This window comes from Streptococcus sp. SG1 (assembly GCF_030439935.1).
GTDB lineage: Bacteria > Bacillota > Bacilli > Lactobacillales > Streptococcaceae > Streptococcus > Streptococcus gordonii.
On record NZ_JAQFJC010000010.1, the window covers coordinates 56,660 to 109,945 of the forward strand.

Below are 53,286 nucleotides of genomic sequence, written 5' to 3' on the forward strand. Positions count from 1 at the left end.
TTTCCACGAATAGAAGGACTGTTTATTTTTCTTTTTCCAGAGATGATAGAGGATTTTACTGTATTCTTGAACCCACCGATAAATCGTAGTGTGACAAACATTTATTCCACGGTCATAAAGCAATTCATGAACTTCACGATAGCTCAGATTGTAACGTAGGTAATAACCAACAGCGACAATGATGACGTCTTGTTGGAATTGTTTGCCTTTAAAATGATTCATCTCTCAAGCCTTACTAACCTTTTTTCTGCTCTTTGAGAAGCTGAAGGTCGTGCTAGTAACTACCTATTTGGTTTGATTAATTCCATCATTTATCTGGTGCTTGCCCTTCAAAAAGGCTTCTATGGTGAGGTGCTGACGACACTCTACTTTACGGCCATGCAGCCAATTGGACTTCTAGTGTGGATCTACCAAGCACAGTTCAAGAAAGAAAAGCAGGAGTTTGTCGCGCGTAAACTGGACGGCAAGGGTTGGACCAAGTATCTTTCCATTAGTGTTCTTTGGTGGTTGGTATTTGGGTTCATTTATCAGTCTATCGGAGCCAATCGTCCTTATCGCGATTCCATCACCGATGCGACCAATAGGGTTGGGCAAATCCTCATGACAGCTGTTTACCGTGAACAATGGATATTCTGGGCAGCTACCAATGTCTTTTCTATCTATCTCTGGTGGGGAGAAAGCCTGCAAATTCAAGGAAAATACCTGATTTACTTGATCAATAGTCTAGTTGGGTGGTATCAGTGGAGCAAGGCAGCAAAGAGTGCTTAAAAAAGTAAAAAAGGATCAGATGATCCTTTTTTGTGTTAGAGCAAAATGAATAATACCGTAATGATAATAGCGCTCGTTATACGAACGATGTGGTGCGAGATATGTTGAGTTTCTTTCTGTTGGCCGTTCCAGTAGGCTCCATAGCAGACGATACTCGAGCCCACAATCCATAGAAGAATGGTTGCAAGCGGAACGAAGTAAAAGATAGCTAGAGCCAGAGAGGTGATGCAGCTGCCGACCAAAATCCATTTATTTCCTAGACAGTAGTTTTTTTGTTTTATGGCTGAAAAAGCAGCAGCAAGGTGAAGCAATGAGAAGGCGAGAGCTAGTACAATTGTTAGTATTCCTAGAATCATCGAAGTTAACATAGTTGGTTCCTTTCTGAGTTACAGGATTAGTTATCAAGTGGAGTTGTAGAGGTCATCTCCATTACATCAAGGTAAAATCTCACCACTTGGCCTTCGGTATAAGATTTTCCTTTTTTTAGCCACCAAGTTAGGGTCTCGATAAAGTTCGTCACAACAAAATGTTGAAGGTAGGAGGCCGGAATGTTTGGATAGGCCTCTTGCAAGTCACCCGCTACCATGGGATAAACGTGGTGTTCGAGTTCCTTGTGTAGTTGGCGGAGGAAGTAGTCGTTTTTGGAAAAAAGAAGACTGGTGACATGGTCCTGGTTTTTTTGAAAATGTAAAAAGATATGTGCGAGGTAGTCCTCGGTAGTAAAGTGTCCTTCCCTTTCAAAGAGATGATGAAAGAGGTAGCGACAGAGCTCATCTAAAAGGAGTTCCTTACTTTCATAGTGACAGTAAAAAGTAGAACGTCCAACATCTGCTAGGTCAATGATATCCTGGACAGTAGTGGCATCATAGCCCTTATCGTTCAAAAGTTGTAAAAAAGTTTGATAGATGGCTTTTTTAGTCTTACTGACTCGACGATCTCTTTTTGACATATAGACACTTGAGACAAACTGTTCAGAACTGAACAGGGCTGACAGTTTGCTTCTATCCTTTCTTTGAATTTTATTAGATAATACAAATGAAAGAAGTATGTATATACCCATTATACCAAAGGAGGGAGAGAAATGAGTTCTAAAACATCTATCTGGTTAGCTTTTTTCTTAAATTTAAGCTATGCGATTGTTGAGTTTATCGCAGGAGGAATCTTTGGTTCGAGTGCAGTTCTTGCTGATTCTGTTCATGACTTGGGAGATGCTATGGCCATTGGTATCTCAGCCCTTTTAGAAACGATCTCCAATCGTGAAGAAGATAGGCAGTACACCTTGGGTTATAAACGTTTTAGTCTTTTAGGGGCCATGCTAACGGCTGTGATTCTTATGATAGGGTCTGTCCTAGTGATCTTGGAAAATGTCACAAAGATCGTTCACCCTCAACCCGTTAATGAAAATGGTATCCTATGGCTGGGAATCATTGCAGTGGCTATTAATGTGCTAGCTAGTCTAGTAGTCCGTAAAGGAAAGACAAAGAACGAGTCAATTCTTAGCTTGCATTTTTTGGAAGACACTCTTGGTTGGTTGGCCGTCATCCTAATGGCGATTATCCTCCGATTTACAGATTGGTATATCCTCGATCCGCTTTTATCGCTGGTTATTTCTATCTTTATTCTGTCGAAAGCCATTCCTCGCTTTTGGAGCGCACTGAAGATTTTCCTAGATGCTGTGCCAGAAGGAGTCGAGACAAGTGATTTGGAGAAGGATTTAGAGGCTCTACCCAATGTCAACAGTGTCAATCAACTTAGCATTTGGTCCATGGACGGTCTGGAGAATAATGCTATTGTTCACATTTGTATCAAGGACTGGGAACAGATGATGGAGACCAAAGAAGTGGTGCGTCAATGTTTAAAAGAAAGAGGCGTGCAGAATATCACTATTGAAGTGGACAGCAGTCAAAGCAATCATGCGCAACATAGGCGGAGGGTGAGAACCATAGAGCAGAAGCATGGGCATCATCATTAGAAAAACGATCTCGCTAGAGGTCGTTTTGTTATCCTATTCATTCCTCGTACTTTCTCTCAAAGTCAGTCTGGTTCCCAGCATGGTTAGGCTAGGTATTTTGCGACCGTGGAGAACTTCCTTGTTAAGAATATCCATACCTGCTCGGCCCATTTCTTCGGTATAGACGGTAATGCTAGAAAGAGGAGGATAGACCTGCTTGGTCAGGCTAGTGTCGTTAAAAGAAATGAGGCTGACGCGGTCTGGTAGGCTGATTCCAGCTTCTTGGAGAGCACGAAGGGCACCGATGGCTAAACTATCGCTGGCAGCGAAAAAGGCTGGTGGGAGTTGTTCTCCTAGCTTGTGAATGGCCTCCTTCATCAAGTCATAGCCAGATTGGGCAGTAAAGCTCCCCTGAAAGACCAGTTCTCCATGGTAGATTCCATTTGCTTGGGTAATGTCTTTGAAATTTTCTAGTCGCTTATCCTGGATGATTTCTTCCTGGTCGGTTGTTTCTTCAAGACCTGTGAGAATTCCGATACGGTTCATACCTTGGCTGAGGAAATGGTCTACAACTTGTTTCACAGCAGTGTAAAAGTCCGTAATAATACAGGTGTGTCCCAACGAGAGGGTATCACTGTCTATAAAGACTAAAGGTTTTTGGTATTCTTCAAAGGCAGAGATCTGTGATCGACTGAACTTTCCAATACAGAGTATCCCGATTACTTCCTCGCTCAGTGTAAAAGGATGGTCGTTAAAATAGCGCAAGATATCATAGTCCAACTCTTGGGCTCTTTTTTCAATACCGAGACGAATCTGGTAGTAGTAGAGGTCGTCCAACTCCCCTTGTTCGCTGACCCATTGGATAATGGCAATTTTTTGCTTGGGCTTATGGGATTCGCCTGTCTTGAGGTGCTTGGTATAGCCCAGTTCTTCAGCGACAGTTAAAATACGGTGTCTGGTTTCTTCTGTAACAGATAGACTCTGGTCGCGATTGAGGACACGAGATACGGTCGCGATAGAGACAGAGGCTAGCTGTGCGATGTCTTTTAAGGTAGCCATAAATCCTCCTCCTTTTAGGTTAGTATATCATATTTTTCTGCTTTTTACTGATAGTTTAGTAAAAGTTCAGTAAAAAGGATTGACCTTGGTAAATCCCTTAGATACAATAGAAGAAAACGATTACACGTTAAGATGACTTAACGACAGTCAAAGGAGAATTCATATGACACAACATCTTACTACTGAAGCCCTTCGCAAAGACTTTCTTGCCGTTTTTGGTCAAGAAGCAGACCAAACTTTCTTTTCACCAGGTCGTATCAATCTGATTGGTGAACACACAGACTACAACGGTGGGCACGTTTTTCCGGCGGCTATTTCTTTGGGGACTTATGGGGCGGCTCGCAAGCGTGACGACCAAGTCTTGCGTTTTTACTCAGCCAACTTTGAGGACAAGGGCATTATAGAAGTTCCTCTAGCTGACCTCAAATTTGAAAAAGAGCACAGCTGGACCAACTATCCAAAAGGGGTTCTTCATTTCTTGCAAGAAGCTGGACACGTGATTGACAAAGGGTTTGATTTTTATGTTTATGGGAATATCCCAAATGGAGCTGGCTTGTCATCATCAGCATCTTTGGAACTCTTGACTGGTGTTGTGGCAGAGCATCTCTTTGATTTAAAACTAGACCGTTTGGATTTGGTTAAAATCGGAAAACAAACAGAAAACAACTTTATTGGAGTCAACTCTGGTATCATGGACCAGTTTGCCATCGGTATGGGTGCAGACCAACGTGCTATTTACCTAGATACCAACACTCTAGAATACGACTTGGTGCCGCTTGATTTGAAAGACAATGTCGTTGTCATCATGAACACCAACAAACGCCGTGAACTGGCGGACTCTAAATACAATGAACGCCGTGCTGAGTGCGAAAAAGCTGTTGAAGAACTGAACCGTAAGCTATCTATCGCAACCTTGGGTGAGTTGGACGAGTGGTCCTTTGACGAGTATAGCTATCTAATAGAGGACGAAAATCGTCTCAAACGGGCTCGCCATGCTGTTTTGGAAAATCAGCGCACTTTGCAAGCGAGGGCCGCTTTGCAGGCAGGTGATCTTGAAAAGTTTGGCCGTCTCATGAATGCGTCTCATGTTTCATTGGAGCATGACTATGAAGTGACTGGTCTAGAGCTGGACACCTTGGTTCACACGGCCTGGGAGCAAGAAGTTGTTCTGGGGGCTCGTATGACCGGAGCTGGCTTCGGTGGTTGCGCCATTGCTTTAGTTGCTAAGGATGCGGTGGATTCTTTCAAAGAAGCAGTTGGCAAACGCTATGAGGAAGTAGTTGGATACGCTCCAAGCTTCTATATCGCTGAAGTTGCATCGGGGACACGAGTTTTAGACTAGGAGAGAAGTAAATGGACGCTGTAATATTTGATTTAGATGGCTTATTAGCTGATACTGAGATCATTTCTCTAAAAGTTTATCAAGAATTGCTTAAAGATTTTGGAATTCCTTTTACAGAAGAAACATATTCTAGAGAATACAGTGGACATAGGGAAGAGGAGAATGTTCAACGATTTTTAGATACCTATGATTTACCTTGGAACTTTGACCAAACCTTGGAAAAAGTTTATGAACTGGAAGCTCGAATATTAGACAAAGGTGTAAATTTAAAAAAAGGTGCTAAAAATTTGCTTGCTTTTTTGAAAAGAGAAGGTATTCCAATCGCTCTAGCAACTTCAAGTGTTGAATCTAGAGCTAGAATGATCTTGGATAGTAATGGTATACTGTCCCTATTTGACCATCTAGTTTTTGCAAAAGATGTAAAGCGAAGCAAACCTTACCCTGATATATTTTTAAAGGCCTGTAGTGATTTGAATGTTTTACCAGAGAATTGCTTAGTATTAGAGGATAGTGAAGCAGGGATTGCAGCAGCGTATAGAGCTGGGATACCAGTTATTTGTATTCCAGACTTAAAAATGCCAGCACAGTCTTTCTTAAATAAAACAGAACAAGTTTTTCAAGATTTAGATGCTGTCAGAGACTATTTAGAAAGTAGGAAGGAGAATCAATGAGTCAGGGAGTTCTAGATGCATTTATCACAGAAGTCATTGCAGAAAGTACCTTTGAGGAAATAGATCGAATCTACCTGATCAATCGTGTTCTGGCACGAGTGGGAGATGGTGTTTTGGAAGTTGAGACTGATCTGGATAAATTGATTGACCTCAAGGACCAGCTGGTTGAGGAGGCAGTTAGATTAGAGACGATTGAGGATAGACAGACTGCGCGTGAAATCCTTGGTGCTGAGCTTATGAACTTCATCACACCAGCCCCTAGCCAGCTCAATCGGGACTTCTGGACGACTTATGCTTTTAATCCTGAGCAAGCTGTGGCTGATTTTTACCAGCTTAGTCAAAAGAATGACTATATCAAGGTCAAGGCTATTGCTAAAAACATTGCATTCAAAGCACCGACCGCTTATGGAGATTTGGAAATCACCATCAATCTCTCTAAGCCAGAAAAGGATCCCAAGGAAATTGCAGCAGCTAAAAAGGCAAAGAATAGCAATTATCCAGCCTGCCAGCTCTGCATGGAAAATGAAGGTTACCAGGGTCGCTTGGATCACCCAGCCAGAGCCAATCATCGCATTATTCGATTTGACTTGGCTGGACAGGAGTGGGGCTTCCAGTATTCGCCCTATGCCTACTTTAATGAGCATTGCATCTTTCTGCACAGCCAGCACCTTCCTATGGCGATTAGCCGGCTGACCTTTGAGCGCTTGTTGGACATCGTTGAGACCTTTCCAGGCTATTTCGCTGGCTCAAATGCCGACCTGCCTATTGTTGGCGGCTCTATCCTGACTCACGACCACTATCAGGGCGGACGTCATACCTTCCCTATGGAAATAGCAGAGATGGATTGCAGCTTTACTTTTAGAGGATTTGAAGAAGTAGAGGCAGGCATAGTCAAGTGGCCCATGTCCGTCATTCGGCTGAAATCTGAGAAGAAGGAATTGTTGATTGAGTTGGCTGACAAGATCCTGCAAGCTTGGCGCACTTATTCTGACCCAAGTGTGCAGGTGTTGGCAGAGTCTGAGGGTGAGCCTCACCATACCATCACACCGATTGCCCGCAGGAAAGATGGATCTTTTGAGCTAGACTTGGTCTTGCGGGACAATCAAACGTCGCCAGAACACCCAGACGGCATTTACCATCCTCATAGGGATGTGCAGCATATTAAGAAAGAAAATATCGGTCTGATTGAGGTGATGGGGCTGGCTATTCTGCCGCCTCGGCTCAAGGAAGAACTCAAACAGGTAGAACTTTTCCTACTAGGAGAAAACTGTCAGGTTGTTGCCTATCATCAGGAGTGGGCCAATCAACTCAAAGACCAGAATCCAGATGTTACCGCTGAGACGGTGGAAGGAGTAGTTCAGGCATCGGTTGGGCAAATTTTCAGCCGTGTATTGGAGGATGCTGGAGTTTATAAGCGAACAGAGGAAGGGCAGGAGGCTTTCATGCGCTTCGTCCAATCCGTTGGCATCCAGCCTTAGGAAATGTGTTATAATGAATCTAGCGTAACAGGGAAAGGAAGTTTTATGGCAATTTTAGTATTAGGTGGTGCTGGCTATATCGGCTCGCACATGGTTGACCGTTTGATAACAGCAGATAAGGAAGAAGTAGTCGTTGTTGATAATTTGGTGACTGGCCACCGGGCAGCCGTCCATCCGCAAGCAGTCTTTTATGAGGGGGATTTGGCGGATAAGGACTTTATGCGTGATGTCTTTGCCAAACATCCATCTATCGATGCAGTCATTCACTTTGCTGCCTTTTCACTGGTTGCTGAGTCTATGGTAGATCCACTCAAGTATTTTGACAATAACACAGCCGGCATGGTTTCCCTTTTAGAGGTCATGCAGGAATGCGGCGTTAAAAACATTGTCTTTTCTTCGACTGCTGCGACTTATGGCATTCCTGAGGAAATTCCGATACTGGAAACAACTCCGCAAAAGCCGATCAATCCTTATGGTGAGAGCAAGCTTATGATGGAGACCATTATGCGCTGGGCAGACCAGGCCTACGGCATCAAGTTTGTAGCCCTGCGTTATTTCAATGTGGCCGGTGCTAAGCCAGACGGGTCTATCGGAGAGGATCACGGTCCAGAGACACATCTCCTTCCTATTGTGCTTCAGGTGGCTCAGGGGAAACGTGAGAAGATTGCTGTTTTTGGCGATGATTACGATACTCCGGACGGGACCAATGTACGCGATTATGTCCATCCTTTCGACTTGGCTGACGCCCATATTTTGGCTGTTGATTACCTGCGAGCAGATCAACCATCAGATGCTTTTAACCTTGGCTCTTCGACTGGTTTTTCCAACCTGCAGATTGTAGAAGCAGCACGAAAGGTGACCGGACATCCTATTCCTTTGGAAATAGCAGAGCGGCGCCCAGGGGATCCAGATACGTTGATTGCTTCCTCTGAAAAAGCAAGAAAAGTTCTAGGCTGGCAGCCGAAATTTGATAATATCGAAACCATCATCGAAACCGCTTGGAAATGGCATTCCAGCCATCCAAATGGCTATGATGATAGAGTTTAATAGTCTCTATAGTAAACCAGTAGGATCTACTGGTTTTTTGTTTAAATCAAATCTTAAACTAGAAGAAATTAGAAGGCCACTTCACAGTTTGCCCTACTGAAGGCCTGTAATTTTTATGGTATAATGGGTTCATTATAATTTGAAGAGTTCTGGTTGACTCTTATAAAAAAGAATAGGAAATAATATGCACACGATTCTTGCCTTGTATGTCACCTTGATGCCGGTCATTCTGGCTGGAGTTCTGAATATGATCTTTTGCAGGTCTTCACTGCTAGAGGCGGCTTATCGACCAATGGATGCTGGGCTGATTTTAAAGGATGGGAAGAGGCTTTTTGGAGCTAACAAGACTTGGAAAGGTTTCTTTGGCATGATTGTCTGGGGAGCCTTGGCGCAGATTCTCTGGGGCTTGCTTTTGAAGAGTATTTCTACCCTAGAGAAGCTGCACTTGGTCTATGCCTTCTACGAAAATACAGTTCTCTTTAATCTGGTGCTTGGGGCTCTTTTGGGGCTGGCTTATGTTTTGTTTGAGCTGCCCAATAGCTTTATCAAGCGCCGTTTGGAAATCAGAGAGGGCAAGACGGCGGAGAATGGCTGGAAATGGACTTTTATCTGGATAGACCAGATTGATTCTTTGATTGGCTGTATTATTTTCTTGCTTTTCTATATCCCTCTGTCTTGGCAGCAGATGCTGGGCATACTCATCCTAGGGGCGGGTACGCATCTGGGGGTTAATCGTCTGCTCTACTGGGCTAAGCTTAGAAAAAATCGTATGTGAGATGGGAGTTTTTGATGAAAGAACTATGGCTGGAAAAAGAGCCTTCGGACGTCTATGGTGGTAAAATCAATCAGTTAATCAACCTCTGTCAACTGGGGCTTTCGGTTCCTAAGGGTTTGATTTTGCCTGCGGATCAAGTAATGGATTGGCTAAGAGCAGCTCTTCCAGAATACTCAAAAGAGGGACTTAAAGAACTCATCGAACTGGGCAAGGAGGAAATTGCGGAGCGTTTGCAGCAATATCCCTTGGAGTCAGCTTGGCTACAGGAGTTAGCAGCTTTTTGTCAGGAAAATCAAGCTTATATCGTTCGCAGCAGTGCCCTTTTAGAAGACGGACAGAACATGTCATTTGCCGGTCAATATGACTCGATTGGCGACTGCCGGACACTGTCAGAAATTGAGCAGGGCATTCGTTCTTGTCTGCTTTCCCTCTTTAATCCAGAAGCCTTGGCCTACTGGCAGCGTCAGGGTCTGGCTGAGCAGGATTTTGCCATGGCAGTACTGATTCAGGAGCAGATAGAGCCTGACTTCAGCGGTGTCTGCTTTTCCCTAGACGTGGGGACCAATCAGGACCAGACCATGCTGCTTGAGTATGTAAAAGGCTCAGCTGAGAGCTTGGTTAGCGGTCAAGTTAATCCTGTGCAGCTGACTCTTGCTTGGTACAAGCCAGACTGGCTTCAGTTTGAAAAGACTGAAATCCCTCTGGCAGTCTTGCAGAAGCTGCATGCGCAGGTATTGGAGATTGTGGCCTATTTTGGTCGGCCGATGGATATTGAGTGGTGTGCCGTACAAGAGCAAATCTATCTACTGCAGGCTCGGCCTATCACGACAATACCAACTAAAATCGACAGTGGCCGCTGGACGACGGCAAATTTTCGGGATGGAGGCGTGGCGGCTCAGCCCTGTCCAAACCTGATGTGGAGCCTTTACCGCCATTCTTGGCAAGAGGCACTCTCCAGCTTTTTGCTGGCAATTGGCTTAGAGCCTGATGGTGTGATGCCGCCGCTGATGCGCCTGCATTATGCTCGGCCTTTCTGGAACTTAGGAGTGGTCAAGCAAGGCATGGAGCAGATTCCTGGCTATATTGAGCGAGACTTTGATGATGAGCTGGGAGTTAATAAAGACTACCAAGGTCAAGGTTTTACCAGTAAATTAAGTCCAGCCTTGCTCTTGAATTTCCTGCGGGTAGCTTTGAAAACTCAAAAAGTAACTAAAACCTTTCTGCATCAGGCGCCAGAGAAGCTGCAAGAGCTGCGTCAGCAATTTACCCGCCTGAATCAAGAAATCAAAGAACTGAACGACCAAAGCCCGCTGCAGCAAGTCGAGAATCTTTGGCAGTTAGTGCTAAATCAGGCTTATTTAAACAGTGAAGGAACTTATTTCTGGCAAGCCTACATCAATACGGTCCAGCTGTCTATGAAAAAGACCAGTCTGCTCAAATGGCTGACGGTTGATGAATTTTTCCAATTGATAGCTAAGTTAGGAAATGTTTCGCACACCAAGCCTTTAGCTAGGATGCTGGAAGCTGCGGATTTTGTTTTGGCAGACGAGAAGCTGACAGACGATTGGTTGAAGCTATCGGTGGAAGAGTTGCAGGAACTGGCTGCACAATATCCTGAACGAGCAGATTTCATCAAGATTCAGGATTTTCAAAAGGATTTTGGCTATCACTCGGCTCGGGAGCTGGACTTGCGAGTAGCGAGTTATGAAGAAGATGCTCATCAGGTTCTGACAGCGGTCCAGCAGTTGGTTGCTGATTCAGCTTACTATCAAGCAGCCAAAGCTTCGCTCAGTCCTGTCTCTGAGTCAGAGCTGGATCTTGCCCATCTATCTCGAGCCAAGAAGAAAAAGATAGAAAAAATCAGTCAAGACCTGCGTAACTTGCTCTGGTGGCGGGAGGAGTTCAAGGATATTTCCACGCGCTATTACCACCTCATTCGTCAGATTAGCCTCAAACTCGGCCGAGCCTACGAAAAGCGAGGCTTTCTGAAAAATGAACAAGACATTTTTTACATTAAGAAAGAAAGTCTGACTGCCTTTATGGAAGGGCAAAAGACTGCTGACCAGCTCCAAGAAGAAGTGGCTGATAATCGGCATTATTGCCAGGCCTATCGGAATTTTGAGCCAGTTGGTGATTTGACTGATAAAGAGATGAGTTTGGAAGAAGCGGCCCATGATAGTCAAGCTCTGCTGACGGGAATGCCAGCCAGCAGCGGTCAGGTGACCGGTCGGGTTCGGGTCCTCTTGGATTTGGCTGATACTGAGACGATTGAGCCGGGAGAAATCCTTGTCACTCGCTATACAGATACGGGTTGGAGCTATGTTTTCGGTATTCTGGGCGGTCTTGTGACAGAGTACGGTGGAGTTCTCTGCCATGCCTCCATTGTCGCTCGGGAATGCGGGATTCCAGCTCTGGTCTGCGCCAAGAATGCAACTCAGCTGCTAGAAACTGGCATGCTGGTAACCTTAGATGGAAGAAGAGGAGAAATAAGAATTCATGAAGAAGAATGAACCTTTGTTTATCGGTGAATACGATAAATCTGTTATCCTGACCTATATGGGCGCTGCTTTTGCACTGTTGGCAGTCTATGCCATCATTCATTCCCAGCTGCGTCTGGCCATGATGGCCTTTATCGTTAGCGGTATCTGTGACCTCTTTGATGGTGTGGTGGCGCGGCGGATGAAGCGGACTGAAAGCCAGAAGCGCTTCGGCATTGAGATTGATTCGCTCTGTGACATGATTAGTTTTGCGGCTCTTCCGGCTGTGCTCCTCATGACTCAGTTGCCCTTGGGAGTGGCCAATATCATCTTGGCTGTCCTCTATGTCTTGGCTGCGGTCACACGCTTGGCGCATTTTAACCGCTTGGCCAAGCATGATGAAGGATCTGGCTCTTATTTTATCGGCTTGCCCGTGACTTACAGCGCCCTATTTTTCCCTCTGACCTATCTGGTCTGTCAATGGCTGGCGCCTGGTTTCTTTGCCTGGGTGTGGCTTGGTTTGTCTCTTTTGTTGACCTTCCTATTTGTCTACAACTGCCGTATTCCCAAGCCCAATAAGCTGGCCTATCTGATCTTTGCGATTCTGGCTGTTGCAAGTCTGATTGGTCTGGGGGTTCTCCCGCATGGTTAAGGTCTATCTGAGAAGGACTGACCAAGTAGTGGAACCGACAGAATACAAGGCGGGTCTGTTAGACAAGCTTTATGGTACTGCTTGGGGCCGCTTCCTATTGCCTATCTTCGCCCGACCTAGTCTGTCTTATCTTCTAACCTTGAAAGACTATTCTGCTTTTTCTCGCAAGAAAATAGCAGCTTTTGTGGAAAATTATCAGCTGGATCTGGATGACTATGAAGATGGCCCCTATTCTAGCTTTGCGGCTTTTTTTCAGCGGAAAATCAAGCCTGGTCTGCGTCCAGTCTGTCCTGACCGTCAAGTACTGGCAGTGGCAGATGCCAAGCTAGAAGTTTTTACCATCAGTCAGGACTTACAGTTGATGATTAAAGGGCAGATGTATAGTCTAGCTGACTTACTGTTGGATGAAGAATTGGCTCAGTTGTTCAGTGGCGGAACAGCGCTGGTCTATCGTTTGGGAGTGGAAGACCTGCACCGCTATTTGGCAGCTGAATCCGGCAGCATTATCCAAAGACGAAAAATCAAAGGCCGCCTGCATACGGTCAGGCAGGTAGCCCAGAAGCGGCGTTTGATTTACAAAGAAAATAAAAGAGAATACTGTCTTTTAGATACCGACCTAGGACCTATCCTGCAGATGGAAGTAGGGGCTCTCTTGGTCGGAAGAATATACAATCACAGTGAGGACCGTTTGGTCAGGGGACAGGAGAAGGGCTGCTTTGGTCTGGGTGGCTCAACAATTCTTGTCCTCTATCCAGCAGGTACGATTCGCTTGGATCAGGATATCCTGACTTACTCAGACCTCGGAATAGAAACCCAGATTCAAATGGGGGAAAAGATTGGAGAAAAGCTATGTTTAAACGATTAGCTGTTTATTATAAGGAAATGTTTCCTTTGCTACCGCGCTTTTTTGTGGCTGCCATCATGTTTTTTGAGATTTATTTTGTCCTTCTGCTCAATGATGGAGTAACCAAGTTTCGCTTTGACCATCAGGAGTTGATTGGTATTTTTACCATTTTTGTCTTTCTGATGATTCTGCGGATTGCGGATGATTTCAAAGACTACGAGACCGACAGACGGCTCTTTCCTCATCGGGCTCTGCCATCTGGTCGGGTTAAAAAGAAGGACTTGGCTATTGCCCTCAGCTTTATCGTAGCGGTGTCTGTACTTCTCAATATCCTCTTTATGAACAATGTTGGCTGGTTCCTCTTCCTCTATATCTACGGAACTCTCATGTCCTTCTGGTTCTTCAAGCGTGACAAGATTCAAAATTCCCTGCCACTGGCTCTAGTAACTCATAATCCGGTCATGATGATTTTGAATCTCTATACCATCTCCTTCGTCTGCTATAAGTATAATCTGCCTCTCTTGTCCCTGCCAACCGTTTTGCTTGCCTTTACTATGTATTTCCCAAGTCTAATCTGGGAAGTCTGCCGCAAGATTCGGGCGCCAAAAGACGAGACAGAGTATGTGACCTATTCTAAGCTTTTTGGCTACAAAAAAGCCACTCGCTTTATCGAGGTGGTGACTCTGCTGGATATCTTGACCAATTTCGCTCTCCTCTGGAATATTTCCCATGTCGGAGTGCTAGTCTTGGTGCTGAATGTCATCTGGATGACCGTCCAGTTTGAGCAGTTTATCAAGGATCCAACTCGCTTTAATATACGGGAGCGGGTGGAGCGTTATACTTATATTACGGAGACGACCATGGTTCTGTCCGTTGCTGTTTATCTCTTGATGGGGGTACTTTGATGAAAAGAATCAAGCAGACAGGGCTTGACCAGGTCGGAGGCAAGGCCTATCATTTGCTGAAAATGCAGGCTGCTGGTTTGCCGGTTCCTGACTTTGCGGTGTTTGCTTTTGACTTTTTTCAAGAATCTGCCAGCTCTGCTGACTTAGAGCGGATGGAAGTAGCCTATCGGTCTGGAGAATTGAACTTGTCCCAGCTCAGTCAGCAGCTGCAGGACTGGGCCAGAGAGCAGTTTGCGCAGGAAGATCTGACAGCAGCAGAAAACTGGATTCGGCAGGAATTTTCTCAGAAAGACTGTCGCTTCGCAGTCCGCTCATCTGCTACCATTGAGGATGGGAAGGCTTCATCCTTTGCCGGTCAGTTTGAGAGCCAGCTCAATGTGAAGCCAGATGGACTTAAAGAAGCTATCCAAGCGACCTTGCTCTCTCTTTATCAGGAGTCGGCTCTTAGTTATCTATTTGAGCAAGGACTATCGTTGAAGCAAGCGCAGATGATTTGCCTTGTTCAAGTTATGCAGGAGGGAGACTTGTCTGGGATTTACTTTACAGCTAATCCCAAGGGCATTCTGAACGAGCACATCATTGTCATCGGTCGGGGCTTGGGCAATAAGGTTGTCGAGGATAAGATTCCTACGACAATGGTGACCCTCCATCCCAAGGACCAGCTCTTTTATACAGAGCAGACGGAGAACTCACCAGACTTATCACAGCAACAACTTGTGGAGTTACAAGCCTTGGCTAGTCAGGTGAGTCAGCTTTTTGGATCTTATATGGATATGGAGTTTACCTTCGCCAATGGTCAGCTCTATCTTCTGCAGGCACGACCTATTACCACCTTGCCAGAGGGACAGCAAATTATTCTGGATAATAGCAATATTGTCGAGAGCTATCCGGGCGTTTCCAGTCCTCTGACTATTAGCTTTATTCAAGAGGCTTATGCCAGCATTTTCCGAAGTCTGGCTCAACGCTTGGTTGGCAAGGATGCCCCTGAGTTGGCTACCTATGAAGCCACCTTTCAAAATATGCTGCAGCCGGTCAACAGCCGAGTTTATTACCAGATTCAGAGCTGGTATCAGCTCTTGCATCTTTTGCCTTTTTCGAAGAAAATCATTCCTATCTGGCAGGATATGCTGGGAGTGAGAGAGACAGAGGTGCCTCAGATGCCGGTGCACCTGTCCGCTTTCAAACGCCTGCAAATCATGCTCCGCATTATTCGAGAGTTTTGGACGGCACCCAAGCAAATGCGACAATTGGAAGAGCAGTTTGCCCAGATTCAGCGCGAATACGAAGCGAACTTTTCTCCCGACGCAGATACAGAGACCTTGATTGGCTTGGTCAGCAAGCTAAAAGAGGATATTTTGGCTCACTGGGACATTACCCTGGTCAATGATCTCTATGCTTTTGTCTATACCGGACTCCTGAAGAAGTCGCGTCGTGGCGAGGCTGTTCAGGCTGAGATTGCGGGAATTGAGCAAATTGAAAGTATGAGGCCGGCTTTGGCTCTTCAGGCTTTAACAGCTCAGCTGAAAGCAGAAGAAAATGCAGAGATTAGACAGGCTATGGAAACTGAAAGCCCAGCAGTCTTTCTAAGTCGCCGGCATCCTTTGGTCAAAGAAATAGTCCATTTTATCCATGAATTTGGTGATCGGGCTCCGGAAGAGTTGAAGTTAGAAACACCAACCTTCCGAACGCACCCAGAGCGTCTGATCAAGCTCCTGCTGCAAATGTGCCAGCAAGAGGAGAAGAAGTTGGCCCCTCAGAAACTTGAAGAAGAGGTGCAAAAATCAGGCTGGTGGACGAATTTTCTTCGCAAGCGAGCCATGACTGGTGTTAAATATCGGGAAAGCTCACGCTTAAACCGCACACGGATCTATGGCATGATGCGGCAGATTTTCCGAACACTTGGGCAGCAATTAAACGAGCAAGGGCTGCTGGATTCGGCAGATGATGTTTTTTACCTGACAAAGGAAGAATTGTTTGAGCTGACTAGAACGCCTAGAGATGTTAGCGGCTTGATAGCCGAGCGTCGGGAGAAGTTGGAGGCTGATAAAGAACTGCCAACCTTTAGTCGATATGTTTTTGCTGGACCGGTCTTTGAGAAATATCTGAAACCGCAAAACCGCACTAGCAGTCATAATACGGGTAATCAAGCCTTACAAGGGATTGGCTGTTCACCTGGTTTCGTTAAGGCTCAGGTTCTGGTCGTAGAAGATGTGCAGGAGATTGAATCTGCACAGGACCGGATTATCGTGACCAAGATGACCGATCCGGGCTGGGTTTATCTTCTGACTCAAGCCAAGGGTGTCATTGCAGAGCAGGGGTCTTTGCTCTCTCACACAGCTATTATTTCCCGCGAGTTGGGTATTCCTTCTATTGTCAATGTTAGAGGAGCTTGCAGTCTCTTGCAAAATGGCGACTGGATTGAGATGGATGGCCTTACTGGCAAGATTCGACTAGTCAAGGAGGAAGACCATGCTTGAAATTAAACCAGTCAAACCTAATACGACAGAGCTGGCCGATTTTCTAGCCCTGCCCAAGCAGATTTACCAGCCAGATCACCTCATGCAGTCGGAAGAGGAAGAACTGGCTTTAATTGAAGGCAGTCACCCGCTGAGTTCTGGCCTAGATACCTATGCCTTTATTGGCTATGAGGAGAGCCAGCCTTGTATTCGCGGACTTCTGACCTTCTATCCAGATGATGAGGCTGCTTACTTGGGATTTTTCGAGTCGATCAATGACCAGAAGGTTGCATCTGCTTTTATCGAGCATTTAGCAGGTTTTGCCCGCAGTCTCGGAGCTATTAAGATAATCGGTCCCGTACAGGCAAGTTTTTGGCTAGGCTATCGAATGCAGCTGACTGGAACAGAGGAGCTCCCTTTTACAGGGGAGCCTCATAATCCAGCCTATTATCCTGAGCTGTGGCAGGCAGCTGGTTTTGAGCTCAAGGAGCGCTATCTGTCCAATTTTTATCCCAAGGTCAGCAATCAAACTCATCAGGATAAGCTGGCTCATCGCTTTGAGTCTTTTGAAGAAGCGGGTTTCACCATTTGCTCTCCCGAAAAGAAGGATTGGGAAGAAGCTTCGCTGCAGGTTTTTGAGCTCCTCAATCGCCTCTATCAAGATTTTCCAATTTATCGGTCTATTTCCAGTCAGCAGTTCAGTCAGATTTTTCAAAAATACCAGTATATTCTTGATTTTTCTATGGTTAAGCTGGCCTATAAGGAGGGCAAGCTAGTTGGTTTTCTGATTGCCATGCCGGACTACGGATCTCTGGTTTATCAAAAGCTGACTCCTTTTAACCTAGCCAAGCTTTTCTGGACCAAGCGTTTTCCCAAACGTTATACGATTATGTATCTAGGAGTAGATGAGCAATTCTTGGGATTAGGCTCTGCCTTGGCCTATCCGATTTTTAAAGAAGCGCAGAAGCGACAAGCTTCAGCTATTGGTGCCCTGATTCATCAAAAAACCGTCACGCGGCACTATGCAGCAGAATTGCAAGGAGACAAGCATGAGTATGGTCTCTTTGAATTAAGATTGTATTCGTAGTTACTAAAGCATATTTACAAAAGCAAGTTTTCTGAGAGGAAACTTGCTTTTTATTTCAAAAGATAAAAATGAATAATATGTTTGGTTGAAAAAGAAGTAAATTTCAGTATTAAAAGATATATTTTTAAGCAAAGAAATTGTCTTTTTGAAAAAAATCCAGTAAAATTTTAAGAGATTATTATATTATGAAAAGGGAATTATTATGGAAAAAAGAATCACTGGTGATAGGTTCCAGCGCTATTCTTTAAGAAAGTTATCAGTAGGATTGGTTTCCGCTACTATCGGAAGCTTCTTTTTTAGTACGGCGATAGCAGGAAATGTAAGTACGATTGAGGCTGCAGAAGTATCAGCTAGACAAACTATTCCTGTTCAATATCACTACGTAGTAGAGTCTGAACTGACTGAGGCTGAAAAGAATGCGGTCGTTAAGGAGCTTCCAAAATTTGTAGAAGAAAACTCTGACGCTTATTATTTAGTATATCGTCCAAAAACTCAGGGGCTGTTGGAAAATAATCTGCCGAGGACGGGATACTCAAGTCTGTGGGAAGCAACTTTTACAGTTGCTGGGCTGACTTTAGCAGTCTTAGTAATTGCACGAGGTAGAAATGGTAAGCGATACCTGTCTTCTATTTTGCTGGTGACGGGTCTAGGCTCTATTCTCTTAGCTCCTTCTGTGTTTGCAGTGACCAATATTGAATTGGCAGCTTACAATCAAAGGCTGAATTTGTCAGTAGGAGATAAGCTGCCTGAGCCTTTAGAGATAACCGGTTTTGAATATGTCGGATATCTAAAAAGTGGTGAACAGGTCAAGGAGAACGCAGCAGGAAATCATCAGCTTCCTATGGCACAAAAGGACTTGTCAGCTGTTGAAGTCAATAAGCAGGCGGGCAAATCTGTGAGTTTTTCTGAGAATACAAGTACTCCCAATAAGCCAGTATCTACTGAAAAAGAGAAACTGACAGAGCAAGAAAAAGCCGTTGCTGTCAAGGAGCGCGAGTCTGATCGACGTTTTCCAGTTACTGAATTACCTGAATTGCAACTCAAGAGCCAAGACAGCACCCAAACCCAAGTTCTGCCTTATCAAACTGAGTACCAATATTCAAATGAGCTCGCAGAAGGGCAATCTCAGGTCATTCGCGCAGGTGTCGCAGGTACACGTACTGTCATCACACGAAATTATATTGCAGGTAAAGAAATTGTAAAAAGTGAAGTGGTTTCAGACCAGGTTACTGCTACGCCTATTTCGGAAATTATTTTAGTTGGAACAGCTACAGTCAAATCTGTTCCGAAAGAAGCGCCAGTTCAGGAAGTCCCAGAATTGACGACTTATGGAACTGCACCAGATACCGCACCGGTTCAAGAAGTTCCGGAGCTAACCACTTATGGCACTGCACCCGATACAGCGCCAGTACAAGAAGCTCCAGAATTGGCAGAATATGGTACAAGTTCTGATACGCCTCCAGTTCAAGAGATTCCAGAACTGACGGAATATGGGACAAATCCTGATACAGCTCCTATTCATGAGAATTCTGAGTTTGAATTGACTACAAATGATGAGGTTAGAATAGAAAAGATTGATTTTTCTATTGACGAGCAATATACAGATGAGATTCCAGAAGGAAGTCGTCAAATCGCAACTCCGGGTGTCCAAGGCGAACGGACCATCAAGACCCGCGTATACAGTTCCAACGGTCAAGTGGTTGACCGCCAAGAGTTGTCTAACGAGGAAACTCTAGCTCCCGTAACTCAAATCGTCAAAGTCGGAACTGCTAAACCAACCGTAGTACCAAACGATGCACCGAAAGTAGACGCTCTGCCAGAGTATCCACTAACTTATATTGACGAAACTCGGGTTGAGAAAATTAACTTCACAATTCGTGAAGAAGAAACGGATGAGCTTGTTCGAGATGCTCGTCAGATTGCAACTCCGGGTGTCCAAGGCGAACGTACCATCAAGACTCGTGTATACAGTTCCAATGGTCAAGTTGTTGACCGTCAAGAATTGTCTAATGAGGAAACCCTAGCTTCAGTAACGCAAATTGTCAAAGTCGGCACGGCTAAGCCAACCATGGTGCCAAATGATGCACCGAAAGCAGACGCCCTGCCAGAATATCCACTAACTTACACTGATGAAACTCGTGTAGAGAAAATAGCCTTCAACATTGAGGAGCAATATACCGATGAGCTAGTTCAAGATGCTCGTCAAATCACAACTCCGGGTGTTCAAGGCGAACGTACCATTAAGACTCGTGTCTATAGTTCCAACGGTCAGGAAATCGATCGCCAAGAATTGTCTAATGAGGAAACCTTGGCTCCTGTAACGCAAATTGTCAAAGTCGGCACGGCTAAACCAAGCATGGTGCCAAATGAAGCACCAAAAGCAGATATTCTGCCAGAATATCCGTTGACTTATACAGATGAAACGCGCGTTGAAAAAATCAACTTTAGCATTCGTGAAGAAGAAACGGATGAATTGGTTCGTGATGCTCGTCAAATTGCGACTCCAGGAGTCAAAGGTGAACGAACTATCAAGACTCGTGTCTACAGTTCTAACGGTCAAGAGGTTGATCGCCAAGAGTTGTCTAACGAGGAAACCCTAGCTCCCGTAACTCAAATCGTCAAAGTCGGCACAGCTAAGCCAAGCATGGTACCGAACGATGCGCCAAAAGCAGACACTTTGCCAGAGTATCCACTAACTTACACAGACGAAACTCGGGTTGAGAAAATCAGCTTTAGCATTCGTGAAGAAGAAACGGATGAATTGGTTCGAGATGCTCGTCAAATTGCGACTCCGGGAGTCCAAGGTGAGCGCACTATCAAGACTCGTGTCTACAGTTCTAATGGTCAAGTTGTTGACCGTCAAGAATTGTCTAATGAAGAAACTTTGGCGCCCGTAACACAAATCGTCAAAGTCGGCACAGCTAAACCAACCATGGTACCAAGTGAAGCTCCGAAAGCAGAGGTTCTTCCAGAGTATCCACTGACTTACATGGATGAAACGCGTGTAGAAAAGGTTAACTTCACCATTCGAGAAGAAGAGACAGATGAGCTTGTTCGTGATGCTCGTCAAATCGCAACTCCGGGCGTTCAGGGCGAGCGTACAATCAAGACTCGAGTCTACAGTTCTAACGGTCTGGTGGTTGACCGTCAAGAGTTGTCTAATGAGGAAACCTTGGCTCCCGTAACACAGATCGTCAAGGTCGGTACAGCTAAGCCGAGCATGATACCAAACGATGCGCCGAAAGCAGACACTTTGCCAGAATATCCACTGACTTACACAGACGAAACTAGAGTTGAAAAAATCAATTTCACCATTCGTGAAGAAGAAACGGATGAATTGGTTCGTGATGCTCGTCAAATCACAACTCCGGGTGTCCAAGGCGAACGGACGATCAAGACTCGTGTCTACAGTTCCAACGGTCAGGAAATCGACCGCCAAGAGTTGTCTAACGAGGAAACCTTGGCTCCAGTAACGCAAATCGTCAAAGTCGGCACAGCTAAGCCGAACATGGTACCGAACGATGCACCGAAAGCAGAAGCTTTAGAGGAGTTCGATTTAATTTCACTGCATAATCTCTTGGCAGAAGCAGATCAGATTAAAGCTCAGGCACGTTATTTTAACGATAGTCTGAGTCATCAAGCTAGCTATGATACTGCTTTGATGGTAGGTCAAGCTATTCTAAGCCAATCCCAAGCCAGTCAAGCAGAAGTTAACCAACTGGTGGAACAAATCAATCAAGCCAAGGCTCAGTTAAGTGGTCTTGAGGTTGTCAAAACGGCTCTTCAAAACGAGTACGATTTAAATCCAACTGTTAAAACTTCTGTTAAATATAAGAATGCGGATTCAGATAAGCAGACAGCTTATACTGACGAATTGTCCAAGGCAGAAAGTGTTCTGAACAATCAAACTGCCACTCAAGTGCAGGTCAATCAATCATTTGCTAGCCTGACAGCAGCCAAAGAAGCTCTAAATGGAGTGCCTAAAGTCAAGCCGACAGTTTCCATTTTAAGTTTGACAGAAAATGCAGATGACAAGTCGGTTACAGTCCAATATAGATTAGAAGACCAGACCCAGTCCTTCCGTTCAGCGACTGCTGAATTGTATCAGGGAGATCAGCTTGTCCGCACTCTTCCGATTACCAATTTCGCAGGAAGTCTGAAGATTGGCGACTTAGACTACTACACAGGCTATACTCTGAAAACCAAGCTGACTTATGAACTGGATAATGGCAGCTTCACAGGCCTTGAAACGGACAGTCGCAATTTTGAATTGGAATACAAGAAGATTGCCTTCCGAGATATTGATTCGGCAGAGTTTTACAGAAAAGAAAACGACCAGTTTAAGCGCGTCGTATCCATGAGCTCTATGCCTACGGATTTGTCTACCTACTTTGTCAAAGTCAAATCAAGTGAATCTAAGGAAATGCTTCTACCGGTTCACAGCATAGCGGAAAGTCATAAGGATGGCAGGGATGTTTATAAGGTGACAGTCTCTCTGCCTGAGTTAGTCCAAGAAGGTGAGACAGGCTATAAGTCTGGCTATGACTTCTATATCAGCAAGGCAACTGTTCCTAGTCAGCAAAATGTCTACACTAGCTTTGCTGGTTTGGTAGACGCTATGAAGAAAAATATGGCTGGAAACTATGTTCTGGGTGCTGATTTGGATGCGAGCGAGGTTAACCTAGCTCCTGCGGATTATGTCTACCTCAAAGGAAACTTCACAGGCAGTCTGACTGGTAGTCATGATGGCAAGCAGTACGCGATTTATAATCTAGCCAAGCCTTTATTTGAAAACCTCAAGAGTGGTTCCTCTATTTCTAATCTGAACTTGAAAGAGGCCAATATTGTAGGTACTTATGACTCAGCTGTACTAGCTCGTAGTGCTGAAAATGCTCGAATCACAGACCTTTCTGTCCAAGGTAGAGTATCAGTTGTAGGAAACGCTTCTAACGTAGCGGGACTAATTGTGAGTGCGACAAACACCCAAATTACCAATAGCTCCTTTACTGGAACTATCGTGTCAAATGATAAGCAGGGCAAGGAATACAATGTCGGTGGTTTGGTTGCCAATCTTAAGGGAGGAAACTCCTTGATTAGCCAAAGCAGGGCAGATGTGACTATTCTAGCAGGCGCTAGAGCCAACAACCAACGCTTCGGCGGTCTGGTTGGCCGTTTAGAAAACAATGCCCGCATCAGCCGTTCTTATGTGACTGGAAAGATTCAAAACTCTACTAAGAATGGTCAGATTGGTGGCGTAGTAGGTTCTAATTACTTCAATGGCTTGATTGATAATGTCATCAGTAATGTCAGCGGTACAAATGTTTACAGTATTTCTGGCGATCAGGGATATGAGAATAACCGCATCACAGAAGCTTATGCCGTTGAAGGAAATAAAACACTGGAAAATGACAAGTTTGTCACTTCAACACTGACTCTGGACCAGGCAGAAGAGAAGCTGGCTAGCTTAGACATTACAACCACGCTGGAAGACACGAATCTCAACCTTTATTCTGTCGACTACACCCAGGAAAAGAATGCCCGAGAAGATCGTCTGATAGCTTATGCTAACATGGAAAAACTCCTTCCATTCTACAATAAGGAGACCATTGTTGCCTATGGAAATAAACTTCCAGATAATCACAAGCTCAATACGGAGTACTTGCTGGATGTTGTTCCGATGAAGGGCGACCAGATTATCACTGATATCAATAGCAACAAGACCGGGATTAACCGTCTGATGCTGCACTTTGAGGATAATACGGTTGAATACCTGGATCTGACCTATAAGGGAGATTTCAAACATAAGGCCATTTCAGAGTACAATGTAAATGACTTAGATCTACTTTATACTCCAGAAGCCTTCCTATCAGACTATAGTAGAGTTCTTAATCAAGTGCTGCCAGAGTTGAACAAGGTTGTCCTTGACTCACCGGCTATGCGAACCGTTTTAGGCGTGAATGCTGACACTTCTCTGGATGATCTCTATCTGGATACGGCCTTTGACCAAGTCAAGACCAAGCTATCAGAAGAGTTACGCAAAGTTCTGGCTATGGACAAGTCTATCAATACTGAAGGCAATGTCGTGGCTGACTATGTAGCTCAGAAGATTACAGCCAATAAGGAAGCCTTCCTGCTTGGTCTGACCTATCTCAACCGCTGGTATAATATCAACTATGACAATATCAATGTCAAGGATTTGTCAGCCTATAAGTTTGACTTCTATGGAAATAATAATGCTTCAACGTTGGATACCATTATTTCACTAGGTCAGTCTGGCTTTAATAATCTTAAAGCCAAGAACAACTATATGGCTTATGATACCTCGCTCTCTGAAGCAACTGGTAAACGAGGACTCTTCAATTATCTTGAAGGCTATCGTCAGCTCTTCCTTCCATACAAGACCAATAATGAATGGCTCAAGACCAATACAAAAGCCTACATCGTTGAGGCTAAGTCGGATGTACCAGAAGCTAGACAACTTCAGGATGCAGCCGAGGGCAAGAGTAAGTATTCTGTTGGCGTTTATGACAAGATTACTGCAGATAATTGGGAACACAAGGGCATGCTTCTGCCACTCTTGACCATGACGGAGAAAGGTGTCTATGCTATCTCCAATATATCTACCCTCTCTATGGGAGCTTATGATCGCTACCGCCTTGATGCTAATGGCAGAGTTCGGACAGATGCAGAGCTAGCTGAATATGTCGAAGACCGAGTGAGAAAAACAGCTGAATACCAGCGAGATCACTATGATTTCTGGTATAAGATTCTAAGCGATGAAAGCAAGGACAAGCTCTTCCGTTCTGTTCTGGTTTACGATGGATTCTCATTGGTTGACAAGGATGGTAAAAGATATTGGGCTCCAGCTAATGACAAAAAATCACTGGCTATGCAGGAGTTCTTCGGACCAGCTGGTAAGTGGTACCCAAGCAAGGGCTACAATGCCTATGCTACAGGAAGTGTAACCCACTTTGATGCTGCTCGCTTGTTAGAAGACTATGGAAACTCTGTCTATACGCATGAGATGACCCATAATTCTGACGGTGGTATCTACTTTGAAGGTTATGGTCGTCGTGAGGGCTTGGGTGCGGAACTCTATGCTCGTGGACTCTTGCAGTCAACTCCAAGTGCAGATGAAGCTACCATTACTCTCAATACCCTCTTCAAGGTGGACAAGGACTCTAAGACGCGTCTACACACATATAACTTCAAGGAACGCGTTCAAAATGCAGAAGACCTGCAGCACTATGTCCATGGTATGTTTGACATGATCTACACGCTAGATTACCTAGAAGGTAGCTCTATGCTGAAGCAGAGCGATGATGCTAAGCTTCAGTGGTTCAGGAAGATGGAGAATTACTATATTACAGATAAGTATGGTAAAGAGACCCATGCTGGTAACCAGACGCGAAGCTTTACTGCTGAAGAAATCAAACAGTTGAAGACCTTTAACTCTCTGATTGAAAATGATGTGATCACTCGTCGGGAGAACAAGGAAAGTGGGAAATATGGTCGAAATGGCTACCTCAGTCTCAGCCTCTTCTCACCGATTTACTCAGCCTTGAGCAATCCAAATGGAGCACCTGGTGACGTTATGTTCCGTCGCACAGCCTATGAATTACTGGCAGCCAAGGGCTATCATGAAGGATTTGTCCCTTATGTTTCTGGTCAGTACTCTCAGGAAGCCTTCGATGAAGGGAAGAAAACGTGGGACGGATGGTCTGGAAGAGATGTTGGTCTCGTGACGGACCAGAAAGTCTTGGAAAATGTATTTAAAGGTGAATACACCTCTTGGGCAGCCTTCAAGAAGGCCATGTACAAGGAGCGAATTGATCAGCTGACCAAGCTGAAGCCAATTACCATTGAGTACGAGCTTAAAAATCCAAACAGTACCAAGAAAGTAACCATTCGCTCTTATGCAGAGATGCAGCAGTTGATGGACGCAGCAGTGGCAGAGGATGTACGCAACATTACCAATGCTACTAGCCGAGTCGAAGCTAGCTGGGTTAACTTGCTCAAGAAGAAGATTTACAACGCTTATCTTCGTGAGACAGACGACTTCAGACAGTCAATCTTTAATAAGTAATCATTTTAATACTAGCTAAGGAAACTTAGCTAGTATTTTTTATGTTTTTCTTGATTTTTGAGTTAGGATATGGTTAAATATTTTAAAAGAAACAATTGTTGCGCAACAAATGTATCAGAAAGGAATGTTATGCCTCCAAAAAACAAATTCACTAAAGAAGAAATCATTGAAGCTTGTCTAGATCTTGTTCGAGAAGAGGGGAAGTCGGCTGTTACGGCACGAGCTGTTGCTGCTAGATTGAAGTCTTCACCTAAGGTCATTTTTGGCCTCTTTGATAACATGGAGGAATTGAGCAAGGCCATTGTTATTGCTGCTGAGGAAACCTTTGTCAGACAAGTTGAAGTTGCTTTGCAGGAAGAAAAAGCCTTTCGAGCTGTAGGAATTGCTTATATCCGTTTTGCTGCTGAGGAGCCCCAGCTTTTCCAACTGATCTTTATGAATGAGCCTGAACGTGCAATTCATCAGTTTTCTGAATTTTTACCAATCAAAGATTACAGTTATGAAAAAATGATTTTGTCTATTCAAGAAGAATATGGACTTTCAAGACAGTTATCAGAGCAACTTTATCAACATCTATTTATTTATTCACATGGAATTGCCAGTATGACTGCTGCAGGAATCTATCGCTTTTCACCCGCAGAACTAACTTCCATGCTGACACAAGTATTCACAGCACTTATAAAGGAACTAATAGGAGGAAATCATGATTGAACTAAAGGGAGTAAGAAAGTCCTACGGAGCCAATGAGGTTTTAAAAGGTATCGATTTACGGATAGAAAAGCAAGATTATTTAGTGATTTTGGGAGCTTCTGGATCGGGTAAGTCAACCTTACTAAATATTCTTTCAGGTCTTGAAAAACCAGATCAGGGTGAAGTATTATATGATGGGGCAAATATTTCGTCTTTGAGTGAAAGTCAACTGACAAAATTTCGCAAGGATCACATCGCTTTTATATTCCAGCAATATTATTTATTGCAAGAGTTGACGGTAGAGCAGAATGTTAAAATGGGAGCTCATCTTGCAAAGAATCAAGATTACCTCCCAATTATTGAAGCAATGGGTTTAAAAGAAAAAATCCATCAATATCCCAGTGAATTATCCGGCGGTGAGCAACAGCGCGTAGCGATTGCCAGAGCCTTGGCCAAGAAGCCAAAGGTACTTTTCCTTGATGAGCCTACAGGAGCCCTTGATGAGGCGACAGGTCGTCAGATTCTCTCCTTCATTGCTCAAATGAAAAAAGAGCTTGGATTTACCCTAGTGATGGTCACTCATAATGAACATATTTCCCAGCTGGCAAATACTGTGGTGAGGGTGAATAGCGGGCAAATTCAGGACATTACGGTCAATGAAGAGCCAAAGAGAGTAGAAGAGATTGGGTGGTAGATTATGGTAGTTAGTAGCAAAGATTTACGGAAATTATCTGTTGTCTCCATTATCAGTTTTTGTGCAGTTTTGGTCTCGACTTTATTTGTCAATTTTTACCTTGATCTTCAATCTATTGAGGTTGAGACATTATCTCTACCAGTCAAGGCTTATTACGATGCGCAAGTTCTCATTGCTAAATTTGTCTCCTTGGTTAGTGGAGGAGTGCTTTCTCTCTTAGCTGTTCTTCTCTTATTCTTTTATATCAAGCAGTTTATTGATGATCATAAGGAAGAGTTAGGGATTCTCAAAGCCCTGGGCTACCAAAATGTTGAATTAGCCAAGCATCTCTGGATTTTTAGTTTCTCTGTTTTTCTAGGAGCCTTACTTGGGTTTGCTTCTTCATTCTTCTTTATGAAGGACTTTTATGATTTGCGCAATCAAAAAGATCTCTTGCCCAATATTGAAATTCATTTTCATTGGCTATTGTTCCTCGCTATGGTCATCTTGCCGACTCTCGTATTTGCTTTATTAGGAATCAGCTATGCTTTGATTAAATTGAAGCAGCCAAGCCTTTATTTGCTGAAGAGATTAGAGTTGGCACAAGTAAAGCAAAAACATCGCACGACTAAAGCAAATAAGCCTTTTTTGAAAGAGTTGGGGTCTGTTCATTTTTATAAAAGGAAATTATTGATTTTCTTTGTCGTCTTTGCAGCATTTTCTTTTGCAGCCATGATGCAGCTTTCCCTAGGAATGAAAGACTTTATAGATGGCACCATTCAAGTTATGATGATGGGAATAGGCCTTCTTTTGTCACTTTCGATTTTGCTCCTTTGTCTAGGAACTGTCGTCCAAGAAAACAAAGCTAGTTTGGCTTTTATGAAGGCTTTTGGCTATAGCAAAAAAGAATGTAGTCGCGTTATTTTTACTCGTTATCGAGTGGTGGCTTATCTTGGTTTTGTTTTGGGGACAGCTTATCAGTATGCCCTGATGAAGATACTACTTAAAGTCATTGTAAAGGATGTTCAGGGTGTGCCTGACTACGCATTTGATGTTCAGCTTTGCTTAATCGCTTTCTTAGCCTTTGTAATCTTATATGAACTTCTACTTGCCTACTATGTCAAAACTATTGAAGGCTTGACCTTAAAAGAAGTCATGCTAGCTGAATAATATAAATAATCTAGCTTTTACACTGAAAAACCCATCTGTAAAAGCTATTTTTATGCTATAATGATAAAAAAATATGAGGAGATTAAAATGAACCAAACTGTTCAATATTTACAAGAATTAACAGCGATTCCTTCCCCAACAGGCTTCACAGCCGAGGTGGCTGACTATCTGGTAAAAACTTTGGAAGGATTGGGCTATGATCCTGTACGGACTAATAAAGGTGGCGTCCATGTTGTGGTTAAGGGTGAAAATGATTCCCAGCATCGGGTAGTGACTGCTCATGTGGATACACTGGGGGCTATTGTTCGGGCTATTAAGTCTGATGGTCGTCTTAAGCTGGATCGGATTGGCGGTTTCCCTTGGAACATGATTGAAGGCGAAAACTGTCTAGTTCATGTGGCCAGCAGTGGCAAGACTATAAGTGGGACTATTTTGGTTCACCAGACTTCTTGTCATGTCTACAAGGATGCTGGGACGGTTGAACGTACCCAGGACAATATGGAAGTCCGTTTGGATGAAAAGGTGACTAATGAGAAAGAAACTCGCGATTTAGGAATCGAAGTCGGTGATTTTATTTCCTTTGACCCTCGTACCACAGTTACTGAGTCAGGCTTTATCAAGTCTCGCTTTCTGGATGATAAGGTCAGCGTAGCTATTTTGCTCAATCTTTTGCGTGTCTACAAAGAGGAAAATATCCAGCTACCAGTGACGACTCATTTTGCTTTCAGTGTCTTTGAGGAAGTTGGTCACGGGGCTAATTCCAGCCTTCCTGAGCAAGCGGTAGAGTATCTGGCTGTTGATATGGGCGCTATGGGTGACGACCAGCAGACAGATGAGTATACTGTTTCCATCTGTGTCAAGGATGCTTCAGGGCCTTATCACTATGGCTTCCGCCAACATTTGGTAAATTTGGCTAAGGAGCAAGACATTCCTTACAAACTGGACATCTATCCATTTTACGGATCAGACGCCTCTGCAGCTATGAGTGCAGGAGCAGAAGTTAAGCATGCTCTGCTAGGTGCCGGCATCGAATCCAGCCACTCTTATGAGCGGACGCATATTGATTCGGTTGTTGCGACAGAGCGTATGGTCGATGCTTATTTGAAAAGCGAGTTAGTAAAATAGACTAAAGTGGAGTCCTATGCTGAAAACTATGCTAAAGCTTCTTAAATATCTTTCATGCTTACTTCTGTTTATTCTAGTTCTTGTGTTTTTATACCATCAATACAGTTTGAACAAAGAAAAAAAGTTCCTCACCTCTAGTATCGGTCAGCGAGTAGAGGTAGACGGAAAGCAAATGAATGTCTATGTGGCTGGAAATGGACCGAAAACACTGGTCTTTCTTTCTGGTAGTGGGACAAGTTCACCTATTCTTGATTTCAAATCCCTTTATTCCAAACTTGTAAAGGACTATCGGGTAGTTGTGGTAGAGAAGTTTGGGTATGGCTTTAGCGCTGACTGGTCTAAAGATCGTGATTTGGATACTATTCTAAGCCAAACAAGGAAAGCTTTACAGAAGGTTGATGTTAAAGGACCTTATGTTCTCCTTCCACATTCTATGTCGGGACTTGAAGCCTTACATTGGTCTGCTTCTTACCCTAAGGAAGTTGAAGCGATTATTGGTTTAGATATGTCCTTTCCTCAAGCATACGATAATTATAGACCCAATCAGCTTCTATACAAGACTTTGCAACTGGCTGCTAACTTAGGTCTAAGTCGCTGGTTTTATTCTCCCGATAAAGAGATCCGTTCCCTGTCTAATGGTTCTTTGAATCCAAAGGAAAAGTCAATTTATAAAGCTTTATTCTATCGGCGTCCCATATCTAATTCCATAATGAAGGAAGCAGAAGAAGTTAAAAGTAATGCAAAACTTGTAAAGCAAGACAAAGTCCCTGCCATTCCTTATTTACTATTTGTATCCAATGGTCAAGGGACAGGTTTTGCTAGAAAGGACTGGCAAGATATGTCGAAAGACTTTGCTAAAGATCATAAAAATGTTCAGCTAAAGAGTTTTGATGTTCCGCACTATATTCATAGTTATATTCCTGATGAGCTTGTTAAGGAAATAAGAAAATTTTTGAAGTAAGTTTTGGAAAGGATATCTAGGAGATCTAATAAAAAACAGCAGGTTAAATAACCTGCTGTTCTTCTAATATTTATTTTTTAAAAAAATTTAATATAAATTTGCAGCTTGATGGGTTATAATAAATAAGACACACTAGGAATGAGATACAGAGATAGGATAGGTGTATGAGAAAACATAATAAAAAAAGAATTAATATAAAGAAACTTCTTTTCTTTAGCTTGCTTAGTTTTACAGTGGTTCTTGCCCTCTTTTTTGGAGTCAAGAGAATTTACTCATATTTTCAAGATAAGGAGTACCAGGAGAAGATTGAAGCCTTAATTTCCAAGGAAGAGAAAAATTACGCTTCAAATACTGAGAAGAAGAGTAGACAAGAGGGTAGTAACTATATTGAAAGCTTCTATCCATTGCGTGATGGTCAAGTCAATTCAATCGTCAAAGAAATGATGGATGCTGATAGTAAAACCATCAAGAATGGCCAGAAAAAAGATAGGAAGATTGATCAATTGACCTTCTATTATTCAGAAGAAAAAGATACCAGTCTAACTGATGTAAAAGAAGTTTTGGTCCATCGAAAAGATTATCAAGCAAAAAACAGGAAAATTAATCCTGCGGAAACCCGTCAAATTGCATGGAGCTATCTCGGTTCAGATGGTAATCGTTTCACCTTAGACAAGGTTTTTCAGGATGCAGAAGTTGCAAAAGAAGTCATCTTAAGTGAAATCTCTAGCCAACTTACTTTTAGACAGATAGATGAAGCGGCTCAGACAGAAGTTCTTAACAGTATGTCAGCAAGCGACTTAAGCCAGTGGAATTTCCGGTATGAGAATAGTCATTTTTCTATTAGCTTACCTAAAGAAATTCAAGGCTTGACTAGTTTAGATGTCCCTTTATCCAGCCTTTATAATCAAATCAACCCTTCTTATCTAAAAGGAGCGGACTTGGAAGCATATCAGAACTATGAATCTAAAAGACATGAGAAAATGGTTGCTCTGACTTTTGATGATGGACCGGATGCTAAAACAACACCACAAGCGTTGGATATCCTAAAGAAATACGGTGTTAAGGCTACTTTCTTTATGCTAGGTCAAAATGTAGTAAGCAATCCAGACATTGTCAAGAGAGTAAAAAATGAAGGTCATCAAATTGGAATACATACATGGGATCATCCAGTTTTAACCAAACTTCCTATGGAAACAGTCAAGAAAGAAATTTTTGATACTCAGACGGCTATATATAACGTTGTAGGGATTAAGCCAACGATTACGCGACCACCTTATGGAGCTATTAATTCTACGATTCAAAATGCGATTGACCAATCCTTCATCATGTGGAATGTGGATAGTCTAGATTGGAAGACACGGAATACTAAAGCCATTATGCAGGAGGTTTCCAAGACCCAACCAGGCTCTATCATCCTCATGCATGATATACATCAGACCAGTATTGATGCCCTTCCGAGTGTCATCCAATATCTGCAAAATAATGGCTACACTCTGGTGACAGTCGATGAGTTGCTAGGGGGTCAGTTAGAGCCACATCGTATCTATTATGGTAGAGACTAAGACAGTTCTTGGGATTAGATTTTTGAAATCATTGTTGGTAATGAGTAAAAGCAAAAAGCTTTGGAAACATTAGATTTCCAAAGCTTTTTTAGCTTAACTCGTTACATAAAGTTCTTGATTTTTTAGTACAATTTCGCGAACAGAAGCGTATTTTTTCAATGTCTTCAGCTCTTCTGGATGGCTGATGAGGGTGATAACAGAACCTTCCTTTCCCATACGTCCTGTCCGACCAGATCGGTGGGTATAGGTTTCGATGTCGCGAGGAAGCTCATAGTTTACTACGCATTCCAGAGAGTCAATATCGATGCCTCGGGCAACTAGGTCAGTGGCCAGCAAGAGAGTAATCTGATGGTCTTTAAACTTATCAAGAATCACCTTTCTGAACTTAACATTGACATCGCTGGCAAGTGAAACAGCATTGGCTTCACGATACTGGAGTTTTTCTTCAGCACTGCCCAGGTCTGACAGAGCGTTGAAGAAAACCAACCCACGGAAATCTTCAACATTGGATAATTTGCGAAGCAACTCCACTTTATCACGTTTTTCGACTTGCATGTAAAAATGCTGAATGTTGTCTAAAACGAGGTCGTCAATGCTGATTTCTAGGGTATTTTTAGCAATTTTATTATGGTCAAACTTGGCGGTAGCACTCATGTAGATCAACTGGTGGTCACGAGGTGCATAGCGAACGATTTTATCAACAAAATGATACTGAGAATCGCTGAGCAGCTGGTCAAATTCATCTAAGACGATTGTATCAATATTCATCATCTTAATTTTTTTTAGCTTGACCAACTCAAAAATTCGACCGAGAGTACCAATGATAATCTCTGGTCCTTTTTTTAGACGTTCAATCTGGCGTTTTTGACTGGATCCGGAAATAAATAGCTGAGAATTCAAACCGAGTGAGTCTGCCCAGCTTTTGCAAACTTCAAAGATTTGTCCAGCCAGTTCAGTATTAGGAGCTAAAATCAAGAGCTGTTGAGCTTTTTTTGGTGTTAGCTTAAGTAGACAGGGAAAAAGATAGGCTAAAGTTTTGCCAGTTCCCGTTGGACTGATCCCTAAAACAGATTTTCCTGATGAAATCGGCTCAAATAACTCTTCCTGTATACTTGTAAGTTCTGAAAATCCTAGGTTTTCTAACTTGTCTTGCCAAGAGTTAGGAAAATGTGTTTTAATCATAATCAACCTCAAATCTAATGCCAGCATCCTTGCGCATGGTCCACAATGTTTGGTGAACGGCAGATGCTGCTTTCAGCCATTCCTCATAAGCGGTTCTTTCTTTCCCCAGTAATACTGTCGCAAAAGCTTGAGCTTCCTCCTGCATGGTATGAGAAGCTTGCTGGATGGGAAGAATGGTTTCTTGTCCATCTAGTCCATGGAAAATAGCAGAGCTGATAAATTCAATCCCGTCTAAAGTGAGGGTTCCTTGATCAGTATATATTTCAGCAGGTAGATTGCTATTGATATTTTTTCCTGCCTGAATCCCGACTTGAAAATCAGGATAAATCAAAGATCCCACTCCATTTAAGTCAACTGAATTAGGCAATTGATAAGCACTGTATCGGGCAGATTGAGGAGAACCAAAGAGCCTAATAGCAGTGTAGACGGGATAGACACCTAGGTCCATTAAAGCTCCACCAGAAAACTTAGCAGAAAAGACATTAGGCTCCTTACCTGAAAGTAGTGCCTGCATCTTAGAAGAATATTTGGCATAGGTGAAGTGAGCTCCCCAGATAGTCTTGTCCTTGAGGAAGTCTTGAATAGTAGCGAAGGCCTTTTCATGATAGTTGCGGGCGGCTTCAAAAATATAAACCTCTTCTTGCTTAGAAAGAGCCACCAGTTCTTGCCATTCTTCAGGCAGCGACACAGCTGGTTTTTCAATAATCGCGTGTTTGCCTGCTAAAATAACTTGTTTAGCCTGCTCAAAGTGTAAGGAATTTGGACTGGCGATATAGACTACGTCAAGCGCACTATTTAAAAAATCAGTCAAATCACAAAAAAGCTCTACATTTTGGTAATCTTGGGCAAAGGCTTGAGCAGAAGTTAAGCTCCGCGAATATACAGCCTGTAACTCATAATGGCCACTGAGTTTAGCAGCCTTGATAAACTCATGGGAAATCTGTCCTGTACCAATAATACCTAATTTTAACATGCTTCCCTCCTTTAAAAATCTCTCTATTTTTTACTGATTAGCCCTTTCATTATACCATGATTTGGTGTAAAATAGATAGGATTAAAAATATTGGAGCAAGAAATGCAAAACAGACCTATTATTATTGGAGTGACCGGTGGATCAGGTGGTGGTAAAACCAGTGTCTCCAGAGCAATTTTATCTAATTTCCCAAATGAAAAGATTGCTATGATTGAGCATGATTCTTACTATAAAGACCAGTCTCATCTGACTTTTGAGGAAAGGATTAAGACCAACTATGACCATCCTTTTGCTTTCGATACAGATCTAATGATTGAACAAATCAAGGAGCTTTTGGCTGGCCGTCCAGTAGATATCCCAACCTACGATTATACGGAGCATACACGTAGTAGTAAAACCTATCGCCAGGAACCCAAAGATGTATTTATTGTAGAAGGGATCTTGGTACTTGAAGATCAGCGTTTGCGAGACTTGATGGATATCAAAATTTTTGTTGACACAGATGATGATGTTCGAATCATTCGCCGGATCAAGCGAGATATGGAAGAACGTGGTCGTAGTCTGGATAGCGTTATTGAACAATATTTGGGTGTTGTGAAACCCATGTATCATCAGTTTATTGAGCCGACTAAGCGTTATGCTGATGTTATCATTCCTGAGGGAGCTTCAAACAAAGTTGCCATTGATTTGATCACAACTAAGATTGAAAAAATCTTAAAAGAAGCTAGAAATTAATGAGGAGGAAGTCTAGTAAGGAGCTAGACTTTTTAAATAAAATGAGAAATATTGTGAAAAGAGAATTTCATTCCCGATCTAAATTTTTCGCCTGTTTGTTAACATTTTGCGCGGGGTTTGTGGATGACTATACCTTCATTGAAAGGGGAGGGACCTTGGTAGCTGGGCAAACAGGAAATGTTGTTTTCCTTTCAGTTGAATTGATTAATCATGAGGCAAGAGAAATTGAAGTAAAACTGGCTACGATGTTAGCTTTTATGCTAGGGATCTTTTTAATGACGGTTTTTCAAAATCTTTTTGAAAAATCCTGGTGGCGACTTTCTAGCATTGTACCACTAATTCTAGTATCTTCTATAATTGGATTTTTGCCAGGAAACTTCGCCAATATCTACATTGTGCCTCCTCTTGGTTTTTGTATGGGTTTGGTAGCGACGGCTTTTGGGGAAGTAGATGGCATTGCCTATAATAATTCCTTTATGACAGGTAATCTTAAGAAGACCATGGTTGTTTTTGGGACTTACGTTCGAACAAAGAAAATACCTTACTTAGAAGAAGGCTTGTTTTTTGTGGCTCTTTTAGCTAGTTTTGTGACGGGAGCCATCGCGTCTACTTATCTCATCCAATTCTGGTACCTGAGGACGATTTGGTTAGTAAGTTTGATTTTATCAGCCTTTCTAATCTTTAGATTAACTCAATATCTGCGTAGAAGATAACAAGTAAATAGCATTAAATATAAACTGAGATCAGCTTGTCTCAGTTTTTTGTTTCGAAATTTTATTAAGTCGACTAGACGTCATAAATTACAGAATAAATACCCAAGTGATTTTTAAAGGATTAGAGAATTTTCTTGATTTTTAATTGCGGGTATAGAAGGATTGAGCTAGGAGAGTCTCTTTATGATATAATAATAGGGAAATAAGGAGGAATGAAAATGTCTAAGATAATTAATACAAATAAAGCACCTAAAGCTATTGGTCCCTATGTTCAAGGACGAGTAGCTGGCAATCTTTTGTTTGCAAGTGGCCAGATCCCTTTGTCACCAGAAACTGGTGAGATTGTCGGTAGCACGATTGAGGAACAGACTGAGCAAGTTCTTTCAAATATCAAGGCTATTCTAACAGAAGCTGGAACTGATTTTGATCATGTCGTGAAAGCAACTTGTTTTCTGAGTGATATCAATGATTTCGCGGCTTTTAACGCTGTTTATCAAACAGCCTTTTCAAGCGCCTATCCTGCTCGATCTGCTGTAGAAGTAGCGCGCTTACCTCGTGATGTTAAAATTGAAATTGAAGTCATTGCTGAGCTAGATTAAAGCTCTAGCTGGAGGGGAGAGAATATGCCAGAGAAAGAGATGAAACTAGTCATTGTTACGGGAATGAGCGGTGCAGGAAAGACAGTAGCCATTCAGTCATTCGAAGATTTGGGCTACTTTACCATTGATAATATCCCGCCAACACTTGTACCCAAGTTCCTGCAATTATTAGAAACAACTAATGATATTGACAAACTAGCTCTTGTCGTGGATATGCGTAGCCGTTCATTTTTTGCTGAAATTCAGAACGTTTTAGATCAGGTGGAAAACAATTTAGAAATTGATTTTAAAATTCTCTTTCTAGATGCGGCTGATAAAGAATTAGTAGCTCGTTACAAGGAGACACGACGTAGTCATCCATTGGCAGCAGACGGTCGGATTTTAGACGGAATTAAGTTGGAGCGGGAATTGTTGGCTCCTCTTAAGAATCTCAGTCAAAATGTTGTTGATACGACAGATTTAACTCCTCGTGAATTGCGAAAGACTATTTCAGAACAGTTTTCTGACCAGTCTCAACTACAATCCTTTCGTGTTGAGGTCATGAGTTTTGGATTTAAGTATGGGCTTCCTTTGGATGCGGATCTGGTTTTTGATGTTCGTTTTTTACCAAACCCATATTATCAGCCAGAACTACGTAATCAAACAGGATTGGATAAACCAGTCTTTGACTATGTCATGAACCACGAGGAGTCATCCGAATTTTATCAACATCTTCTGAATTTAATTGAACCGATTTTACCTGGTTACAAGAAAGAAGGGAAGTCAGTCTTGACAATTGCAGTTGGTTGTACGGGGGGGCAGCATAGAAGTGTTGCTTTTGCTCAACGTTTGGCAGACGATTTAGCTAAAAATTGGCCTGTCAACTGTAGTCATCGTGACAAAGACCGTAGAAAGGAAACGGTAAATCGCTCATGAGAAAGCCCAAAATAGCTGTTATTGGTGGTGGAACCGGGATTTCCGTTATCCTTGATAGTTTACGAAAAAGGGATGTAGATATTTCTGCTATCGTAACGGTTGCTGATGATGGGGGGAGTTCAGGTGAGTTAAGAAAGAATACTCAGCTAACTCCTCCAGGCGATTTACGAAATGTACTTGTTGCTTTGTCTGATATGCCAAAGTTTTACGAGCGAGTCTTTCAGTATCGCTTTGCTGACCAAGATGGACCTTTAGCGGGGCATCCTTTAGGAAATTTAATTATTGCTGGTATTTCTGAAATGCAGGGCTCAACCTATAATGCCATGCAAATTCTGACTAAGTTTTTCCATACAACGGGAAAAATCTATCCATCCAGCGATAGTCCATTAACTCTTCATGCTGTTTTTACTGATGGTGTTGAAGTGGCGGGTGAGAGTCGGATTGCCGATTATAAAGGCATGATTGACCATGTCTATGTGACTAATACTTATGATGATGAAAAGCCCCAAGCCAGCCGTAAGGTTGTTCAGACCATTTTGGACAGCGATATGGTCGTACTTGGTCCAGGATCACTTTTTACCTCTATTTTGCCAAATTTGGTGATTGAAGAGATTGGCCAAGCTCTACTTGAAACCAAGGCTCAGGTAGCTTATGTCTGTAATATTATGACCCAAAGAGGGGAAACTGAACACTTCACGGATGCTAATCATGTGGAAGTTTTGCATCGTCATTTGGGTCAAAAATTTATCGATACAGTGCTGGTGAATATTGAAAATGTTCCAAAAGATTATATGAATTGTAATAAATTTGATGAGTATTTGGTACAAGTTGAGCATGACTTTAAGGGGCTTCAAGAACAAGTTCCTCGTGTCATTTCTTCTAATTTTTTACGTTTGGAAAATGGTGGAGCCTTCCACGATGGTAATTTAGTTGTGGAAGAATTGATGAAGAACATTCAGGTGCGAAAATGAGCTTTACGGTAAAGGTAAAAGAAGAACTATTGGGACTAGATACCAAGAGTAAGAGTGAATTGGCTGCTATCATGAAGATGTCTGGTAGTTTAGGAATTGCAAGTCAAGGATTAACTCTATCCATTACTACTGAGAATGCGAAAATTGCTCGTCATATTTATGAGTTGCTGTTGAGCTTTTATCAGGTGAAATCTGATATTCGTCATCACCAGAAAACTAATTTACGAAAAAATCGTGTTTATACGGTTTTTTTAGATGAAAAAGTTGAAGATATCTTGTCAGACTTGCACCTGGCGGATGCTTTCTTTGGAATCCAAGAGGGAATTGATCCTTTAATTCTATCAGATGATGAAGCAAGTAGAGCCTATCTTAGAGGTGCTTTCTTATCAAATGGCAGTATGAGAGATCCGGAATCTGGTAAATATCAACTAGAAATTGTTTCTGTCTATTTGGACCATGCTCAAGGACTTGCCAGTTTGATGCAACGTTTCTTACTAGATGCAAAAACCATCGAACGAAAAAAAGGAGCAGTTACTTATTTGCAACGAGCAGAAGATATCATGGATTTTCTTATTGTTGTTGGAGCAATGGAGGCCATGGCTGAGTTTGAAGCTGTGAAAATCCTTCGGGAGACTAGAAATGACCTCAATAGGGCTAATAATGCAGAGACTGCCAATATAGCTCGAACTGTGACAGCCAGTATGAAGACTATCAATAATATTGTCAAGATTATGGAGACGAGTGGTTTGGAGAGTCTGCCAATTGATTTACAAGAGGTAGCACATCTGAGAGTTAATCATCCTGATTACTCTATCCAGCAGTTGGCTGATAGCCTTAGTAAACCTCTGACCAAAAGTGGCGTGAATCACCGCCTTCGGAAAATTAATAAGATTGCAGATGATTTATAACCAAGAAAACTAGAAACGGCTCTAGTTTTCTTTTTTATCAAGGGAAAACTCGGCTTTGTCATGTTACCGCATAGGAATGTCATCTTTTTGTCACAAAAGTAATAGGAAATTAGTGTAAAATAGATCTATTATGATTTTAGAGCAGGCAGAATCAGACTTCTGACTTGTTACAAAAAGGAATAAAAATGAAAAAAATAATCAAACGTACTTTAGTTGGTCTTCTTGTCTTATTATTTGGCCTGATCCTGATTTTGGTACCTTCCTCAATTCAATCCTCTGATCAGCTAAAGAATGTAGAAAGCACAATTAGTTTGTCTAGTATGGTTGAATCTGGACTTCAGAATGCAACCGTAGGAACAAATGGTCTAAGTACAGAGATTACGATTGACAGCAAACAATTGAATCAGTTACTGAAACCATTTTTGACTGATAATCAGAGTCAAGAATTATTGGAGAGTGCGTACAGCATTGAAGGGGATAAATTAAGATTGCAACTCCCGATAAAAATCCTTGGGATTGACAGCAAACTTGATTTGCGATTCTACGCGGCCTACGAAAATCATACCCTACGATTTGATCTTGCTAGCTCTCGTCTAGGAAATCTACCAGTACCAAAAGCTATTGTAGCTTCGATTTTACAAAATAGATTGAAAGACCAGTCCAGCAATCTAGCCATGGAACAAGAAACAATATTGGTTTCTCTACCAGAGTCTCAGTTTAAAATTACAGGACTTAACATACAGGATAATACTGCTAAGGTTAAGCTGACAATGAATGTGTCAGGTTTGCTGGGTCAGTAGGAGTAGAGAATATGCTTATAGTAAATTCAGCTCAACCTGATTTTATTCAAATTAATAGCAACTTGCGTTTGCGAGCTTATGATGGCCACTATCAAGTGGCCTTTTCTTGGTATCAGGATCCAGAGCTTGTCTATTTAATTGACGGCAAAAAAGAAAGCTATTCACTAGAAAAGATCAAGAAGATGTATGAGGTCCTTAGTCAGCGAGGAGAACTATATTTCATTGAAGTTAAGCAGGATGGTTCCTGGTTGCCAATTGGTGATGTGACATTTTCAGAGAATGACTTACCTATTGTTATTGGAGTGGAGGCTTATCGATCTATTGGTCTTGGACGAGAGGTTATTGCAGCATTGATTGAGAGGGCTCGATCTCTGTCCTATCGTCAGTTATGGGTTCAGGACATTTATGATTTTAATCTCTCGTCTAAAAAGCTATTTACTTCATTCGGTTTTTATCCTTATGAAGAGACGGATCTGGGACACCGTTATGTTTTAGATTTACTTTTACCTCTAACTGATATCCAGCCCAGCCAATTTTTCCTTTCAAAAAGGAAGCTAGAAGAAATTGTGACATGGTTTGACCAAGAAGAATTAAATCCTTTGCCAGTAAAAAGATTGGAGGGCAAATGGTTCCTGACAGATGGTCATAGCAGAGCTTTCACTGCATATCTTAGAGGATGGTCAGAAATACCGATATATTTTGACAGAGACGACATAAATTTAAAATTTTATTCCAATTGTATTAGACTCTGTAAGGAAAAGAAGATCTTGTCAATAGCTGACTTGAAGGACCGTATCTTATCTGAGGAAGCCTACCAAACAGAATGGCTTGACTGGTGTAAAAAGACCTTTGAAAGTATGAATGGGATAGACAGCTAATTCGTCTTTTTTTCACAAGTTGTGATATAATAAACAAGAAAGAATTAGAATAATATCATAATAAATTAAAGGAGTAGCGGATGCTATACGAATTTTGTGCTGAAAATGTAACCTTGCTTGAAAAAGCAATGCAAGCAGGAGCTCGACGTGTTGAACTCTGTGACAATTTAAGTGTCGGAGGAACCACGCCAAGTTATGGAGTCATTCGTGCTGCAGTGGACTTGGCTAAGTCTTATGATACCACTATAATGACCATGATTCGTCCTAGAGGTGGTGATTTTGTATATACTGACCTTGAAGTAGCAATCATGATCGAAGATATTAAAAAGGCGCGTGAAGCTGGAAGTCAGGGTGTCGTATATGGCCTACTGACAAGGGAGAATGAACTAGACACAGAGAATCTTGAGTCTTTGCTAGCTGTGTCACAAGGTTTAGAAGTAGTCTTTCACATGGCTTTTGATTCTATTCCAAGAGACAAGCAATTCGAGGACTTGGATTGGTTGGCTGAGCATGGTGTTAAGCGCATTCTGACTCATGGAGGTCCAGCTACAGAGACGATTCAAGAACACTTTGCTTGGCTAAAAGAGTTGGTGGCCTATGCAGACAAGCGAATTCAAATCCTGCCTGGCGGTGGTATTACGACTCAAAATCGCGATGAAATCGTTGCTGAGTTAGGTCTGGATCAGCTACATGGAACCAAGGTAGTATTTTAGGAGGATAAGGAGAGGAGCTGTGGCTCCCTTTCCTTTTTATAGACATGTTTGAACTATTCGAAAAGTATAAAGCTAACTATGATAAGCTAGTTAAGTATGGTTTTTTAGAAAAGGAAGGCATCTATCAGATATCAAGAAAAGTCATGTCTGGAGATTTTCAGATGGTGATCAATGTTGAAGATAGTAGTGTCAGTTTTCAGCTGTTTGATTGTGAGACAGGGGATGAGTATAGGCAGGTTCACATGGAATCTATGACAGGCGAGTTTGTCGGCCAGGTGCGTCAAGCTTGTTTGGACCTTCTCTTAGATATTCGTCGCCATTGTTTTGATGAAATTGGTTTCCTTTATGAACAAAGTCAGCGCTTGGTAGCTCACGTTTCTGAGCGTTATCAGGGAAGTTTAGAGTACCTTTGGGCTAAGTCTTCAAGAAAAAGTTCTACCCAGGCAGCTGTATTTCGCCATGAAGGTACAAAGAAGTGGTATGGAGCCTTTCTAACGACTGACTGGTCTAAGTTTGATTCAGGACGAAGCGGAGCAATTGAGGTTCTTAATGTCAAGAACAATCAGGTCTCAGAACGAGTCCAAGAAAAAGGAATCTACCCAGCCTTTCATATGAATAAAAAATATTGGCTGAGTCTCCCGCTAGACGATACTCTAACGGATCAAGAATTATTCTCTCTTTTAGAAGAGAGCTTTCTTTTAACAAAGAAAAAATAAGAGGCTGAGTTTTCCAGCCTTTTTCGCTGTCAATAATCAAAAAATGAGTGTATAATGAATAGTATTTGAAGATTAGAAATAAGGATAAGTATGAAGTTATTAAAGAAATTATCTTGGTTTTTTAAATTAGAAAAGTGGCCCTATATTACTGGTATTTTAGCCTTGTCTTTGGTCAGCCTTTTAAACTTGCTTCCACCTCGTGTGATTGGAGAAGTGATTGACCAGATTGCCAGTAAAGATTTGACGAATCTGGAATTAGCCTATCAACTTTTTATTTTGGTTTTGTCAGCCTTGGCCATGTATGCTTTGCGTTTTGTCTGGCGTAAGTATATTTTGGGGACAGCCAATCGTCTGGGTAGAATCTTACGATACCGTCTCTTTGAGCATTTTACTCATATGTCTCCTTCCTTTTATCAAACTTATCGGACAGGTGATTTGATGGCTCATGCTACCAATGATATCAATGCTGTTGTTGGGGTTGCTGGTGGAGGAGTCATGTCAGCTGTAGACGCTTCAATCACAGCTCTTGTGACTGTTCTTACCATGTTTTTCGTCTTGGACTGGAGACTGACTCTGATTGCCATTTTACCCTTGCCTTTTATGGCCTGGGGAACCAGTCTGATCGGTCGAAAAAATCATGAAAGTTTTAAGGCAGCACAAGAAGCTTTTTCTGATTTGAACAATAAGGTCCAAGAAAGTTTCTCAGGTATCAAGGTGACCAAGTCCTTTGGTTATCAAGATGCAGAGACAGCTGCTTTTGCAAGGATTAACCAAGATGTTTTTAAGAAAAATATCCTTGCAGCTAAGTACAATGCCCTTTTTGATCCTATGGTTCTGATTTTTGTCGGTCTGTCCTATCTTTTAACCTTGATTTTTGGTGGTCTTTTCATTAGTCAAGATCAGTTGACGGTGGGAGAGTTGGTCACCTTTATCACCTATCTAGATATGTTGGTCTGGCCCCTTCAAGCTATGGGCTATCTCTTTAATATTAGTCAGCGAGGAACTGTGTCTTATGAGCGAATTGAAAGCTTGCTAGCCCAAGAAAGTGATGTGACAGAAGTAGCTTCGCCCATTAAGGACATTAAAAATGGTCGTCTGGATTACTCTATTCAAAAATTTGCATATGATGATCGACCAACTCTCAGGGATATTCATTTTTCAATTGATCAGGGTCAGACCTTAGGAATTGTTGGTGTTACAGGCTCTGGAAAAACGACCTTGCTTCGTCTTTTGCTTCGAGAACAAGATATACAAGATGGGAATATTTGCCTGGCTGGACATGACATAAGAGATTACAGCCTTTCTGCTTTGCGAAGCTTGATTGGTTATGTGCCTCAAGATCAAATCTTGTTTGCTACATCGATTCGTGATAATATTCGATTTGGTAATCCAAGTCTTTCTGATGAGGACGTTATCGCCGTTACTAAACTTTGCGGAATTTATGAAGACATCATGCAAATGCCCGATAGATTTGATACTTTGGTTGGGGAGCGTGGTGTATCCTTATCTGGTGGACAAAAGCAACGCTTGGCCATGTGTCGTGCTTTGATTCTTAATCCCGATATCTTAATCTTGGATGATTCTTTATCTGCTGTTGATGCCAAGACCGAGCACTTGATTTTAGATAATCTCAAGAGGGAGCGATCTGGTAAGACTACTTTGATCACTGCCCATCGCTTATCAGCAGTAGTGCATGCAGACTTGATCCTAGTTTTAGATCAGGGACGGATTATTGAGAGTGGTAGTCATCAGGAACTTCTGACACAAGACGGCTGGTATGCCACCACTTATCAAAATCAACAATTGGCTGAAAGCTTAGAGGAGGTCTAATATGAAAAAAAAATCAACTTTTCAACGACTTCTAAGCTATATGCTTGCTTATAAATGGCTTACACTGTCAGCATTTGCTTTTGTTTTTCTAACCACTTTAGTTACAACTGCTCTACCACTTTTGGCTAGAACTTATATTGATCAGTTCATTAGTTCTGGACAGGCGGCTGCTGGTTTTTATCTCTTGGCTATTTACTATGCCTTATTTATACTGCGCGTGCTTTTGACTTTCTTAGGTCAGTATTCATTTGCAAAGGTAGCACACAGTATTGTTCGTGACTTACGTCAAGAAGCCTTTGCCAATATTCAAAAGCTACGAATGGCCTATTTTGACCAAACACCTGCTGGAGCCATCGTTTCTCGTCTGACCAATGATACTCAAGCAGTGGCGGATATGTTTAGTAGTATTTTCTCAAGCTTTTTAAGTTCAATCTTCATTTTAGTGGTAACTGCCGCAACTATGTTTGCTCTGGATTGGCGTCTGGCTCTTTTAATCCTTTTATTTCTACCAATCATGCTGGCCTCAATCTTGCTTTATCAAAAACTGTCAACTGGCTTGCTCAAACAAGTCCGTAGTAAGTTGAGCGATTTAAACGTAAAACTTTCCGAGACTATTGAAGGAATGAGGATTGTCCAAGCCTTTGGTCAGGAAAAGCGCTTGATTGATGAATTTGAAGAAATTAATCAGGAGCACCTAAACTACACCAATCGCTATCTGGATGTCAACAGTCTGCTTTTACGTCCAGCTATGTCTCTTTTGAAAATTCTGGCCTATGGCGTTATTCTGACCTATTTCGGTCTGACTTGGCAAAGTGCTGGGATTACAGCAGGGATTATGTATGCCTTTATCCAGTATGCCAACCAGCTCTTTAATCCTTTGATTGAAGTCATGCAAAACTATTCAGTTCTTCAGACCTCTATGATCTCTGCTGAGCGTGTCTTTGAAGTCATTGATAGGAGAGACTATGAACCAATCCAAAAAAATGAAGACTTGAAAATCCAAAAAGGTGATATAGAATTCAGAGATGTTAGTTTTTCTTATGACGGTAAAAGAGATATTTTGAAACATATTTCTTTTAAGGTCAAGCAAGGTGAAACAATTGCTTTTGTTGGATCTACTGGATCGGGTAAATCATCCATCATCAACCTCTTTTTACGCTTTTATGAGTTTGAAAGAGGACAAATTTTGATTGATGGATATGATATAAAAGACTATAGTCAAGCAGAACTTAGGCGACATATTGGACTGGTCCTTCAGGATCCCTTCCTTTACCATGGGACAGTTGCTAGCAATATTAAGATGTACCAAGAAGGACTTAGTCAACAGGACATTGAAGAGGCTGCTAAGTTTGTTGATGCTCATGACTTTATTCATCAACTGCCATTGACTTATGATGCACCAGTAACAGAGCGAGGAGCTGCATTTTCTAGTGGTCAGCGCCAGCTCTTAGCCTTTGCTAGGACAGTAGCGACCAAGCCTAAGATTTTGATTTTAGACGAGGCTACTGCCAATATTGACTCAGAGACAGAGGAGTTGATCCAAGCCTCACTGAAAAAAATGCGACAAGGCAGAACGACGATTGCCATCGCCCATCGCCTCTCTACCATTCAGGATGCCAACTGTATTTACGTGCTAGATAAGGGGCAGATCATCGAATCTGGCAGTCACGAAGAGCTCCTAGCTCAAAATGGAACCTACAAGAAAATGTATCAACTTCAGGCAGGAATGCTGGAAAAAGCTTAGGAATGAATTTTCCTAAGCCTTTTTTAAATATTTTTTTAGTCCCTCTATAGAGGCTTCTAGGTCTTGGTATCGAATCTTAGCATAGCGATAGGGGCAAGGGTCAATATAAGCTGACTCAAAAAAATCAAGAGGAAGACCACTGTGCTTGAGAGAGCTAATGGATGTTAGTGTTTTTAGATCCAATAAAATACCGCCTGGTGTCAGTAGGTAAGGTAGTCCTAAACCTGCTTTTTCAAGTAAATGTTGGGCCTTTTCTTTTTCTTCCTCCTGTAAACGCAGTAGTGCTAGTCTATTTTTTTGAAACATTTGATTATCAATATAAAGAGAGAGAGCCTTTTGCATGATGAGATTGCTGTCATAGTCCAAAATACTTTTGAAAGCGATAAATTGCTTCTTGACGCTATCAGGCAATAACAAAGCTGTAATTCGAAGTGCAGGGAAAAGACTGGTTGAAAAAGATTTGATATAAATAACTGAGTCGCTATCATCTAGATAATGAAAACTTAGTTCTGACTTATTGTCAAAATCAGCTAGGTAATCATCCTCAATGAGAAAGACCTGATAAAGCTTTGCTAAGCGGAGAATTTCTTCTTTTTCTTGACGGCTGTAAGTGTGTCCTAAGGGATAGTGAAAGCGAGGAATGGTATAGAAAAACTTGATGTTTCCTGAACGAAAAATATTTTCTAGTTCTAGCAAGTCAATTCCTTTTGGACTTCGTTCTATGGTCTTATATTTTAAATTTTGAGCCTTGAGCAAATCATTTATTCTGTGATAGGTTGGTTGTTCTACTAAAATAGTATCGCCGTGATTAGGGAAGTCTATTTGAGATAGAATATAGAGTGCTTGCTGGGTACCAGATGTCAAAGCTATCTTGTCTAGGGTTGGGTAAATAGCTGATTCTAGCAGTAGATTTTTGACAGATTGTCTCAAATCTTCTAGCCCTTCTTGTTGAGAATAGTAGTTAAAAAGGTAATTCTCACGCCCAATCAAGGTTTCATTGAGACAGATGCGAAAATCTTCATAGACTTGATGGCGGTCGTTTCTTAAGGGAAGCTCTAGATCATTATTTTCTTCTTGAGCTTGCTCTAATACATAATAACCGCTTTTGGGAACGGCATAGATGTACTTCTGATAACTCAGATCTAGAAGGGATTTTTGAACGGTATCCTTGCTACAATGGTAACTTTTAGACAAAAGTCGAATAGAGGGAAGCTTATCTCCTTTTTTAAGCTGACCATTTTTGATTTGTTCAATCAGATGATCTGAAATTTCTTGATATTTAGTCTTCAACACACAACTGTCCCCATACAGATTGGATTTTTTCATATTGTAACTTATTTTAAAGTGTTTTACAATAAAAAAGTAGAAACGGAGAGGGACGAATGGAATGATCATGACAAAGCCAAAGAGAATTATTTTAGCTAGTGATATTTCTGGCTTAGGGAAAGTTGCTGTGACAGCAGCCCTGCCGTTGTTTGCCGTATGTCAGTTGGAAGTCTCTGTTCTTCCCACAGTTCTTCTATCATCTCACACTGGTGGTTTTCCTAATGTTTACATTGATGACTACACCATTGGGATGCAGGCTTTTTTAAAGCAATGGCAGAGCTTAGAGATCGGCTTTTCTGCATTAGTAACTGGCTATCTTAAATCAAGTCAGCAAATAGCGTCTCTGATTGATTTTTTGGAGCGTGAGAACATCCCCTTGATTGTAGACCCCATTATGGCCGACAATGGTAAGCTATACAAAGGCTTTGATGATCATTATATTTCTAGCATGCGTACTCTCTGTCAAAAAGCAGATTTGATTTTGCCCAATTTAACAGAAGCTTGTTTTCTTGCTGATTTGCCTTATCAAGATAATGATTTGACAGAGCAATTTTTAAAAGATCTTGTTCAGCGTCTGAGCGAATTAGGTGCAAAGAAAATTCTATTGACCGGTCTCCCACTGAGTCACGATCAGATAGGTGTTGCTTATTTCGACAAAGCAGAAGGCGTCTTTAGTTTGTATAAAGGTAAGAGATTTCAGCAACAATTTTTCGGAACGGGCGATATGCTGACTGGTTTGGTAGCGGCTGCATTTGTACAGGGGCTTGACCTGCAAAAGTGTCTTCCGGTTTTTATCAACTTCATAGAGAAAAGTCTAGCGACGACACTGGATTGCCACTTTGATCTTCGTTATGGAGTTTACTACCAGCCCCATTTGGGAGATTTATTTATAGAATTTAAAAGATTATTGGAGGTTTCTAATGACAAATAATAAACTTACTACCCGTGAACTAGTGGAATTGAGTCTTTTTTCGGCCCTAATTGCACTTAGCATTCAGTTTTTCAGAATTCCTGTTGGCCCTCAATTTATTCATTTTGGGAATGCTCTGGTTGTGGTGGCTACTCTCATTTACGGAGTAAGAAAAGGTGCTTTGGTTGCAACCATTGGTCTGGGAGCCTTTGATTTATTAAACGGCTATGCTTCAGTAGTTTGGATTACAATCTTAGAAGCATTAGTTGTTATTCTTGTTGTTCATTTTGTTTATAAAGCAATGCCAAAGTGTAGGGAAAAGTTAGTGATTGTTGGTTTTGCAGCTGCTTTGACTAAAATAGTATTAAATCTATTCAAATACACTTTGATTGGAATGCTCGGCAACCTCACTTTAGGTGCTTCCTTAAATTTAGCTCTTGTTAAGATAGTTGGAACTTTTGGTTCAAGCTTGGCTACTGTTATAGCTGTTCCTATCCTTTATCCAATATTTAAGAAAATTAGTGAAACAATTAGAAAATAATTTTAAATATCAAACATAGTTTAAATGCTTTGAATAGAAAGAATCAGTAATAAAAAAATGCATATTTAAAGACGGTTTATAAACTCGTCTTTTTTAGTATTTGAGGATTTAAAAATAATCAATTTTTTTCGTAAAAAATGCTTGAAAAGCCGTTATTTCCACTGAAAATATGATACTATAGATACGATACTTTTTTAAATACTAATTTTTTGGGATATTAAATTAAGTAGAGGGGATTACATGTTTTTTAAACGTCAAAAGGGTCAATACCACGAAGTTGAACGTGTTACGCGTTTTAAACTGATTAAGTCTGGGAAACACTGGCTTCGTGCGGCTACATCTCAATTTGGACTTTTAAGATTAATGAAGGGTTCTGATGTTTCTTCCACAGAAGTGAAGGTAGTGGAGGAGCAGTCTGTAGAAAAAAGTGGACTGAATTACCTGAAAGGAATTATAGCGACGGGAGCAGTGCTTGGTGGAGCGGTTGTAACAAGCTCTTCTGTTTATGCTGAAGAGGAACAAGCACATGAAAAAGTGATTGATACGAGGGATGTTTTAGCAACTCGTGGAGAAGCGGTTTTAAGCGAAGAAGCAGCAACTACTTTGTCATCCACAGAAGCCAATCCAGTGGAATCCTTGTCAGATACTTTGTCTGCAAGTGAAAGCACTTCAGCGAGCTCTTCTGTTTCAACTAGCATATCTGTATCGGAGTCATTTTCAGTATCTGGGTCATTATCCTATAGCACAAGTCTTTCTCAGTCAGTCTCTGCATCTGCAAGTGCGTCTGAGTCTCTTTCAGTGTCCTCAAGTGCGTCTGATTCTGTGAGTGCAAGTACAAGTACGTCAGCTAGTGCTTCTCAGTCAGTCTCAGCCAGTCAGAAATCTACCATCTCTACATCAGAGAGTACTAGATCCGAAAGTAGCCAACAGTCGACAGAAGCTTCTAGTCAAACAGGGCGGAGAAGAACGCGTCGAGCTGTTACTGAAAGTGCTCCTAACGTTGAGTATCACGATGTAAAAGGGGACATGATTCAAAGTGTCACAACAAGTTTTGATGACACTAGCAGACTTTTGACTTGGACGATTAACCTAACACCAAGACAAGTGAAGTCTAATCTTGGCGCACTAGTATCTATCAGTGGTAATCAGGAAACTCGTACAGTAACGATAAACGGTAAAAATGCTGCAAATGGTGGAGTCTACAATTCAGGCGGCGCTTGGAATCTGTATACTGGTGAATCTGTTAACAATAATGTTCTCAGAATCACTACTCAAGTAAACGATACCGGTGGGGAAGTCAAACTTGGACTCCGCTTAGTAACAAGTGATAAAAAAATCACCAAGACAAATCTACCACTTGAGTTTAGTCAAGTTGCTGCTACGACTAATGGCAGTTGGGATAAAGCGGGATATAACACAACGATTGTTGAGAAGGATACAGAAAGGCCAGTTGTTAATGTTCCAAGTGAAATTACTGTTTACCGTGGAGAGTCATTTGAATATTTTGCGACAGTAACAGATAATTCAAATGCTTTTGATTTGGCTAAAACGGTTGTTCGCTGGTTATATAATAACCAACCTGGTAGAGGTACTGAATGGTTGCAGTATTCTGTGACTCAAGTAGGGAATCAGTTAAAAGTTAGAATTTTTGGTAATGTTCCAATAGACACAACAATTGGTGATTACACTCGTTATGTTGTAGCTACGGATGCGGCAGGGAATGTTAATGCAACACAAACAGAAATGGGAAATGCTGCTGTTGACAAGACATCGGTAAATGGTCAGTTTAAACTGATTATTCGATTTAGAATTAAGACACCCGAAAATACTGTATTTGTCAATAATCCAAATCAATTAACAGAAGTAGAAAAAAATTTAGTTCGTGAAGCTGTCAAGAAGAGCAATCCCGATTTAAGAGCTCAAGATGTTTTAAATTCCAATTACGTCACTGGTATTACTGTCTCAAACAATGGTACAACGACTATCACTTATAGAGATGGTAGAAAAGACATTATTGACGGAAGTAAATTTATTGATACAAGAGCTGGAAGTATATCTAAATCTCAGAGCACTTCCAATTCTATCAGTGTTTCTCTTTCCAAAAGTGAGAGCGCTTCAGCAAGTTTAGTGACCTCAAAATTAAATTCCATTAGCTCAAGCGCATCTGTATCCGCAAGTACATCAATCTCTACTAGCGGCTCAGTCTCTGCAAGTGAATCCGCGTCTACGAGTTCGTCTGTGAGTGCGAGTGAGTCAGCTTCGACGAGCGCATCAGTTTCTGCAAGCGAGTCCGCCTCAACTAGCGCCTCAGTATCAGCAAGTACGTCCGCTTCGACTAGCGCGTCAGTAAGTGCAAGTACGTCCGCTTCGACTAGCGCGTCTACAAGTGCAAGCAAATCAGCTTCCACGAGCGCCTCAGTATCAGCAAGCACGTCCGCGTCTACGAGCGCTTCAGTTTCTGCCAGTGAGTCTGCCTCCACGAGTGCATCTGTAAGCGCAAGTACATCAGCCTCCACGAGTGCGTCAGTAAGTGCCAGCACGTCCGCCTCGACGAGTGCATCAGTGTCTGCAAGTGAATCAGCATCGACGAGTGCATCTGTAAGTGCAAGTACGTCCGCTTCCACGAGCGCCTCAGTATCAGCAAGCGAGTCCGCGTCCACGAGCGCATCCGTGAGTGCAAGCACCTCAGCCTCCACGAGTGCGTCAGTATCAGCAAGTGCATCCGCCTCGACGAGTGCGTCAGTGTCCGCAAGCACTTCAGCGTCGACGAGTGCATCTGTAAGCGCAAGTACATCAGCCTCAACGAGCGCATCCGTGAGTGCCAGCACGTCCGCCTCGACGAGTGCCTCAGTATCTGCAAGTGAGTCAGCTTCGACCAGTGCCTCAGTAAGTGCAAGTGAGTCCGCCTCCACGAGTGCGTCTGTAAGTGCAAGCGAATCAGCTTCAACCAGTGCGTCTGTAAGTGCGAGTGAATCTGCTTCCACGAGTGCATCTGTATCAGCAAGCACCTCCGCGTCTACGAGCGCCTCGGTTTCTGCAAGCGAATCAGCCTCGACGAGTGCGTCTGTGAGTGCGAGTGAGTCCGCGTCCACCAGTGCATCCGTGAGTGCAAGCGAGTCCGCGTCCACCAGTGCATCGGTAAGTGCGAGTGAGTCCGCGTCGACGAGTGCATCTGTAAGTGCCAGCACGTCCGCGTCAACTAGTGCATCTGTTTCTGCCAGTGAGTCCGCGTCCACCAGTGCATCGGTAAGTGCGAGTGAGTCCGCGTCCACCAGTGCATCTGAGTCAGCGAGCGAATCAGCTTCTACGAGCGCGTCCGTAAGTGCAAGTGAATCCGCGTCTACGAGCGCTTCAGTTTCTGCAAGCGAGTCATCTTCGACCAGTGCGTCAGTAAGCGCCAGTGAGTCATCCTCCACGAGTGCTTCAGTAAGTGCAAGCGAATCAGCTTCCACGAGCGCCTCGGTTTCTGCAAGCGAATCAGCCTCAACCAGTGCATCTGAGTCAGCGAGCGAATCGGCTTCCACGAGTGCGTCTGTAAGTGCCAGCGAATCCGCGTCCACCAGTGCATCGGTAAGTGCGAGCGAGTCAGCTTCCACGAGTGCTTCAGTTTCTGCAAGCGAATCCGTATCTACGAGTGCGTCTGTAAGTGCGAGTGAATCAGCTTCTACGAGCGCCTCAGTTTCTGCGAGCGAATCCGCGTCTACGAGTGCCTCAGAATCGGCAAGCGAGTCAGCCTCAACCAGTGCATCTGTATCAGCCAGCGAATCTGCCTCAACGAGTGCGTCAGTAAGTGCGAGTGAGTCCGCATCTACGAGTGCATCTGTTTCAGCAAGTACGTCCGCGTCCACAAGTGCTTCAGTAAGTGCAAGTGAATCGGCCTCCACGAGTGCCTCTGTATCTGCGAGTGAGTCCGCATCTACCAGTGCATCTGTGTCTGCGAGCGAATCGGCCTCAACCAGTGCGTCTGTTTCAGCAAGTACGTCCGCGTCTACGAGTGCCTCAGTAAGTGCCAGCGAATCAGCCTCCACGAGTGCGTCTGTTTCAACAAGTACGTCCGCTTCCACGAGTGCCTCAGTATCAGCAAGCGAATCAGCTTCAACAAGCGCTTCAGTAAGTGCGAGCGAATCAGCCTCAACGAGCGCATCTGTTTCAGCAAGTACGTCCGCTTACACGAGTGCGTCAGTAAGTGCCAGCGAATCAGCTTCCACGAGTGCATCTGTATCTGCAAGCGAGTCCGCTTCCACGAGTGCATCTGTATCTGCGAGTGAGTCCGCGTCTACGAGTGCATCTGTATCGGCAAGCGAGTCAGCCTCAACCAGTGCGTCTGTTTCAGCAAGTACGTCCGCGTCTACGAGTGCCTCAGTATCAGCAAGCGAGTCAGCCTCAACTAGCGCCTCTGTGTCTGCAAGCGAGTCCGCATCAACAAGTGCGTCTGTTTCAGCAAGTGAGTCCGCCTCAACGAGTGCCTCAGTATCAGCGAGTGAGTCTGCTTCAACCAGTGCATCAGTCTCTGCAAGCGAATCTGCATCCACGAGTGCATCAGTAAGTGCGAGTGAGTCCGCTTCAACGAGTGCCTCAGTAAGTGCGAGCGAATCAGCTTCAACGAGCGCATCGGTAAGCGCCAGCGAGTCCGCATCGACGAGTGCGTCTGTCAGTGCGAGTGAATCAGCTTCAACGAGCGCCTCAGTAAGTGCGAGTGAATCGGCCTCCACGAGTGCATCTGTATCTGCAAGCGAGTCCGCTTCAACGAGCGCATCAGTCTCTGCAAGCGAATCGGCCTCAACAAGTGCGTCTGTTTCAGCAAGTACGTCCGCATCCACGAGTGCATCCGTAAGTGCGAGCGAGTCAGCATCTACGAGTGCATCTGTATCAGCAAGCGAATCGGCCTCAACGAGCGCATCGGTAAGTGCTAGTGAATCAGCCTCAACGAGTGCGTCTGTATCTGCGAGTGAATCAGCATCTACGAGTGCGTCTGTTTCAGCAAGTATGTCCGCCTCAACGAGTGCATCTGTATCAGTCAGCGAATCCACGTCTACGAGCGCCTCTGTGTCTG

General features: G+C 42.6%; 41 protein-coding genes and 1 pseudogene (1 of these 42 running past the window's edge). 35 read left to right on the forward strand and 7 right to left on the reverse strand.

Translation table 11 applies throughout. The features are described 5' to 3' along the window. Positions 1 to 222 carry the beginning of an IS6 family transposase gene (locus PCY06_RS09145; RefSeq protein ID WP_082307701.1) on the reverse strand. The gene continues 474 nt to the left of window position 1, outside the view, so only the first 222 of its 696 coding nucleotides appear in the window; it begins with the start codon at positions 220 to 222; its stop codon lies off the left edge, out of view. 39 nt (positions 223 to 261) lie between these two features. Here PCY06_RS09145 and pnuC point away from each other — a divergent pair. After that, positions 262 to 768 (forward strand): annotated as a pseudogene (gene pnuC, locus PCY06_RS09150) (nicotinamide riboside transporter PnuC); the annotation flags it as partial. Positions 769 to 803: 35 nt separating this feature from the next. On the opposite strand, the gene PCY06_RS09155 reads toward pnuC, so the two are convergent. Both PCY06_RS09155 and PCY06_RS09160 read right to left on the reverse strand, forming a co-directional pair. Beyond that, on the reverse strand, positions 804 to 1,136 hold the full coding sequence (locus PCY06_RS09155; protein ID WP_082307700.1) for a glucuronide permease: 333 nt from the start codon (positions 1,134 to 1,136) through the stop codon (positions 804 to 806). A gap of 26 nt (positions 1,137 to 1,162) precedes the next feature. Next, positions 1,163 to 1,717, reverse strand: a complete 555-nt coding sequence (locus tag PCY06_RS09160) for a TetR/AcrR family transcriptional regulator (RefSeq protein WP_061595771.1) — start codon at positions 1,715 to 1,717, stop codon at positions 1,163 to 1,165. Positions 1,718 to 1,849: 132 nt separating this feature from the next. Here PCY06_RS09160 and PCY06_RS09165 point away from each other — a divergent pair, with 132 nt between their 5' ends. Continuing rightward, complete coding sequence (locus PCY06_RS09165) at positions 1,850 to 2,740, forward strand: cation diffusion facilitator family transporter (RefSeq protein ID WP_061595770.1); 891 nt, start codon at positions 1,850 to 1,852, stop codon at positions 2,738 to 2,740. A gap of 33 nt (positions 2,741 to 2,773) precedes the next feature. On the opposite strand, the gene galR is transcribed toward PCY06_RS09165, so the two are convergent. Next, positions 2,774 to 3,778 carry a DNA-binding transcriptional regulator GalR gene (gene galR / locus PCY06_RS09170; RefSeq protein ID WP_060553736.1) on the reverse strand — a complete coding sequence of 335 codons (1,005 nt, stop codon included), beginning with the start codon at positions 3,776 to 3,778 and terminating at the stop codon, positions 2,774 to 2,776. Between the two features lie 163 nt (positions 3,779 to 3,941). Between galR and PCY06_RS09175 the strand changes: the two genes are divergently transcribed. The 18 genes from PCY06_RS09175 (at position 3,942) to PCY06_RS09260 (ending at position 31,779) form a co-directional block, all read left to right on the forward strand. Further along, entirely contained in the window at positions 3,942 to 5,120 is a 1,179-nt protein-coding gene (locus PCY06_RS09175; RefSeq protein ID WP_061595769.1) for a galactokinase, read from the forward strand. A gap of 11 nt (positions 5,121 to 5,131) precedes the next feature. Further along, positions 5,132 to 5,791: an HAD family phosphatase gene (locus tag PCY06_RS09180; protein WP_061595768.1), complete on the forward strand. Its 660-nt coding sequence runs from the start codon at positions 5,132 to 5,134 to the stop codon at positions 5,789 to 5,791. Continuing rightward, on the forward strand, positions 5,788 to 7,269 hold the full coding sequence (gene galT, locus PCY06_RS09185) for a UDP-glucose--hexose-1-phosphate uridylyltransferase (protein ID WP_301390518.1): 1,482 nt from the start codon (positions 5,788 to 5,790) through the stop codon (positions 7,267 to 7,269). The genes PCY06_RS09180 and galT overlap by 4 nt, the downstream gene beginning before the upstream one ends. Before the next feature lie 45 nt (positions 7,270 to 7,314). Then, positions 7,315 to 8,316: a UDP-glucose 4-epimerase GalE gene (gene galE / locus PCY06_RS09190; RefSeq protein ID WP_082307698.1), complete on the forward strand. Its 1,002-nt coding sequence runs from the start codon at positions 7,315 to 7,317 to the stop codon at positions 8,314 to 8,316. A gap of 184 nt (positions 8,317 to 8,500) precedes the next feature. Continuing rightward, positions 8,501 to 9,091, forward strand: coding sequence for a CDP-archaeol synthase (locus tag PCY06_RS09195; RefSeq protein ID WP_082307697.1), 591 nt, complete (start codon positions 8,501 to 8,503; stop codon positions 9,089 to 9,091). Positions 9,092 to 9,105: 14 nt separating this feature from the next. Next, the gene (locus PCY06_RS09200; protein ID WP_195916546.1) at positions 9,106 to 11,601 is read left to right on the forward strand and encodes a PEP/pyruvate-binding domain-containing protein; all 2,496 of its coding nucleotides are present in this window, start codon (positions 9,106 to 9,108) and stop codon (positions 11,599 to 11,601) included. Further along, positions 11,588 to 12,220, forward strand: coding sequence for a phosphatidylcholine/phosphatidylserine synthase (locus PCY06_RS09205; protein ID WP_046165733.1), 633 nt, complete (start codon positions 11,588 to 11,590; stop codon positions 12,218 to 12,220). Before PCY06_RS09200 ends, PCY06_RS09205 begins: the two co-directional genes overlap by 14 nt. Then, complete coding sequence (locus tag PCY06_RS09210; protein WP_082307695.1) at positions 12,213 to 13,085, forward strand: phosphatidylserine decarboxylase; 873 nt, start codon at positions 12,213 to 12,215, stop codon at positions 13,083 to 13,085. The genes PCY06_RS09205 and PCY06_RS09210 overlap by 8 nt, the downstream gene beginning before the upstream one ends. Then, positions 13,070 to 13,969, forward strand: coding sequence for a UbiA family prenyltransferase (locus tag PCY06_RS09215; RefSeq protein WP_082307694.1), 900 nt, complete (start codon positions 13,070 to 13,072; stop codon positions 13,967 to 13,969). The genes PCY06_RS09210 and PCY06_RS09215 overlap by 16 nt, the downstream gene beginning before the upstream one ends. Beyond that, on the forward strand, positions 13,969 to 16,446 hold the full coding sequence (locus tag PCY06_RS09220; protein WP_082307693.1) for a phosphoenolpyruvate synthase: 2,478 nt from the start codon (positions 13,969 to 13,971) through the stop codon (positions 16,444 to 16,446). Before PCY06_RS09215 ends, PCY06_RS09220 begins: the two co-directional genes overlap by 1 nt. Continuing rightward, entirely contained in the window at positions 16,439 to 17,512 is a 1,074-nt protein-coding gene (locus PCY06_RS09225; protein ID WP_061601822.1) for a hypothetical protein, read from the forward strand. Before PCY06_RS09220 ends, PCY06_RS09225 begins: the two co-directional genes overlap by 8 nt. 202 nt (positions 17,513 to 17,714) lie before the next feature. Then, the gene (locus PCY06_RS09230) at positions 17,715 to 25,598 is read left to right on the forward strand and encodes a ZmpA/ZmpB/ZmpC family metallo-endopeptidase (RefSeq protein WP_125414634.1); all 7,884 of its coding nucleotides are present in this window, start codon (positions 17,715 to 17,717) and stop codon (positions 25,596 to 25,598) included. Positions 25,599 to 25,727: 129 nt separating this feature from the next. Beyond that, on the forward strand, positions 25,728 to 26,309 hold the full coding sequence (locus PCY06_RS09235) for a TetR/AcrR family transcriptional regulator (RefSeq protein ID WP_045773679.1): 582 nt from the start codon (positions 25,728 to 25,730) through the stop codon (positions 26,307 to 26,309). Then, positions 26,302 to 26,982, forward strand: coding sequence for an ABC transporter ATP-binding protein (locus tag PCY06_RS09240; RefSeq protein ID WP_125399990.1), 681 nt, complete (start codon positions 26,302 to 26,304; stop codon positions 26,980 to 26,982). Before PCY06_RS09235 ends, PCY06_RS09240 begins: the two co-directional genes overlap by 8 nt. A 3-nt stretch (positions 26,983 to 26,985) precedes the next feature. Beyond that, on the forward strand, positions 26,986 to 28,131 hold the full coding sequence (locus tag PCY06_RS09245) for an FtsX-like permease family protein (protein ID WP_125399988.1): 1,146 nt from the start codon (positions 26,986 to 26,988) through the stop codon (positions 28,129 to 28,131). Between the two features lie 87 nt (positions 28,132 to 28,218). Further along, positions 28,219 to 29,256 (forward strand): M42 family metallopeptidase, encoded by a 1,038-nt coding sequence (locus PCY06_RS09250; RefSeq protein ID WP_045773676.1) that lies wholly within the window; start codon positions 28,219 to 28,221, stop codon positions 29,254 to 29,256. Between the two features lie 106 nt (positions 29,257 to 29,362). Next, positions 29,363 to 30,217 carry an alpha/beta fold hydrolase gene (locus PCY06_RS09255; protein ID WP_227250336.1) on the forward strand — a complete coding sequence of 285 codons (855 nt, stop codon included), beginning with the start codon at positions 29,363 to 29,365 and terminating at the stop codon, positions 30,215 to 30,217. Between the two features lie 164 nt (positions 30,218 to 30,381). Next, a complete protein-coding gene (locus tag PCY06_RS09260) occupies positions 30,382 to 31,779 on the forward strand; it encodes a polysaccharide deacetylase family protein (protein WP_195916545.1) in 1,398 nt (465 codons plus the stop codon). Positions 31,780 to 31,872: 93 nt separating this feature from the next. Here PCY06_RS09260 and PCY06_RS09265 read toward each other — a convergent pair whose 3' ends face one another. Both PCY06_RS09265 and PCY06_RS09270 read right to left on the reverse strand, forming a co-directional pair. Then, positions 31,873 to 32,964 carry a DEAD/DEAH box helicase gene (locus PCY06_RS09265; RefSeq protein ID WP_172858972.1) on the reverse strand — a complete coding sequence of 364 codons (1,092 nt, stop codon included), beginning with the start codon at positions 32,962 to 32,964 and terminating at the stop codon, positions 31,873 to 31,875. Then, on the reverse strand, positions 32,954 to 33,934 hold the full coding sequence (locus tag PCY06_RS09270) for a Gfo/Idh/MocA family protein (protein ID WP_061596843.1): 981 nt from the start codon (positions 33,932 to 33,934) through the stop codon (positions 32,954 to 32,956). The genes PCY06_RS09265 and PCY06_RS09270 overlap by 11 nt, the downstream gene beginning before the upstream one ends. A gap of 102 nt (positions 33,935 to 34,036) precedes the next feature. Between PCY06_RS09270 and udk the strand changes: the two genes are divergently transcribed. The 12 genes from udk (at position 34,037) to PCY06_RS09330 (ending at position 45,456) form a co-directional block, all read left to right on the forward strand. After that, a complete protein-coding gene (gene udk, locus PCY06_RS09275; RefSeq protein WP_008808855.1) occupies positions 34,037 to 34,669 on the forward strand; it encodes a uridine kinase in 633 nt (210 codons plus the stop codon). Between the two features lie 41 nt (positions 34,670 to 34,710). Continuing rightward, positions 34,711 to 35,382 (forward strand): YoaK family protein, encoded by a 672-nt coding sequence (locus tag PCY06_RS09280; protein ID WP_082307686.1) that lies wholly within the window; start codon positions 34,711 to 34,713, stop codon positions 35,380 to 35,382. 218 nt (positions 35,383 to 35,600) lie between these two features. Beyond that, on the forward strand, positions 35,601 to 35,981 hold the full coding sequence (locus PCY06_RS09285) for a RidA family protein (RefSeq protein ID WP_008808853.1): 381 nt from the start codon (positions 35,601 to 35,603) through the stop codon (positions 35,979 to 35,981). Positions 35,982 to 36,005: 24 nt separating this feature from the next. Continuing rightward, positions 36,006 to 36,896: an RNase adapter RapZ gene (gene rapZ, locus PCY06_RS09290; protein ID WP_046165717.1), complete on the forward strand. Its 891-nt coding sequence runs from the start codon at positions 36,006 to 36,008 to the stop codon at positions 36,894 to 36,896. Next, complete coding sequence (locus PCY06_RS09295; RefSeq protein WP_008808851.1) at positions 36,893 to 37,867, forward strand: YvcK family protein; 975 nt, start codon at positions 36,893 to 36,895, stop codon at positions 37,865 to 37,867. Before rapZ ends, PCY06_RS09295 begins: the two co-directional genes overlap by 4 nt. Continuing rightward, a complete protein-coding gene (gene whiA, locus PCY06_RS09300) occupies positions 37,864 to 38,775 on the forward strand; it encodes a DNA-binding protein WhiA (RefSeq protein ID WP_046165715.1) in 912 nt (303 codons plus the stop codon). The genes PCY06_RS09295 and whiA overlap by 4 nt, the downstream gene beginning before the upstream one ends. 185 nt (positions 38,776 to 38,960) lie before the next feature. Next, complete coding sequence (locus PCY06_RS09305) at positions 38,961 to 39,575, forward strand: hypothetical protein (RefSeq protein WP_301390519.1); 615 nt, start codon at positions 38,961 to 38,963, stop codon at positions 39,573 to 39,575. An 11-nt stretch (positions 39,576 to 39,586) separates the two neighbouring features. Further along, positions 39,587 to 40,453 carry a GNAT family N-acetyltransferase gene (locus tag PCY06_RS09310; protein WP_061601815.1) on the forward strand — a complete coding sequence of 289 codons (867 nt, stop codon included), beginning with the start codon at positions 39,587 to 39,589 and terminating at the stop codon, positions 40,451 to 40,453. Positions 40,454 to 40,533: 80 nt separating this feature from the next. Further along, complete coding sequence (locus PCY06_RS09315) at positions 40,534 to 41,166, forward strand: copper homeostasis protein CutC (protein ID WP_061601814.1); 633 nt, start codon at positions 40,534 to 40,536, stop codon at positions 41,164 to 41,166. A 44-nt stretch (positions 41,167 to 41,210) separates the two neighbouring features. After that, positions 41,211 to 41,882, forward strand: a complete 672-nt coding sequence (locus tag PCY06_RS09320) for an MmcQ/YjbR family DNA-binding protein (RefSeq protein WP_061601813.1) — start codon at positions 41,211 to 41,213, stop codon at positions 41,880 to 41,882. A 90-nt stretch (positions 41,883 to 41,972) separates the two neighbouring features. After that, positions 41,973 to 43,712, forward strand: a complete 1,740-nt coding sequence (locus tag PCY06_RS09325; RefSeq protein ID WP_046165711.1) for an ABC transporter ATP-binding protein — start codon at positions 41,973 to 41,975, stop codon at positions 43,710 to 43,712. A gap of 1 nt (position 43,713) precedes the next feature. Then, entirely contained in the window at positions 43,714 to 45,456 is a 1,743-nt protein-coding gene (locus tag PCY06_RS09330) for an ABC transporter ATP-binding protein (RefSeq protein WP_301390520.1), read from the forward strand. Between the two features lie 12 nt (positions 45,457 to 45,468). Here PCY06_RS09330 and PCY06_RS09335 read toward each other — a convergent pair whose 3' ends face one another. Continuing rightward, positions 45,469 to 46,794, reverse strand: a complete 1,326-nt coding sequence (locus PCY06_RS09335) for a PLP-dependent aminotransferase family protein (RefSeq protein WP_082307798.1) — start codon at positions 46,792 to 46,794, stop codon at positions 45,469 to 45,471. Between the two features lie 55 nt (positions 46,795 to 46,849). Between PCY06_RS09335 and PCY06_RS09340 the strand changes: the two genes are divergently transcribed. The 3 genes from PCY06_RS09340 to PCY06_RS09350 form a co-directional block, all read left to right on the forward strand. After that, the gene (locus tag PCY06_RS09340; RefSeq protein ID WP_082307797.1) at positions 46,850 to 47,713 is read left to right on the forward strand and encodes a pyridoxamine kinase; all 864 of its coding nucleotides are present in this window, start codon (positions 46,850 to 46,852) and stop codon (positions 47,711 to 47,713) included. After that, a complete protein-coding gene (locus PCY06_RS09345) occupies positions 47,703 to 48,233 on the forward strand; it encodes an ECF transporter S component (RefSeq protein WP_082307683.1) in 531 nt (176 codons plus the stop codon). The genes PCY06_RS09340 and PCY06_RS09345 overlap by 11 nt, the downstream gene beginning before the upstream one ends. 240 nt (positions 48,234 to 48,473) lie before the next feature. Beyond that, on the forward strand, positions 48,474 to 53,286 hold a 4,813-nt coding region (locus PCY06_RS09350; RefSeq protein WP_301390521.1), incomplete at its 3' end, for an accessory Sec-dependent serine-rich glycoprotein adhesin.

Bases quoted from the DNA above. Each gene is read 5' to 3' on its own strand.
- PCY06_RS09345 (WP_082307683.1), top strand. From the start codon at position 47,703: ATGACAAATAATAAACTTACTACCCGTGAACTAGTGGAATTGAGTCTT.
- udk (WP_008808855.1), top strand. From the start codon at position 34,037: ATGCAAAACAGACCTATTATTATTGGAGTGACCGGTGGATCAGGTGGT.
- PCY06_RS09215 (WP_082307694.1), top strand. From the start codon at position 13,070: ATGTTTAAACGATTAGCTGTTTATTATAAGGAAATGTTTCCTTTGCTA.
- PCY06_RS09160 (WP_061595771.1), bottom strand. From the start codon at position 1,717: ATGTCAAAAAGAGATCGTCGAGTCAGTAAGACTAAAAAAGCCATCTAT.
- PCY06_RS09245 (WP_125399988.1), top strand. From the start codon at position 26,986: ATGGTAGTTAGTAGCAAAGATTTACGGAAATTATCTGTTGTCTCCATT.
- PCY06_RS09235 (WP_045773679.1), top strand. From the start codon at position 25,728: ATGCCTCCAAAAAACAAATTCACTAAAGAAGAAATCATTGAAGCTTGT.
- PCY06_RS09230 (WP_125414634.1), top strand. From the start codon at position 17,715: ATGGAAAAAAGAATCACTGGTGATAGGTTCCAGCGCTATTCTTTAAGA.
- PCY06_RS09260 (WP_195916545.1), top strand. From the start codon at position 30,382: ATGAGAAAACATAATAAAAAAAGAATTAATATAAAGAAACTTCTTTTC.
- PCY06_RS09320 (WP_061601813.1), top strand. From the start codon at position 41,211: ATGTTTGAACTATTCGAAAAGTATAAAGCTAACTATGATAAGCTAGTT.
- PCY06_RS09200 (WP_195916546.1), top strand. From the start codon at position 9,106: ATGAAAGAACTATGGCTGGAAAAAGAGCCTTCGGACGTCTATGGTGGT.
- galE (WP_082307698.1), top strand. From the start codon at position 7,315: ATGGCAATTTTAGTATTAGGTGGTGCTGGCTATATCGGCTCGCACATG.
- PCY06_RS09340 (WP_082307797.1), top strand. From the start codon at position 46,850: ATGACAAAGCCAAAGAGAATTATTTTAGCTAGTGATATTTCTGGCTTA.
- PCY06_RS09305 (WP_301390519.1), top strand. From the start codon at position 38,961: ATGAAAAAAATAATCAAACGTACTTTAGTTGGTCTTCTTGTCTTATTA.
- PCY06_RS09315 (WP_061601814.1), top strand. From the start codon at position 40,534: ATGCTATACGAATTTTGTGCTGAAAATGTAACCTTGCTTGAAAAAGCA.
- PCY06_RS09280 (WP_082307686.1), top strand. From the start codon at position 34,711: ATGAGAAATATTGTGAAAAGAGAATTTCATTCCCGATCTAAATTTTTC.
- PCY06_RS09310 (WP_061601815.1), top strand. From the start codon at position 39,587: ATGCTTATAGTAAATTCAGCTCAACCTGATTTTATTCAAATTAATAGC.
- whiA (WP_046165715.1), top strand. From the start codon at position 37,864: ATGAGCTTTACGGTAAAGGTAAAAGAAGAACTATTGGGACTAGATACC.
- PCY06_RS09240 (WP_125399990.1), top strand. From the start codon at position 26,302: ATGATTGAACTAAAGGGAGTAAGAAAGTCCTACGGAGCCAATGAGGTT.
- PCY06_RS09155 (WP_082307700.1), bottom strand. From the start codon at position 1,136: ATGTTAACTTCGATGATTCTAGGAATACTAACAATTGTACTAGCTCTC.
- PCY06_RS09330 (WP_301390520.1), top strand. From the start codon at position 43,714: ATGAAAAAAAAATCAACTTTTCAACGACTTCTAAGCTATATGCTTGCT.
- PCY06_RS09210 (WP_082307695.1), top strand. From the start codon at position 12,213: ATGGTTAAGGTCTATCTGAGAAGGACTGACCAAGTAGTGGAACCGACA.
- rapZ (WP_046165717.1), top strand. From the start codon at position 36,006: ATGCCAGAGAAAGAGATGAAACTAGTCATTGTTACGGGAATGAGCGGT.
- PCY06_RS09295 (WP_008808851.1), top strand. From the start codon at position 36,893: ATGAGAAAGCCCAAAATAGCTGTTATTGGTGGTGGAACCGGGATTTCC.
- PCY06_RS09165 (WP_061595770.1), top strand. From the start codon at position 1,850: ATGAGTTCTAAAACATCTATCTGGTTAGCTTTTTTCTTAAATTTAAGC.
- PCY06_RS09270 (WP_061596843.1), bottom strand. From the start codon at position 33,934: ATGTTAAAATTAGGTATTATTGGTACAGGACAGATTTCCCATGAGTTT.
- PCY06_RS09175 (WP_061595769.1), top strand. From the start codon at position 3,942: ATGACACAACATCTTACTACTGAAGCCCTTCGCAAAGACTTTCTTGCC.
- galR (WP_060553736.1), bottom strand. From the start codon at position 3,778: ATGGCTACCTTAAAAGACATCGCACAGCTAGCCTCTGTCTCTATCGCG.
- PCY06_RS09195 (WP_082307697.1), top strand. From the start codon at position 8,501: ATGCACACGATTCTTGCCTTGTATGTCACCTTGATGCCGGTCATTCTG.
- PCY06_RS09220 (WP_082307693.1), top strand. From the start codon at position 13,969: ATGAAAAGAATCAAGCAGACAGGGCTTGACCAGGTCGGAGGCAAGGCC.
- PCY06_RS09250 (WP_045773676.1), top strand. From the start codon at position 28,219: ATGAACCAAACTGTTCAATATTTACAAGAATTAACAGCGATTCCTTCC.
- PCY06_RS09225 (WP_061601822.1), top strand. From the start codon at position 16,439: ATGCTTGAAATTAAACCAGTCAAACCTAATACGACAGAGCTGGCCGAT.
- galT (WP_301390518.1), top strand. From the start codon at position 5,788: ATGAGTCAGGGAGTTCTAGATGCATTTATCACAGAAGTCATTGCAGAA.
- PCY06_RS09205 (WP_046165733.1), top strand. From the start codon at position 11,588: ATGAAGAAGAATGAACCTTTGTTTATCGGTGAATACGATAAATCTGTT.
- PCY06_RS09180 (WP_061595768.1), top strand. From the start codon at position 5,132: ATGGACGCTGTAATATTTGATTTAGATGGCTTATTAGCTGATACTGAG.
- PCY06_RS09325 (WP_046165711.1), top strand. From the start codon at position 41,973: ATGAAGTTATTAAAGAAATTATCTTGGTTTTTTAAATTAGAAAAGTGG.
- PCY06_RS09285 (WP_008808853.1), top strand. From the start codon at position 35,601: ATGTCTAAGATAATTAATACAAATAAAGCACCTAAAGCTATTGGTCCC.